The organism is Enterococcus caccae ATCC BAA-1240, assembly GCF_000407145.1.
Taxonomy (GTDB): domain Bacteria; phylum Bacillota; class Bacilli; order Lactobacillales; family Enterococcaceae; genus Enterococcus_L; species Enterococcus_L caccae.
On the sequence record NZ_KE136472.1, the window covers coordinates 1153267 to 1210937 of the forward strand.

General features: G+C 35.5%; 54 protein-coding genes, 1 other RNA gene, 1 pseudogene and 1 other annotated feature (2 of these 57 only partly in view). Of the genes and pseudogenes, 13 read left to right on the forward strand and 43 right to left on the reverse strand.

From position 1 onward, the window contains the following. From I580_RS05170 to I580_RS05235, 14 genes are all read right to left on the reverse strand, one after another. Nucleotides 1–58: the 5' end (the start) of a carbohydrate ABC transporter permease gene (locus I580_RS05170; protein WP_010772353.1), read on the reverse strand. The gene continues 773 nt to the left of window position 1, outside the view; the window shows 58 of its 831 coding nt (coding positions 1–58); its start codon is at nucleotides 56–58; its stop codon lies off the left edge, out of view. Between the two features lie 13 nt (nucleotides 59–71). Further along, complete coding sequence (locus I580_RS05175; protein WP_010772352.1) at nucleotides 72–956, reverse strand: carbohydrate ABC transporter permease; 885 nt, start codon at nucleotides 954–956, stop codon at nucleotides 72–74. 114 nt (nucleotides 957–1070) lie between these two features. Further along, nucleotides 1071–2312, reverse strand: coding sequence for a sugar ABC transporter substrate-binding protein (locus I580_RS05180; RefSeq protein WP_010772351.1), 1242 nt, complete (start codon nucleotides 2310–2312; stop codon nucleotides 1071–1073). 251 nt (nucleotides 2313–2563) lie between these two features. Beyond that, nucleotides 2564–3250: an alpha/beta hydrolase gene (locus I580_RS05185; RefSeq protein WP_010772350.1), complete on the reverse strand. Its 687-nt coding sequence runs from the start codon at nucleotides 3248–3250 to the stop codon at nucleotides 2564–2566. A gap of 390 nt (nucleotides 3251–3640) precedes the next feature. Continuing rightward, nucleotides 3641–4789, reverse strand: coding sequence for an MFS transporter (locus tag I580_RS05190; RefSeq protein ID WP_034860339.1), 1149 nt, complete (start codon nucleotides 4787–4789; stop codon nucleotides 3641–3643). Between the two features lie 44 nt (nucleotides 4790–4833). After that, nucleotides 4834–5148, reverse strand: coding sequence for a carboxymuconolactone decarboxylase family protein (locus tag I580_RS05195; protein ID WP_010772348.1), 315 nt, complete (start codon nucleotides 5146–5148; stop codon nucleotides 4834–4836). 23 nt (nucleotides 5149–5171) lie between these two features. Next, on the reverse strand, nucleotides 5172–5585 hold the full coding sequence (locus I580_RS05200; RefSeq protein WP_010772347.1) for a cupin domain-containing protein: 414 nt from the start codon (nucleotides 5583–5585) through the stop codon (nucleotides 5172–5174). A gap of 30 nt (nucleotides 5586–5615) precedes the next feature. Further along, a complete protein-coding gene (locus I580_RS05205) occupies nucleotides 5616–6599 on the reverse strand; it encodes an aldo/keto reductase (RefSeq protein ID WP_010772346.1) in 984 nt (327 codons plus the stop codon). A 111-nt stretch (nucleotides 6600–6710) separates the two neighbouring features. Then, the gene (locus tag I580_RS05210; protein ID WP_010772345.1) at nucleotides 6711–7124 is read right to left on the reverse strand and encodes a MerR family transcriptional regulator; all 414 of its coding nucleotides are present in this window, start codon (nucleotides 7122–7124) and stop codon (nucleotides 6711–6713) included. Nucleotides 7125–7503: 379 nt separating this feature from the next. Continuing rightward, on the reverse strand, nucleotides 7504–7851 hold the full coding sequence (rplS, locus tag I580_RS05215) for a 50S ribosomal protein L19 (RefSeq protein ID WP_010772344.1): 348 nt from the start codon (nucleotides 7849–7851) through the stop codon (nucleotides 7504–7506). A gap of 197 nt (nucleotides 7852–8048) precedes the next feature. Beyond that, a complete protein-coding gene (locus I580_RS05220) occupies nucleotides 8049–8345 on the reverse strand; it encodes a CatA-like O-acetyltransferase (protein WP_081630684.1) in 297 nt (98 codons plus the stop codon). A 39-nt stretch (nucleotides 8346–8384) separates the two neighbouring features. Next, the gene (trmD, locus tag I580_RS05225; protein WP_010772343.1) at nucleotides 8385–9131 is read right to left on the reverse strand and encodes a tRNA (guanosine(37)-N1)-methyltransferase TrmD; all 747 of its coding nucleotides are present in this window, start codon (nucleotides 9129–9131) and stop codon (nucleotides 8385–8387) included. Continuing rightward, nucleotides 9121–9645 (reverse strand): ribosome maturation factor RimM, encoded by a 525-nt coding sequence (rimM, locus tag I580_RS05230; protein WP_010772342.1) that lies wholly within the window; start codon nucleotides 9643–9645, stop codon nucleotides 9121–9123. The genes trmD and rimM overlap by 11 nt, the downstream gene beginning before the upstream one ends. A gap of 129 nt (nucleotides 9646–9774) precedes the next feature. Next, the gene (locus tag I580_RS05235; RefSeq protein ID WP_010772341.1) at nucleotides 9775–11142 is read right to left on the reverse strand and encodes an Nramp family divalent metal transporter; all 1368 of its coding nucleotides are present in this window, start codon (nucleotides 11140–11142) and stop codon (nucleotides 9775–9777) included. A 498-nt stretch (nucleotides 11143–11640) separates the two neighbouring features. On the opposite strand from I580_RS05235, the pseudogene I580_RS05240 reads away from it, so the two are divergent. Then, nucleotides 11641–12030 (forward strand): annotated as a pseudogene (locus I580_RS05240) (TVP38/TMEM64 family protein); the annotation flags it as partial. 211 nt (nucleotides 12031–12241) lie between these two features. Further along, on the forward strand, nucleotides 12242–14044 hold the full coding sequence (locus I580_RS05245) for a glycerophosphoryl diester phosphodiesterase membrane domain-containing protein (protein ID WP_010772339.1): 1803 nt from the start codon (nucleotides 12242–12244) through the stop codon (nucleotides 14042–14044). 117 nt (nucleotides 14045–14161) lie between these two features. On the opposite strand, the gene nth is transcribed toward I580_RS05245, so the two are convergent. The 7 genes from nth to I580_RS05275 form a co-directional block, all read right to left on the reverse strand. Beyond that, nucleotides 14162–14809 (reverse strand): endonuclease III, encoded by a 648-nt coding sequence (nth, locus tag I580_RS05250; RefSeq protein ID WP_010772338.1) that lies wholly within the window; start codon nucleotides 14807–14809, stop codon nucleotides 14162–14164. Between the two features lie 11 nt (nucleotides 14810–14820). Beyond that, nucleotides 14821–15537 (reverse strand): DnaD domain protein, encoded by a 717-nt coding sequence (locus tag I580_RS05255; protein WP_010772337.1) that lies wholly within the window; start codon nucleotides 15535–15537, stop codon nucleotides 14821–14823. Nucleotides 15538–15572: 35 nt separating this feature from the next. Continuing rightward, the gene (locus I580_RS05260) at nucleotides 15573–17072 is read right to left on the reverse strand and encodes a carboxypeptidase M32 (protein WP_010772336.1); all 1500 of its coding nucleotides are present in this window, start codon (nucleotides 17070–17072) and stop codon (nucleotides 15573–15575) included. A 10-nt stretch (nucleotides 17073–17082) separates the two neighbouring features. After that, on the reverse strand, nucleotides 17083–18246 hold the full coding sequence (locus tag I580_RS05265) for a THUMP domain-containing class I SAM-dependent RNA methyltransferase (protein ID WP_010772335.1): 1164 nt from the start codon (nucleotides 18244–18246) through the stop codon (nucleotides 17083–17085). Nucleotides 18247–18361: 115 nt separating this feature from the next. After that, nucleotides 18362–18776, reverse strand: an RNA gene (rnpB, locus tag I580_RS16695) — RNase P RNA component class B. A 23-nt stretch (nucleotides 18777–18799) separates the two neighbouring features. Next, a complete protein-coding gene (gene gpsB, locus I580_RS05270; protein WP_010772334.1) occupies nucleotides 18800–19234 on the reverse strand; it encodes a cell division regulator GpsB in 435 nt (144 codons plus the stop codon). A gap of 97 nt (nucleotides 19235–19331) precedes the next feature. Continuing rightward, nucleotides 19332–19871: an SLOG family protein gene (locus I580_RS05275; RefSeq protein WP_010772333.1), complete on the reverse strand. Its 540-nt coding sequence runs from the start codon at nucleotides 19869–19871 to the stop codon at nucleotides 19332–19334. Nucleotides 19872–19932: 61 nt separating this feature from the next. On the opposite strand from I580_RS05275, the gene recU reads away from it, so the two are divergent. Beyond that, entirely contained in the window at nucleotides 19933–20574 is a 642-nt protein-coding gene (recU, locus tag I580_RS05280; RefSeq protein ID WP_010772332.1) for a Holliday junction resolvase RecU, read from the forward strand. After that, a complete protein-coding gene (locus I580_RS05285; protein ID WP_010772331.1) occupies nucleotides 20564–22897 on the forward strand; it encodes a PBP1A family penicillin-binding protein in 2334 nt (777 codons plus the stop codon). Before recU ends, I580_RS05285 begins: the two co-directional genes overlap by 11 nt. A 44-nt stretch (nucleotides 22898–22941) precedes the next feature. Here I580_RS05285 and pyrG read toward each other — a convergent pair whose 3' ends face one another. From pyrG to I580_RS05305, 4 genes are all read right to left on the reverse strand, one after another. Next, nucleotides 22942–24543 (reverse strand): CTP synthase, encoded by a 1602-nt coding sequence (pyrG, locus tag I580_RS05290; protein WP_010772330.1) that lies wholly within the window; start codon nucleotides 24541–24543, stop codon nucleotides 22942–22944. 241 nt (nucleotides 24544–24784) lie between these two features. Beyond that, nucleotides 24785–26455, reverse strand: coding sequence for a peptide ABC transporter substrate-binding protein (locus I580_RS05295; protein WP_010772329.1), 1671 nt, complete (start codon nucleotides 26453–26455; stop codon nucleotides 24785–24787). 32 nt (nucleotides 26456–26487) lie between these two features. Further along, nucleotides 26488–27858 (reverse strand): transglutaminase family protein, encoded by a 1371-nt coding sequence (locus I580_RS05300; protein ID WP_010772328.1) that lies wholly within the window; start codon nucleotides 27856–27858, stop codon nucleotides 26488–26490. 31 nt (nucleotides 27859–27889) lie between these two features. After that, entirely contained in the window at nucleotides 27890–28954 is a 1065-nt protein-coding gene (locus I580_RS05305; RefSeq protein ID WP_034860338.1) for a dipeptide epimerase, read from the reverse strand. Between the two features lie 304 nt (nucleotides 28955–29258). Here I580_RS05305 and I580_RS05310 point away from each other — a divergent pair, with 304 nt between their 5' ends. Together I580_RS05310 and I580_RS05315 are read left to right on the forward strand one after the other, a co-directional pair. After that, a complete protein-coding gene (locus tag I580_RS05310) occupies nucleotides 29259–29825 on the forward strand; it encodes a helix-turn-helix domain-containing protein (protein ID WP_010772326.1) in 567 nt (188 codons plus the stop codon). 125 nt (nucleotides 29826–29950) lie between these two features. Next, nucleotides 29951–30292: a metal-sulfur cluster assembly factor gene (locus I580_RS05315; protein ID WP_010772325.1), complete on the forward strand. Its 342-nt coding sequence runs from the start codon at nucleotides 29951–29953 to the stop codon at nucleotides 30290–30292. A 543-nt stretch (nucleotides 30293–30835) separates the two neighbouring features. Here I580_RS05315 and I580_RS05320 read toward each other — a convergent pair. From I580_RS05320 to ppdK, 6 genes are all read right to left on the reverse strand, one after another. Beyond that, nucleotides 30836–31183, reverse strand: a complete 348-nt coding sequence (locus tag I580_RS05320) for an EamA family transporter (protein WP_010772323.1) — start codon at nucleotides 31181–31183, stop codon at nucleotides 30836–30838. Beyond that, the gene (locus tag I580_RS05325) at nucleotides 31180–31548 is read right to left on the reverse strand and encodes an EamA family transporter (RefSeq protein ID WP_010772322.1); all 369 of its coding nucleotides are present in this window, start codon (nucleotides 31546–31548) and stop codon (nucleotides 31180–31182) included. The genes I580_RS05320 and I580_RS05325 overlap by 4 nt, the downstream gene beginning before the upstream one ends. A 15-nt stretch (nucleotides 31549–31563) precedes the next feature. Beyond that, complete coding sequence (locus tag I580_RS05330; RefSeq protein ID WP_010772321.1) at nucleotides 31564–32532, reverse strand: alpha/beta hydrolase; 969 nt, start codon at nucleotides 32530–32532, stop codon at nucleotides 31564–31566. Nucleotides 32533–32656: 124 nt separating this feature from the next. Then, nucleotides 32657–33958, reverse strand: a complete 1302-nt coding sequence (lysA, locus tag I580_RS05335) for a diaminopimelate decarboxylase (RefSeq protein ID WP_010772320.1) — start codon at nucleotides 33956–33958, stop codon at nucleotides 32657–32659. 111 nt (nucleotides 33959–34069) lie between these two features. After that, on the reverse strand, nucleotides 34070–35161 hold the full coding sequence (locus tag I580_RS05340) for a serine hydrolase domain-containing protein (RefSeq protein ID WP_010772319.1): 1092 nt from the start codon (nucleotides 35159–35161) through the stop codon (nucleotides 34070–34072). 126 nt (nucleotides 35162–35287) lie between these two features. Beyond that, nucleotides 35288–37897 (reverse strand): pyruvate, phosphate dikinase, encoded by a 2610-nt coding sequence (ppdK, locus tag I580_RS05345; RefSeq protein ID WP_010772318.1) that lies wholly within the window; start codon nucleotides 37895–37897, stop codon nucleotides 35288–35290. Nucleotides 37898–38069: 172 nt separating this feature from the next. On the opposite strand from ppdK, the gene ccpN reads away from it, so the two are divergent. From ccpN to I580_RS05360, 3 genes are read left to right on the forward strand one after another with little or no spacing between them, the layout of a single operon-like run. Then, nucleotides 38070–38705, forward strand: a complete 636-nt coding sequence (gene ccpN, locus I580_RS05350; RefSeq protein ID WP_010772317.1) for a transcriptional regulator CcpN — start codon at nucleotides 38070–38072, stop codon at nucleotides 38703–38705. A gap of 52 nt (nucleotides 38706–38757) precedes the next feature. Continuing rightward, nucleotides 38758–39570, forward strand: coding sequence for a pyruvate, water dikinase regulatory protein (locus I580_RS05355; RefSeq protein ID WP_010772316.1), 813 nt, complete (start codon nucleotides 38758–38760; stop codon nucleotides 39568–39570). Between the two features lie 15 nt (nucleotides 39571–39585). Continuing rightward, nucleotides 39586–41487, forward strand: a complete 1902-nt coding sequence (locus I580_RS05360; RefSeq protein ID WP_010772315.1) for a fructose-bisphosphatase class III — start codon at nucleotides 39586–39588, stop codon at nucleotides 41485–41487. 146 nt (nucleotides 41488–41633) lie between these two features. On the opposite strand, the gene I580_RS05365 is transcribed toward I580_RS05360, so the two are convergent. Beyond that, nucleotides 41634–42293 (reverse strand): ABC transporter ATP-binding protein, encoded by a 660-nt coding sequence (locus I580_RS05365; RefSeq protein WP_010772314.1) that lies wholly within the window; start codon nucleotides 42291–42293, stop codon nucleotides 41634–41636. A gap of 15 nt (nucleotides 42294–42308) precedes the next feature. Beyond that, on the reverse strand, nucleotides 42309–43823 hold the full coding sequence (locus I580_RS05370) for an ABC transporter permease (protein WP_010772313.1): 1515 nt from the start codon (nucleotides 43821–43823) through the stop codon (nucleotides 42309–42311). A 205-nt stretch (nucleotides 43824–44028) separates the two neighbouring features. On the opposite strand from I580_RS05370, the gene I580_RS05375 reads away from it, so the two are divergent. Beyond that, nucleotides 44029–44985 (forward strand): serine hydrolase, encoded by a 957-nt coding sequence (locus I580_RS05375; protein ID WP_010772312.1) that lies wholly within the window; start codon nucleotides 44029–44031, stop codon nucleotides 44983–44985. 46 nt (nucleotides 44986–45031) lie between these two features. Here I580_RS05375 and I580_RS05380 read toward each other — a convergent pair whose 3' ends face one another. From I580_RS05380 to I580_RS05425, 10 genes are all read right to left on the reverse strand, one after another. Beyond that, nucleotides 45032–45667, reverse strand: coding sequence for a V-type ATP synthase subunit D (locus I580_RS05380; protein WP_010772311.1), 636 nt, complete (start codon nucleotides 45665–45667; stop codon nucleotides 45032–45034). 6 nt (nucleotides 45668–45673) lie between these two features. Then, entirely contained in the window at nucleotides 45674–47050 is a 1377-nt protein-coding gene (locus I580_RS05385; RefSeq protein ID WP_010772310.1) for a V-type ATP synthase subunit B, read from the reverse strand. Continuing rightward, nucleotides 47043–48824, reverse strand: coding sequence for a V-type ATP synthase subunit A (locus I580_RS05390; RefSeq protein ID WP_010772309.1), 1782 nt, complete (start codon nucleotides 48822–48824; stop codon nucleotides 47043–47045). Before I580_RS05390 ends, I580_RS05385 begins: the two co-directional genes overlap by 8 nt. A 199-nt stretch (nucleotides 48825–49023) precedes the next feature. Beyond that, nucleotides 49024–49335 carry a V-type ATP synthase subunit F gene (locus I580_RS05395; RefSeq protein WP_010772308.1) on the reverse strand — a complete coding sequence of 104 codons (312 nt, stop codon included), beginning with the start codon at nucleotides 49333–49335 and terminating at the stop codon, nucleotides 49024–49026. Further along, a complete protein-coding gene (locus tag I580_RS05400) occupies nucleotides 49325–50326 on the reverse strand; it encodes a V-type ATPase subunit (protein ID WP_010772307.1) in 1002 nt (333 codons plus the stop codon). Before I580_RS05400 ends, I580_RS05395 begins: the two co-directional genes overlap by 11 nt. A gap of 168 nt (nucleotides 50327–50494) precedes the next feature. Then, nucleotides 50495–51076 carry a hypothetical protein gene (locus tag I580_RS05405; protein ID WP_010772306.1) on the reverse strand — a complete coding sequence of 194 codons (582 nt, stop codon included), beginning with the start codon at nucleotides 51074–51076 and terminating at the stop codon, nucleotides 50495–50497. Between the two features lie 13 nt (nucleotides 51077–51089). Beyond that, nucleotides 51090–51563, reverse strand: a complete 474-nt coding sequence (locus I580_RS05410) for a V-type ATP synthase subunit K (protein ID WP_010760283.1) — start codon at nucleotides 51561–51563, stop codon at nucleotides 51090–51092. 4 nt (nucleotides 51564–51567) lie between these two features. Continuing rightward, nucleotides 51568–53568: a V-type ATP synthase subunit I gene (locus I580_RS05415; protein ID WP_010772305.1), complete on the reverse strand. Its 2001-nt coding sequence runs from the start codon at nucleotides 53566–53568 to the stop codon at nucleotides 51568–51570. Further along, nucleotides 53555–53881, reverse strand: a complete 327-nt coding sequence (locus I580_RS05420) for a hypothetical protein (RefSeq protein WP_010772304.1) — start codon at nucleotides 53879–53881, stop codon at nucleotides 53555–53557. Before I580_RS05420 ends, I580_RS05415 begins: the two co-directional genes overlap by 14 nt. A gap of 155 nt (nucleotides 53882–54036) precedes the next feature. Continuing rightward, nucleotides 54037–54084: a sequence feature (sodium ion sensor (DUF1646 type); this cis-regulatory element may regulate processes involved in with the transportation of sodium ions), on the reverse strand. A gap of 231 nt (nucleotides 54085–54315) precedes the next feature. After that, on the reverse strand, nucleotides 54316–54633 hold the full coding sequence (locus I580_RS05425) for a hypothetical protein (RefSeq protein ID WP_010772303.1): 318 nt from the start codon (nucleotides 54631–54633) through the stop codon (nucleotides 54316–54318). A gap of 291 nt (nucleotides 54634–54924) precedes the next feature. Between I580_RS05425 and I580_RS05430 the strand changes: the two genes are divergently transcribed. From I580_RS05430 to I580_RS05440, 3 genes are all read left to right on the forward strand, one after another. Further along, nucleotides 54925–55266: a hypothetical protein gene (locus I580_RS05430; protein WP_010772302.1), complete on the forward strand. Its 342-nt coding sequence runs from the start codon at nucleotides 54925–54927 to the stop codon at nucleotides 55264–55266. A 448-nt stretch (nucleotides 55267–55714) separates the two neighbouring features. Next, nucleotides 55715–56629, forward strand: a complete 915-nt coding sequence (locus I580_RS05435) for a helix-turn-helix domain-containing protein (protein ID WP_010772301.1) — start codon at nucleotides 55715–55717, stop codon at nucleotides 56627–56629. A gap of 369 nt (nucleotides 56630–56998) precedes the next feature. Continuing rightward, nucleotides 56999–57671: the 5' portion of a glycosyltransferase family protein gene (locus I580_RS05440; RefSeq protein WP_010772300.1), read on the forward strand. Its footprint extends 971 nt past the window's final position; the window shows 673 of its 1644 coding nt (coding positions 1–673); the start codon lies at nucleotides 56999–57001; the stop codon falls past the right edge of the window.

Genomic DNA, 57671 nt, shown 5'->3' on the forward strand with positions numbered 1-57671 from the left:
CTAAGAGGATACCGATAAAAAACTTAAAACTCATTTGTGCATTTTTATGTGAATTCATCTCGTTCTCTCCTTTATCCTTCATTTTCTTTTTGTTTCGTTTGAATTTTCATTTGGATACTCGTCACAATAATGATTGCGACGAATAAAATGACAGACCCAGCGGCTGCATAGCCGAATTTATTATATTGGAATCCTCTTTGATAAATAAACAACGCAACGGATAACGTGCTGTCTAACGGACCACCTTTGGTCATAACAAACGGTTCATCGAAAAATTGGAACCAACCAATCAGCGTCGTAACGGTTACAAAGAAAATTGAAAATTTTAACAAGGGAATTGTGATTTTTAAGATTTGTTGCCATTTATTAGCACCGTCTATTTCTGCTGCTTCGTAGTATTCTTTGGGAATACCTTGGATCGCTGCTAAAAAAATCAACAAATTCAACCCAATTGCTTTCCATACTGCAATAATAATCAATGAAAGTTTCGATGTACTTGGATCTGTCAGCCACATGATTGGGCCAATATTTAAGTAAGAAAATAAATGATTCAATAACCCAATCGTCGGATTGTACAAATACATCCAAACAACCGATACTGCAACTGTATTTGTGATTGACGGGCTATAGAATACTAAACGCATAAACGAGAAAAATTTATTTTCACCAAAATTGATCATAATTGCTAAAGCCAAAGAAGAAATAATGACAAGTGGCACACCGATTATGACATAATAAGCTGTATTAAACATTGCTTGACCAAAGACTTTATCCTTAAAAATGGTTAAATAATTGTCAAAACCGACAAAATTGATACGAGAAAAATCGGCTAATCCAGCTAAACTCATATCCGTGAAACTAATCGTTACCGCAATAAAAATTGGTATAATCGAAAAAACAAGCAATAATGCTACGGCTGGCGCGATAAAAAAATAAGGCGATTTTGATTTTTTCATGATTTTATCCTCCTTATAAATCAATAAAAGGAATAAAAGTATAGAATCGACTGTCTATTATTTAGCTGATAAATGATAGATAGAAGCTAGCTTTTATTCCTTTTCTCCTTACAATTATTTAATCAAGCTCTCCGTTTGTTCATTTAGTTCATCCATTGCCTCTTGTAGGTTTTTACCACTTACAACAACTTGTTCCCATTGTTTCATAAAGTTTTGAGAGATTTCATCCCATTGTTTTAATAATGGCATTGGTTGTGATTCGTTTAATTGTTTTCCAAAAGCTGAAATAAGTGGATCATTCTTGAATACATCCGCATTCCATGCCTCTTTATTCGTTGGAAGTGAATTTGTATTTTCAAAGAACTTTGTTTGATTTTCAGGTTTTGAAAGATAGTCGATCAATTTCATAGCATCCTCTTTTTTCTTAGAACTGCTAAAGACCGCTAAATTAGCCCCACCAGTAACAGAAGTATTGCTTACCGGACCTTTAGGTAATTCTGCAACACCCCATTTTCCATCAAGATCAGGAGCAGAGTCTTTAATGCTGTTAATCATCCATGGGCCACTGATAAACATTGGAACGATACCTTCGCCACCAAAACTTTGACCGATTTCTAATCCTAAATCTGTTTTAGGCGCTGAACCATCTTGTACTAATTTATCTAAAAACTTCAAAGCATCCACCATTTCTGGCTGATTAAATAATGGTTTATCCTTTTTATCGAACAGCTCAGAACCATTTTGACGAGCAAACATAAAACCGAAAGTTGGTTCTTTTAGCTCAACACCGAATCCATATTTATTATCCCCTCTTGCAGCTAATTTTTTCGCTGCATCAGCTAATTCATCCCATGTTTTAGGCGCTTCTTTATACCCCACACTTTCGAGTAAATCTTTTCTATAATACAATCCACGAGTTTCTGTATACCAAGGAACAGCATACGTTTGCCCGCCAAAGGTTGTTGTAGCTACCGAACCGTCAAAAAAATTATCCGACTTCATGACTTCACTTTTCTTTACATCATCCGTAATATCCATCAGAGCCCCAGCATCCACAAATTCACTCATATAAGTTGTTCCCATTTGAACAACATCTGGGCCTTCTTTAGAAGCGACTGCTGTAAGTAATTTATCTCTAGAAGTAGACCACGGAATGCTTTGTATTTTAACTTTGATTCCAGATTCTTTCGTAAATTCATCTACAATTGGTTTGATTCCTTGATCACCATCACCCATATACCAAAACGTCAACTCATCTGAAGCGCTTTCTTTATTTCCCGAAGAACATGCTGCCATTACACCTACAGTTGCAAATAAAGTTGTTCCAAGTAAGCAAAGCTTTTTCCATGATTTCATACTTCCACTCCTCAATATTATTTAGTGAAACGTTTCTACAAAAATGATTATATTCCTCAATTGAATTAAAAGCAAGCGTTTTCTTTTCTTTTTGATAACCTATAATCATAAATAATTTAAAAATACTTTCAATATAAATAGAAACGTTTCACCTAAAACGAAGCAACTCATTGAAATTCGTTTCGCAAAAAACCTCATTGACTAGTAAAAAAACTACAATGAGGTTCCTTTGCTTTGATTAGAATAAAAAATCAATGAAGAATAAATTGTTTTATATCCTCCACTGCACGCTCTCTATTTTCTCCTAAGAACAGCTGATGTCTCCCCTTCTCATAGATTTTCAAGGAAACTTTTGCATTAATGGTCTTCGCTAGATAATAGGCACTTTTGTAATAGGTCGTTTCATCTTGTCTATTTTGTAAAATGAGTACTTTTTTATCCATTACAGATTGAGACTTTCTTTTTATTTTCTTCCTTGTTTTTTGAAGTAATAATAAAAATTGAATACATGAGTGAATTGAGGCTGTTTTTGCCGAATTCATATAATATTCTAGTGTGCCTTGTTTTTTTAGCACTAGTCCTTTCAAGATGTCTTGAGCAATGACATTGGCATTGTATAGATAAATCGGTGTGCTGCATAACACAAATTGATCAATTGATTCTCTATTTGAAACCTGGATAGTTAACAAGCCGCCCATTGAAAAGCCAACACAAGTTATCTGTTCATAGGTTTGTTCTAACGCATCCAATTTCTTTTCAACATCAGCCTGCCATTGATAATAGCTCACTTTTGAAAAATTTTCTTTATTTCCATCATGCCCCGTTAATTGTAGCCAATATGAATCAAGACCATTTTTTTTCAAGAACTCATGTAGATAAAGTATCTCTTTCTCATTCCCACCAAATCCATGGATAATCAATACAGCTCTTTTATTCATGATGACCTACTTTCTTTAACAGATAACCTTATTAGGAATCGTTTGTACTTTTGGACTCTCACTTTATCACTTTAATTTGAACATGCCTACTCATTATCCATTTTCTTATTAATTTTAATAAAAATTTAGTATACAAACATCCCCTAAGCGTCCTTATTATAACGTTCGTAGTCGTATTTTGTATCGTTCGAAATAATAAAATGACAGTGAAAGATGACTTTTTTTGATAAAGAGTCGATCTCCCAGAAAGTATGGTCGATCTTCTCTTCACTTCTCACTATCTATATACCAAAAAAGAAAAATAGAGAGTAAACATATCCGCTGATACGTTTCCCCTCTAATCTTGGTATATTTTTTTATTTATGCACTATTTACTTTGATCACATTTTTTTATTCGTTCGGTCTCTTTATTATAACAATCATCGCAGTTAAAAAAGCTAATAACATCATGATTATTCCTTCTGTAATAAAAATATCGGTATTTTTTTTAAAACCAAGTATGTTTCCTAATACAGAAATTGATATTGGTGCAAAAGCCGCGCCAATATTGAATCCGATTAACAATAATGAAGTACTCTTTTCTGAATTTCCTTTTGCTTCTTGATTCACCTCATTGAACAAATACGGGATAAATGTGCGGAATGAAAATCCACATAACATCACCGCCACCGAAAGTGAAGCTAAGTTTTTAGAACAAGCAATCATAAACATCGAACTACTTAGAGCAATAAATGAGATCGGTAATGTCCACTTTTTAGTTATTGTAACGATTTGCCCAAATAACGCGCCAGCAGTCATAGCTCCTAATCCCACTAAAGCTAGTAAATTACTACCATTTGTCGCATTTCCAAAACCTTTTTCAAGTAATAAAGCAGCAATTTTCACCGTCACTGACATGTAAATAGTTACAACTACAATTAATAGCCCGATATAAGCATATGTTGAAGTATTGATTTTTTGATTTTCTGACATGCTTTTATTATCCTCTTCTTGTAGAGAAACGTCTGGAACAAACCAGGTAAATAACAGTAATATCGGTAAAGCTAGTAGATATGCAAAAAAAGAACTACGCCAATTCATTATTAGCAGTTGACCTACTGTAAACGTAATGATCATTCCGCCAATCCCTTCAAATGCACTCTGAAATCCAATAACAGATGAAAATTCTTTACCTTGATATAACTTTTTTGTTAAAGAAAAGAGTAACGGATTAAATAGTCCAACTCCTATGCCAAACAATATTCTGCAGAAAAAGAGAAGCCAAAAAGACTGAATAAACGTAGGCATAATCCCGGCACTTAACACCAAACTTATGCCAATTTGTACAGATAATTTGCAGCCAATTTTTTTAGCAACGATATGGCTAAACGGTACGGTTAAAATGATAAATAAAGATGGGATTGTGGTAATCAATTCCACTATAGTAGAATTAATATGAGGATAAGTGTTCATAATAGCTGGAATATTGGCAGCAATTGCTCCACCTGATACCACAAGTAATGATACTGATAATAATGAAAGCTTGGTTAATGGATTCAACGAGTGGTCTCCTTTTAAGATATACAAAAGATCATTCGTAGTTTTCATTCACTAAAAATTTCTTTTGCTAAAGTAAATGCTGTCCACGCTTTTGGCCAACCTGTATAAAAAGCTAAATGAGTGATTAATTCCACCATCTCCTCTTTGGTCACACCATTTTGCTTTGCCATTTTCATGTGTGCTTCTAATTGGGGCACACCTTGAGTTAGCAAGCTTGAACATGTGATCAAGCTACGGTCACGTGATGAAAGCTGCTCTTCTCTTGACCAAACTTCACCAAATAACACATCATCATTGAATTCTGCAAATTTTGGTGCAAATTCTCCTAATTGATCTCTGCCTGCTGTTTGTTTTTTCATTAGGTAAGACTCCCATCGTTTATTCATTTTTGTAATTGATTGTATAATTCATCTGAAACCGGCTCCAACCATTCCGGGATTCCGGCCGTGATAGCTAAATGTTCAAACCAGCTATTTTTTGCTGCTCCATGCCAATGTTTCACACCATCATGAATAATAATAACATTGCCACCAGTTAAAAATTGTGCCGCTTTCCCTTCCTCTTGATACCAACCTTCGCCACCAGTCACTAATAATAATTGAAATCCATCATGGTGGATGTGCCAATTATTGCGACAACCAGGTTCAAATGTAACATTTCCTACGCCAACATCGATCTTAGGGTCTGCAACTAAATTTTTCAAATAACTTTGACCGATAAAGAAGTGTGCATACGCTTCATTCTTTTCTCCTACAGGGAAAATCACTCCATTTTTTACTTCTTCAAATTTCGCCACTTCTATTCCTCCAACCATTATTTTATATACTTATTTATGTCCGACAATGACATGCGGAACATAGGGTTCTTCTAAATAGTGCACTTCCTCTTCCGTCAAAATTAAATCTAAAGCAGGAATTGCCTTCGTCAGATGACTTTCTTTTGTTGCACCAATAATTGGTGCAACTACTGGGCCTTTTTGAAGCAACCATGCAAGTGCAACTTGTACACGTTCCACACCACGTTTTTCTGCAATTTCAGCAACCCTTTCAACAATGATGCGGTCTTGATCAGCTGTTTTATCATATTTTGATTGTGCCATTTTATCTGTTTCAAAGCGTTTAGTTTGCGCAGTCCAATCACGTGTTAAACGCCCTGAGGCCAATGGACTGTAAGGTGTAACCGCAATTTTTTGGTCTTCACACAATGGCAACATTTCCCTTTCCTCTTCACGATATAATAAGTTCAAATGATTTTGCATAGAAACGAATTTTGTCCAACCATTTTTCTCAGCTACTGCTTGAGCTTTTGCAAACTGCCAAGCAAACATCGCTGAAGCTCCAATGTAACGAACTTTTCCAGCTTTCACAACATCATGTAATGCTTCCATCGTTTCTTCAATAGGCGTATTGTAATCCCATCGATGAATAATGTACAAATCTACATAATCCATGTCTAAACGTTTTAAACTAGCATCTATTTGATGGAAAATTTCTTTTCTAGACAATCCACCACTGTTTGGAACATCTTTTTTCATCGTAGTGAACAATTTGGTTGCAACAACGATTTCGTCGCGATTGGCGTATTCATTCAGCGCTTTTCCAAGAATCTGTTCACTGGCACCATATGAATAGACATTAGCTGTGTCAAAGAAATTGATTCCTAAATCCAATGCTTTTTTGATCACTTTTTTACTTTCTTCCTCTTCTAACACCCACTCGTGGAATCCACTGTTTGGATCACCAAAGCCCATCGCACCTAAACAAATTCTTGAAACTTCCAGTCCTGTATTGCCAAATTTTACATAGTTCATTGAACTTCCTCCTTTTAATAAATCTGTTTTCTTATTTTAGTCTATCTCTTAAAGTGAACTCTAAGTCAAGCATTTTATTGAATAAATAAAAAAACTTCTAAACAAATGTGTTTAGAAGCTGTCAATTTTTTGTTGTCTATTCTTATTAAAATCTCTTAGCGCATTTTCAGCTGGAATCATATGGTTATCATAATTGGCTAATTTAAACTCCAAGCGCTCGATAACGGTGTTTAATTCTGTGGCCTTTTCTTTTAATTCTATAATTTGATCCGCAATAATTTCTTTACGAGCTGGGACTGTTTCCTCGCCTACTTGAAATAAGGTTAAATATTCCACTAATGATTCGATCGATAAACCGGCATTTCTCATTTGCCTACTAAAAACGATCCAACGTAAATCTTCCTCGTCGAAATCACGAATTCCATTAGCACGGCGTTTCACAGGTGGAATCAAGCCGATACGTTCATAATACCTGATCGTATCCGCAGAAACACCACTTAATTCACTAATTTTTTTTATATTCATCTCTTACTCCTCCCCATGTTGTTGTCCTTGTACTCGTTTTTCTTCAGCTATTTTATTTCTGTTTATAAATGTTAAACGTATTTTTATTCTTTAAAATATCGACTCTCTTTCTTGAACAAGAGAGTGATTGAAATCTTTTTGAGACATTTTTAAGCGTATAGATTTTAAAATCATTATAACAAATAAACTTAGCATACTTCAAACTTAAATCTACTTATAAGTATATGTGGAAACGTATTTTATTCTTATAAGTAGTAGAACTTTCTAACTTTTCAATTTGTAAAAAGTAATTTCATAATTCTTGAATTCATTAAAAAAAGAAAAAAATAAAAACCCCTTGATGATCAAGGGGTTTACTGTGTTAATGAATAACAAGTTTTTAACGACGGATTTCTTTAATACGAGCTGCTTTACCATGTAATGCACGTAAGTAATAAAGTTTCGCACGACGAACTTTACCATAGCGTACTACTTCGATTTGAGCAACACGTGGAGTGTGTAATGGGAATGTACGTTCCACACCAACACCGTTAGAAATTTTACGTACTGTATAAGTTTCGCTGATACCAGTGCCGCGGCGTCCGATAACAACTCCTTCAAATAATTGGATACGTTCTCGAGTTCCTTCGACTACTTTCGCATGAACGCGAACAGTGTCCCCAGGACGAAATGCAGGGATATCTGTACGTAATTGTTCTTGTGTTAATTCTTGAATTAATGGATTCATTCTTTTTTCTCCTCATTCCAAACATTCTTATGACCACTGTCACAGCGGAATATCGTAATAGTTGAGCGCTTTGCACTCACTAAAACAGTTTAACACAGCTCTTTATGACTGTAAAGGGATTTTTCTTGATATCTATTAAATAGTAGTCTCGACGAAAAATCCATCTATATAGGTTTGAAGTTGGTTGACTAGTTTACCTACATGAAGACCATATCAACGTTTAAATCAGTAAAACTAGGAATTAAACGCTCCACTAAAAGAACATCCTTCCCACGTATCTTATAACGAAAATTTTCAATGAGGTTCATTATTTTTGTTGTGGCATGGATTAATACATAATAATGAGACAACTGATTTTCTTTCATATACTGATAAAAATGAATGATATCGATTTGTATCGTAATGCCATACAAAGGCGAGCTATCATCCCTAGTAAAAAAATCAAAATGTGCTTTTCGGTCCCAGTTCGTTTGATCGATTACTCTAGCTGATATAACCTAACATCACACTCTCTTTTTTTGAGACACTACTTTTTAACTGAAATCATTTTTTTCATCACGTAACTCTTCAAGCCATTTTTTTTGTTGGTCTGTTAATACGATTTTTTCAAGCATATCCGGTCTGCGTTCTAACGTTCTTCTCAATGATTCTTTTTGCTGCCACTCATCAATTAATTTATGATTTCCATTTGTAAGAACTTCTGGCACACCCATTCCATTAAACTCCGCTGGACGTGTATACTGTGGATGCTCTAGTAAACCAGTTGAATGAGAATCTGTTTGAGCAGATAATTTATTGCCTAAAACCTCTGGCAATAAACGAACTGTAGCATCAATCATTACCATCGCGCCCAATTCTCCTCCCGTCAAAACGTAATCTCCTAAAGAAACTTCATCTGTAACAAGTGACCGAATTCGTTCATCATAGCCTTCATAGTGACCACATATAAACACCAAATGCTCTTCTTCCGAAAATTCTTCTGCCATTTTTTGATCAAATTGCTTCCCCGCTGGATCAAGCAAAATTACTCTTTTTTTTGTTTCTGGCGATGCTTCTTCGATTCTGCGCAAATTATCATAAATCGGCTGAACCTTTAATAGCATCCCTGCACCACCACCGTATGGATAATCATCAACAGATTGATGTTTATTATCTGAATGATCACGAAAATTTGAAATATTGATCTCTAGCAATTTTTTTTCTACCGCTTTTCCAATGATCGATTCTCCCAGTGGCCCTTCAAACATTCTTGGAAAAAGCGTCAACACATCAATCTTCATCGTCAATCAAACCTTCTGGAATTTCTACATGAACAACATTATTTTCTAAATCTATCGACTTAACAACTGATTCGATATAAGGGATCAGAACATCTTTTTTCTTTGGTCGCTGAACGACCCAAACATCGTTTGCCCCTGGCGAAAGAATTTCTTTAATTTTACCAAGCTCTTTGTCCTTCTCGTCGATAACTGTCAAGCCGATAATTTGGTGATAATAAAACTCATTCTCTGGTAATTCGGTTAATTTTTCTTTTGATACTTTCAAAATACCATCCCGATACTTTTCAACATCGTTGATAGAAACATGATTTTCAAACGTCACAATATCGAAATTCTTATGTTTCCGATGTGTTTTGATTGTTAATTCAATTGGTTCTTTTTTCTCTTGAAATAATGTCAAGACTGTTCCTTTTTTATAGCGTAACTCTGGAAAATCTGTTTGAGAAATCACTCGTACTTCCCCTTTTAAGCCTTGTGTGTTGACGATCTTCCCAACATTTAAATATTCAGTCACTTAAAACCCTCATTTCGAAATTTTAGTCTTTTCCATTTTACCATTTCTATTGTCGGAATTCTATCAAGTTCTATTAGATTGTAATACAAAAAGAAAGCAATTCAACGAAGAATTACTTTCTTTAATTTTTTAAGCATTTACGCCCGTTAGCGTTCCATAAATCAAAAATAGATTCAAAGCTGTCAAAACAATCGCAATGATCCAAGCTAGTACTTTTACCCACGTCGGATTAGCAAATTTACCCATGATTTTTTTATCACTTGTATACAACGTCAATGGAATGATTGATACCGGCAAAGCAATACTCAAAAATACTTGTGTATACAACAATAAATCTTCTACCGCAGTCTCACTACCGCCATAAATAATCACACATACGATTACCGGTACAATTGCAATTAAACGTGTTACAACCCGACGCATCCACAAAGGCATTTTTAAGTGGATAAAGCCTTCCATAACGATCTGTCCAGAAAGAGTTCCTGTGATTGTAGAATTTTGCCCTGAAGCAAGTAATGCTATGGCAAATAAAATACTTAAAACTGGACTCGCGATGTTCCCTACAATATCAGGGTTCTTCAATGCATCAAACAAATCTACAAATTTACCTAAATCACTATTGGTTCCATAAAACAGCGCACCACCTAAGATCAGCAGTAAACAGTTGACAATAAAAGCAATCGTCAATTGAATGTTTGAATCCCAAATTGTAAAACGAATGGCTTTGGCTTTTTCTTTGTCATCATGGCGATCAAATTTTCTGGCTTGGGCAATGGATGAATGTAAATATAAGTTATGCGGCATAACAGTTGCTCCAACTATGCCTAGAGCTAAAAATAACATCGACTTATCCGTAGCGATCCTTGTATCTGGGATAAACCCACGCAATACTTCCCCAATATTTGGATCAGCTAATGCTACTTCATATGCAAAAACGAAAAAGATAACAGCAATCAAGCAAGCCACAATCGCTTCAATTTTTCTAAACCCTAGTTTCGTCAATAATAGTAATAATAGTACATCAAATGTCGTGATCAGTACCCCAATCAATAATGGAAATCCAAACAATAATTGCAAAGCTACTGCTCCACCGATAACTTCCGCTATATCTGTAGCCATGATTGCAAGCTCTGTAATGATCCACAACACAAGCCCCGTTTTTTTACTAGTATGTTCTCTCGTTGCTTGAGCTAAATCTCTTCCTGTCACAATTCCTAGCTTAGCCGCCATCCCTTGAAGCAACATGGCAATCAAACTTGAAAGTAAAATAACACTCAGCAACACATATTTATATTCTGCTCCACCAGCAATAGATGTAATCCAATTTCCCGGGTCCATATACCCTACTGCAACTAATGCTCCTGGTCCACTATAGGCTAATAATGTGCGCCAAAAATTAGCATTTTTTGGTACGTCAACCGTATTATTGATTTCTTCTAAGCTAGGACCATTAGCATAATTTAATAATTTTTCAGTCTCTTTGTTCATTTCTTTCATCGTTATCCTTCTTCCATCTATAAAACATCAGGTTTATGTAATTAATTTTTTAGGTACCCCATAACTCTGAAATTAATTATAAACCTCTCATTGTTCCTTGTAAATAGGAAACGCTCAGTTATTTTTTCTTTTAGGGCTAAAGTAGGATGTTTTTAATCCATGTTCTTTGTATAATAGTTCTAACAAGTTACTTCTTACAACTTTGTTCGTAAAAATGATAAATAACAATGGTAAAATAATAAGAAGACTTTTATACTAAAGATAGTTAATTTTAAGGAGATGATAGACATGAGCATCGCGCTTTCAAGAAAAATTATTAACTGCATTTCGATCGTAGGAATTATCGCAACGATTGCTGTGACAATTTATTTTGTACGATTAGGTGTTTTTGAAGATATTAATGCATTGAGAGGATTAGTCGGTGACTCAGTGATTTTAGGTCCAATTTTGTTTATGTTGATTCAGATCATTCAAGTGGTGATTCCAATCATTCCAGGTGGTATCAGCTGTGCCGCAGGAGTTTTGATCTTTGGCCCATTTGCTGGATTTATTTATAATTATGTCGGGATCGCGATTGGTTCTGTGATCATTTTCTTATTGGGACGTCAGTATGGGAAGCCATTTATCTTAAGCTTAGTCAGCGATAAAACGTATAATAAATATATTAGTTGGTTAGACAATGAAAAACGATTTGAACGGCTTTTTGCTCTAGCTATTTTTCTTCCGATTGCTCCAGATGATGCACTTTGTTTGATGGCTGGCTTAACTAAAATGTCATTGAAGAAATTTACGCTAATCATCATCCTAGCAAAACCTGTTTCAATTTTCTTATACAGCTTAGCATTGATATACGGCGGAACGTTCTTGAACGGTTTATTAGGCTTTTAAAACTTAAAAATATATAATAGAATAAATAGGATGGTTGAGACAGTCTTCGAATCTTAGTATTTTAGCACTTAAAATTTGATGTGATCGACGTGTAACGTAGTTGGTTCCTCTGATCTTACCATTTATGCGGATTCCATGTGATTGAGATATGACTCGAAGAGTTGCATCCCAATCACATCTTCTTTTATTTTTGTAAGGGTGGATTAAAATGATGAAATACTTAAAAAATAGTTTTAAAAATATGATTGATTTTTTTGCAGGTACATCTGCTTATTTTCGTGATGTTTTGTTGATGCACGGTTTTATGCTTTTTGTGGTACTCCCTCTTTTAGCCAGTTCAACCCGCTTTATTTTAAGGCAAGGGAAAATTGAATATCTATCTTACGATACGCTCCCAATTATTTTTTCAAAACATCCCGGTGTCTTGATTGCGTTGATAGTTGTACTGATAACAATCATAATTGCCGTCTTCTTTGAATTTACTTTTCTGTTACTGAGTATTTTTTTCATAAAGAAAAAAGAACCGATTTCCTTAACGAATTTATTAAAAGGAACACTACTGCAGTTGAAGAAAATTCGATTTAGTACGCTTTTGTTTTTCTTATTTTACTTTTTCTTAGTTTTACCGCTTAGTGGTTTAGGGTTCAATTCAGATTTATTGGCAAAAATAAAAATCCCAGCTTTTATTATGGATTTCATTTTTGCCAATCGAGTGACCTTTATTGCTTTGGTTATTTTAGGATACTTGATTTTCTTCTATCTTTCGATTCGACTTATTTTTGCATTACCAGAAATGATTTTAAGGGATGTTCCCTTTCGACAAGCAGTTAAGGAAAGTTGGCGTTCAACTAAAAATCATTTCTTTAAGATTTTAGGGCAGTTTATTGTGATTGGTGGCAGTATTATTTTTGTATTTGTCCTTAGTTATACTGTAATCTTAACGCTTCAAGCGATCGTCGAAACCGCAATACCAAGTTACGCATTAGTTAGCGCCGTTATAGCGATGACACTTTTACAAATCATTTTGCTACTGAACATTATTTTTACTACAGTTGGTATATTTTATATCACGATTGACTACATGGACGATGAAGGGTTCTTACCCGAATCACCCCAATGGTTCTTCGATCAGCCTAAACAACAAAAAAAAGAATGGTCTTTTTTTAAAATTGGATTATTTGCTTTTACAGCTGCCTTATTTGGTATCGGTGTCGGAACTTACAATACGAATTACTTAAGCAATCCTTCTGTAACCGAACCTTTAACGATTTCTCATCGAGGAGTAGATGCAGCGAATGGCGTTCAAAATACGTTACCCGCTCTCGAAAAGACAAGTTTAGAACATCCTACCTATGTAGAAATGGATATTCAAGAAACCAAAGACAAGCAATTCGTCGTTATGCATGATTTCAACTTAAAAAAACTGACGGGTGTTAACAAACGGCCCAACCAATTGACATTAGCTGAATTGACCACACTAACGGCTAAAGAAAATGGAATGTCCGCCAACGTTTGCTCTTTTGACGAATATCTAAAAAAAGCAAAAAATCTCAATCAAAAACTATTGATTGAAATCAAAACAACACCGCAGGACAGCCCTGATCTGGTTAAACGATTCACTGAAAAATATCGGAAAGTCATTCTATCAGAAAAACATATTCTTCATACGTTGACCTTTGATACAGCAACTGAATTAAAAAAAGAGGAACCTGACTTTTATGTCGGGTATATCCTCCCTTTCAATATAGTAGGCCCTCCGGTTTCAAACGTGGATTTCTTTACAATGGAGTATACAACTTTAAATCGAAACTTTATCAACGCCGCCCATAATGACGGAAAAAAAGTCTATGCTTGGACAGTTAATGATGAGGATACAATGACTCGAATGATGTTTTATGGCGTAGATGGCATTGTCACTGATGAACTAAACGTACTGAATAAGACAATCAAAACTGATTTAGATGAGCTTACTTATTCTGATAAACTGTTACACTTTGTTATCGGGATCGGTTAAAAGCAGAAGTAAATAAATAGAGTGACATCAGTGTACCGACCCCAAAAGTTAGATTTTTAGGTCTAACTTTTGAGGTCACTACACAGCCCTTAATAAGCGATGTCACTCTATTTGTCTTTACTTTATGCTCATACGAGTCTTGCCTTCTTGGCACATATAAAGTAGTGGGCAGATATCACATTTAGGATTTCTTGCCAAACAGTGATAACGACCGAAAAAAATCATCGTATGATGGGTTTTCACCCACAATTCTTTTGGAATTTTCCTCATTAGCGTCTGTTCAACTTCCATCACATTGGCATCTAATTTGCAGATGCGTAGTCGTTTGGATACACGTTCAACATGCGTATCCACAGCAATTGCTGGCTCTCCAAAAGCATCTCCCATCACGACATTCGCCGTTTTGCGACCAACACCAGGCAGTGTCACAAGCTCTTCACGCGTTTCTGGAACTCTTCCGCCAAATTGATCTAGCAATTGAGCAGCGCAAGCCTTGATATTTTTGGCTTTATTTCGATATAGCCCAATAGTTTTAATTTTTTGAATGATCTCTTCTATAGGAGCTGCTGCCAATGCTTCAGGTGTTGGATATGCTGCAAATAATGCAGGAGTTGCTTTATTTACAGATACATCTGTTGCTTGAGCACTTAAAATAACAGCAATCAATAGCTGAAATGGACTTTCATGTGTCAATTCACATGATGCTTCTGGAAACATATCATACATGACCTTTATCGCTTCCATGGTTTTCTCTTTAGAGAGCATTTACCTACCTCCTACTCACTATCTTCTGGATTAAGCCAATTGTGCAGAGTAACTTTCGGTATCGGCTCATTTGCAGCGTCTTGTTGCTCAATCTCTTTTTGGATCAATACTTGTTTTCTACGTTTTTGATCTTCAGCCACCTGCTCTTTAGTCGTAATGTTTTTACGTTCCCAAGCAAGTAAAATCCGATCGATATACTTTAAACTGTAAGCTTGATTCAATACAGCCTCTCGTAATGCCAATCGAATCAGTTCGGGTTGATAATGATCTGTTTCCAACCATTGGCCAATCATCTCTAATTCAATCGGTGATAATTGCCGACCAAACTCCTTTTCAAATCCTTGATAAAGTTGCTTAATGGTTTCTTCTGAGGAACGTTCTTGTTGTTTTTCTGTTTGCTTTTGTTGTAGCAACGCTATTTTGTCGAAGATAGGCAGCAAGTCATACGTATCCATCATTTGACCTTGTTCATTCTGTTTTGTTTGAATAATCAACAAGCCCCGTGAAACAAGTTGATTTAACAACTTGTAAATAACATCTATAGGTTTTTCCATGATTTGACTGATCTCTGCTAAATCAGGAAATAAATCTCCTTTTGCTTGAGAACGAAATAATTGTAGCCAAAATAAAAACTCTTCATCGGTTAACCCTATTTTCTGATAGTTCTCAATAACTAAATTGGAGACAGTCGTTTCACCGGCCTTGAGATATTCATTGATTGATAACATAACTGCTCCCTCATTTCTGTTACTATTTAAATAGGTCATTCTGTAATTTTATAAACATCATAATAAATTGATTTCATATAGTCGATCAAATACTGCGGATTAAGCGTTTCTCCTGTTGCCTCTAAAATCAGTTGATTTGGTTTTCTTGATGCACCATATTGATGGATATGCTCTGTGAGCCAATTTTTGATTACTGAATAATCATCACTAGCTAAAACAGCATCTACATCCATTTCTTTCCCCATAGCATGCCGCAATTGTGCTGCATACATATAGCCAAGAGCGTAGGAAGGAAAATACCCAAAACTGCCGCCTGACCAATGTACATCTTGCACAATACCTTCCAAATCATTTTCTGGGCGGATTCCAAGATATTCTTCATACTTATCATTCCAAATTTGTGGTAAATCATCAATAGAAACATCTTCATTAAAAATCATTTTTTCGATTTCATAACGAATAATAATATGAAGAGGATAAGTCAGACTATCTGCTTCGATTCTTATCAAACTTGCTTTTGTCTCTTTTAGAGAATCGTAAAAGCTCTCGAAATCAATGTCGTCAAATGTTCCTTCTGTACATTCTTTAAAAAATGGAAATTGTTTTTGCCAAAATTGCTTATTGCTACCAATAATAATTTCATTGAATAACGATTGAGACTCATGGATTCCCATTGAAGCTCCAGTTGCTAAAGGTGTGTAATCGTATTTTGGGTCAATACTTTGCTCATAAATACCGTGGCCAGCTTCATGAATAACACCAAACGTCGCCATTGTAAAATCTGTTTCGTCCCAACGAGTCGTAATCCGAGCATCATTTCGATTTAGCGCCAACATAAATGGATGGACAGTGTCATCTAAACGACCACGTGAAAAATCATATCCTAATTGTTCTACAACTCCTGATACAAAGGTTTTCTGTTGGTCTTTTGTCACTTTTCTAGTTAAAAAATCCGTACGTGGAACAGTTCCTTTTTCAGTGACAGTTGCTCTGATTTCCATGATACCCGCTTTTAATTGGGTGAAAATCTGGTCTAATTTTTCAACAGTCAAACCTGGCTCGTATTGATTTAATAAAACATCATAGTTTGTCGCTTCATCTTTTTTCCAAAAAGGAATAAATTCTTTTAAGAAATCAATAATTATATGGATTTCATTTTTCATTTCAGCAAAATTTTTCGTTTTTCTGGCTTGCAACCAAGCTGTATGAGCGTTTGATAATGCTGTGTTATAGGCTTGCATTCGCTCAGCAGGAATACTGTGATTCAGCTCATATTCTTCTTTAACCTTTTTATAAACTGCTGATCCGACTTCTGATAATTCATCAGGATGTGTATCAAAATAAGCTAAAGCTTCTTGAACTTTTGGTCCTACACTACGTTCGAAGGCCATCCCCGAAATATAGCCAACAGATTCTCCACGAAAAGAACTACTTGCTTCTGGCATACCAGTTTGACTATCCCACTCTAATAAACCAATCGCTTGATTTAATAGTTGAATTTCTTTGATTTCTTTTAAAAATTCCTGTTCTTTCATACTCTCTCGCCTACTCTTCTCTTGGTTTTCTTGGTGGTCTTTCTCCCCAATACTGGAATAAATCAGTACGTAATGCACCATTATACAATTTTCTCTTCTTCGTTGCTCGTGCTCCATAATATTGTTCAAAAGTTAAATCACTCGTTAAAATGTACTTACTCCAAGTTTTAAGTGGACGGAAGACTTCGCCCATCTCTTTATATAATTTGCGAACAGATTCTTCTTCACCTAAACGTTCCCCATAAGGCGGATTAGCAACCATTACACCATACTCTTTTTCAGTTGTAAAATCACGCAACGCTAATTGTTTGAATGTGATTGAGTCCCCTAAACCAATCTCTTCCGCATTGGCTTTCGCAATTTCAATCATTTTACCATTGATATCCGATCCCATAATATCTAATTCTACATCATAATCTGCTTGTTCATCGGCTTCTTTACGAACCTTTTCAAAAACGGCTGAATCAAACCAGTCCCAAGTTTCACAAACAAACTCACGATTAAATCCTGGTGCAATATTATGTCCAATCAAAGCTGCTTCAATGCAGATTGTTCCCGATCCGCACACTGGATCAAAGAAAGGACGGTCTTTACGCCAGTTTGTTAACATCACCAAAGCAGCAGCCATATTCTCCTTCAAAGGAGCCCCACCTTTTTCAATACGATAACCACGTTTAAATAAACTTGGACCAGTTGTATCAAGAGTTACTGTTACATGGTCTTTCAAAAGAGCAACCTCTAGTTGGAAAAATGCTCCTGATTCTGCTAAAGGTACAGTTGCTGGACGATGATATACTTCCCTCAAGCGGTTTACGATCGCTTTTTTTGTAATAGACTGACAATCAGGTGTACTGTACAATTTAGATTTGATTGATTTACCAGCTACTGGAAATTCAGCATCCATCGGCAAATAATCTTCCCAAGGTAATGCTTTGACTTTTTCAAATAATTCATCAAAACTAAATGCATCGAACTCACCGACAATGATTTTAATACGATCTGCTGTACGCAGCCATAAATTCGCTGTAGCGATTGTTTCCATTGTTCCTTCAAATAGGGCTTTCCCATTCTCTACTTCACAAGGGATACCCAAACCACGCAATTCCTTCCCTACTAGTGCTTCTAATCCGCTTGCTGCTGTTGCAACAAGCTTAAATGTTTTTTCTTTTGTCATTATATCTCCTCTTGTTCCACTATCAGAACGACTTGATTATCTAGCTAAAATTGACTCTTACTTTAAAAAAAGCCTTCACAACAAAGTTGGAAGGTCATCCTGAATACTTGTAATTTTCTGTAAGCCATGTTCTGTATCGAATGTCTCTCAGGGAAAGACATTCGATGGTCATCATCTATCTGCAGAAATAATTCTGCCTCTTCTACTCGTTCATTTCCTTTAGAAGAGTGCCCCTACCATAGTTTGGGTTGCTCGCTCGAGGGGTTTACCGCGTTCCACCAATTCCGTTTCCAAAATTGCTTCGTCACTGTGGCACTTTCAAGGGTACTTTGACATAGCCGAAACCTTAGTCATTTTTCCTGCCGTTACTCTAAAATGCAAAATCAGCTTGTCCGAAAACTTACGAATTTCACAAAATTAAGTACCTTAGCTTATGATTTCGCTAAGCACGAACACTACAGACATCTCAGCCTGTGCGAGCATGGACTTTCCTCAGCCTGAATAAATTCAAACCGCGATCACCCGAAAATTACAAAATGTTGATGTTACTAATTTAAAATTGACGTGTTTCTGAGTTGTCGATTTCACGTTCATATGAATTATGATGTAAATTGCTTTCATATGGATTAGAATGGCTCATACCTGAAATCGGATTTGAAGCTGGAGTATCGTCTAATTTTTTACCAAACACTTCACGTTCTAAATTAGACAAACGTTTTAGAATATCAAAGTTTGTGACAGCAGCACTTTTTGGCATTTCTTGTGTGCTACGTGTTGGCATCGCTTGTTGTACTTTAGATGCTTGATCAAGCTTAGCAAGTAAACGGTTGTTTTCTTCTTGCAATGTTAAAAGTTCTTTGTTGTACGCTTCATAGTCTTTGATCACGTTATCTAAAAATTCATCAACTTCAACTGGATCATAACCGCGCATTTTTGTTTTAAATTCTTTTTGTAAAATATCTTTTGGACTGTATACTAAATTTGCCATACTTACACCTCATTAGTTTTCTTTGATTAGGATAAAAGTTCATAGTTCAACAGCATTATTGTATCGGAAAATCGTCAGAAAATCAAACAGATTCTCACTATTCCATCGAGTTTTGTAAATCATCCATGGATATTAGGCGGATTTCATAAGGAAATTTCTCCGAAAAAAGCTCTGCATCTTTTAAAAAATACTCTGTCTTACCGGGATATTCCTTATCATAGACAAGCAAACTAGCACCAGAATGTTCTAATATAAAACGTGTATGCATTTTTAATTGCGCGGGTGACTTATAGGGTTGATGGCTCACTGAATCAACAAAATCTGCCAAAAGCTCAATTTTTTCTATATTTGCACGATTTTTTTCATTCCAATTGCTGCCGAAATCTTTAAAAGGATAAATAATTCCTAATTTTAATTCTGGATAATCATTTTTCAATTCAGCCACAACTTCTGCTGCCCAAATCTCTGTTCCAAGATTCCCAGAAACTAAAATCCACTCTAATCCAGTGTCCAAATAGCCTATAATTTCTTTTTTTAATACATTTTTAATAACTGTAATTTTAGGGTCATTGTCTTGAAATGCCCCGATTTCAAAGCTTTTATAGCCAGTCACATAAAGTGTTTTTATGTTTTCCATAGACATTCCTTTTCTTTCATAAAGATTTTTTGTTATAATATTGGCTAGGAGTGTGATAGAAATGGCTTTTCATTATCCTAATGGTACTCCCTACAATAATCATGAAGCACCACTATCAAAAAAACAAGTAAAAAAGCAAAAATCAATTCAATTTGGTAAACGAGGCATGGATTTCGAAGAAGAAATCAATAAAAGTAACGCTTTTTATTTAGCTCGTACTATCGCTGTCGTTCATAAAAAACCTACCCCCGTGCAAATTGTTAAAGTTGATTACCCAAGGCGCAGTGCTGCTGTAATCAAGGAAGCTTACTTTAGACAGGCCTCCACTACAGATTATAATGGTGTCTACAACGGATATTATCTGGATTTCGAAGCAAAGGAAACAAAGAATAAAACGTCTTTTCCTCTGAAAAACTTCCACCAACACCAGATTGATCATATCCAGCAATGTTTGGCGCAAAAAGGGATTTGCTTTGTTCTATTGTGGTTTTCTTCATTGAATAGATGTTTCTTTTTTAGCGGAGAAGATTTAGTAACCTATTGGTCAGAACAAGAAAGCACTGGAAAAAAATCGTTGCCTTTATCTATTATTGAAAAAAATGGGATAGAAATCCAAATTGGCATTGCACCTCGAGTACCATACTTGGATGCGGTCCGGCAACATATTCAATCAAACAAAGGAGTTGCGATTAATGACAACTGATGAAATAGGCTCACGTGCAGCAAGACATGGACATACTTCTGTAACGAACAGCACTGAAAGCACATCGCCATCTAACGGTGGTAAAAAACCAAAGAAAAAACGAATCCTTTTAAAGCTATTTCTAGGGGTGGTTCTACTTGGAATTCTAGGTCTTCTAGCTGGTCTAGGTCTTTTCTGGTCTTATGCAAAAGATGCACCAAAATTAGAAGATGATAAACTAAGCGCAACCGTTTCTTCAAAACTATACGATGCTAACAATGAAGTCTTTGAAGAATTGGGTGCTGAAAAACGTGAAATGATCAAGCCAACCGATGTTCCACAGTTACTGAAAGACGCAGTCGTATCTGTCGAAGACAAACGTTTTTATAAGCATAGCGGTGTCGACCCGATTCGTATTATGGGTTCTGCTTTTTCAAATTTTAAAACTGGTGGACTTCAAGGTGGTAGTACACTAACACAGCAATTGATCAAGCTGTCTTACTTCTCAACAAAAGAAAAAGACCAAAATCTTAAACGAAAAGCACAAGAAGCTTGGCTTGCGATTGAACTTGAGAAAGAAAAATCAAAAGAAGAAATTCTAACGTATTATATCAATAAGGTTTACATGGCCAATGGTTTGTATGGTATGGAAACGGCTGCTCAATCCTATTTTGGAAAACCACTATCTGAGCTGAATTTACCGCAAACAGCTTTACTTGCTGGCATGCCGCAAGCACCAAATGATTATGATCCATATGTGAAACCAGATGTTGCAAAGGAACGCCGTGATGTTGTTTTATACACAATGAAAGAGAATAATAAAATCACGCAAAAAGAATATGATGATGCAAAAGCAACACCGATCAACGATGGCTTGCAACCTTTAAAACAATCAAATGAAAATCGTAAAATCATTGATAACTATATTAGAGAAGTTATTGCTGAAGTAGAAAGTATGGGCAAAAATCCTTATACAGATGGTTTAGATATCCATACCAACCTCGATATGAATGCACAAAAACGACTTTATGACATTATCAATAGTGATACTTACGTTGAATACCCTGACCAAGATTTCCAAGTAGCATCAACTGTAATCGATGTAAAAACGGGACAAGTCAAAGCGCAAATCGGTGGCCGTAACATTCCTGATGATGTTCAACTTGGAACGAATTTAGCTGTTGAAACTCACCGCGATGTAGGCTCAACTATGAAACCGATCGCCGATTACGGTCCAGCTATCGAAAACTTAAATTACTCAACTGGCCGTATTATGATGGATAAACCAACTAACTATGAAGGAACCAATATTCCTGTTACAAATGCTGATATGCAGTACTACGGTGCACTTACAATGCGCAAAGCAATCATGTACTCTCGTAACACGACAGCAATCCAAACCTTTGATGCTGTTGGGAGTGATAAATCCGCTGCCTTTCTTAAAGATTTAGGCATAGAGTTTAAAAATATAGTCGCTGCAAATGCAATTTCTAGTAATACCAGTGACTTAGGTGGAAATAAATATGGTGTTTCTTCCTTAAAGCTAGCCGCTGCATATGCTGCCTTTGCGAATATGGGCGTCTACAATAAGCCTTACTACGTTAACAAAATCGTCTATCAAGACGGCTCTGAAGATGTCACTGAAACTGAAAGTAAGCGTGCGATGAAAGATTCAACTGCCTATATGGTGACGGATATGCTTAAAGATGTTATCTCTGGCGGTACAGCCTTCAATGCAGGAATACCTGGATTGATTCAAGCTGGAAAAACGGGTACAGCCAACTACACTGATGATGATCTCATGAAAATAGGTGCTTCTGAATCATCTAGCATTGCGCCTGACAGTACATTTGTTGGTTACACACCACATTATGCAGTTTCTGTGTGGACCGGTTATAATCAGCGTTTAACACCTATTCCTTATGAATATTGGGGCACTGCATCCGACGTATATAGAGAAATGATGACTTATCTGTCCGAAGGTGTTTCTAATGATGATTGGACGATGCCAGATACTGTGATACGTTCTGGTAGTGAATTATATGTGAAAGGTGCTTACGAAGAACAATTGTTGCCTTCAAACACTGGTAATGCTACTTCTTCATCTTGGGAGAGCCCTGTAAGTTCTGAATCAACAACTACAAGTAGTTCTACCTTACCATCACAAACAGAACCATCTGTACCACAATCAAGTGAGTTGCCGGCTTCATCTACTCAACAAACAGATCCACCGGCATCAACTACACCAAGCGAAGTATTACCAAGCAGTGAACCGCCGCAAGAATCATCTACGCCTCCCATTATACAAAATAATTCAGCCAGAAGACGCTTATCTCCTGGCTGACCTAAAAAAGATACGTTATCTCATACCGAGATAACGTATCTTTTTTATTGGTTGTTTAATGCTGCTTCTACAAATCCTTTGATCAACAGTTGTGGTCTATTTGGTCTAGAAATTAATTCTGGATGAAATTGGCAAGCAACAAAGAATTTCTTCTCTGGTAACTCTACAATTTCAACTAAGCGGTTGTCTGGTGAAACACCAGAAAAGACTAAACCATTTTCTTCAAATAATTGACGGTATTTATTGTTGAACTCATAGCGATGACGGTGACGTTCTTGAACAACTTCTTGTCCTTCATAAGCTGCTGCAGTTACGCTGCCTTTTTTTAATTTACATGGGTATAATCCTAGACGTAAAGTTCCACCTAAGTTTTCAACATTTTCTTGATCCGCCATCAAATCGATGATGTTATTAAGGATTTCCGGGTTATTTTCAGCCGAACCTGCATCTTCCAATTTTACAACATTACGGGCAAATTCAACACAGGCCATTTGCATACCTAAGCAAATTCCAAGAAATGGCACATCATTCTCACGAGCAAAACGAATCGCTTCAATCTTCCCTTCTACTCCACGATCACCAAAGCCTCCTGGAACTAAAATTCCGTCAGCATCTTTTAAAATTTCTGCAACGTTTTCTTCAGTTAATTCTTGGGAATCGATCCAATCGATCGCAATATCAGAATCAAACGCAAAGCCAGCATGTTTTAATGCTTCTACAACGGATAGATAGGCATCAGGAAGTTCTACATATTTCCCAACTAATGCAATTCTAGTTGTTTTTTTCAAACCTAAGACTTTTTCTTCCAAGGCGCGCCATTCTGTCATATCAGCAACTGGCACATCAAGTTTAAGATGATCACAGACGATTTGGTCCATATTTTGTGCCTGTAATGCTAATGGAATAGAGTAAAGTGTTTCTACGTCACGTGATTCAATAACTGCTTCTGGCTCTACATCACAAAATTGAGCTAATTTGTTTTTTGTTCCTTGAGAAACTGGTAATTCTGTACGAACAACCAAAATATTTGGTTGAATACCTAAACTACGTAATTCTTTTACGCTGTGTTGTGTGGGTTTAGTTTTCATTTCACCAGCTGCTTTTAGATAAGGAATCAAAGTTGTATGGATATACATCACATTATCGCTACCCACTTCTGCTTTCATTTGACGTAAAGCTTCTAAAAATGGCAAAGATTCGATATCGCCAACTGTTCCACCCACTTCTGTAATAATGATATCAGCATCTGTCATGCTAGCTGCTCGCATGATTTTGTCCTTGATTTCATTTGTAATATGTGGAATAACTTGAACAGTTGCACCTAAATATTCACCTTTGCGTTCCTTTCTCAAAACTTCTGAATAAATTTTCCCTGTGGTTACGTTTGAATATTTATTTAAGTTGATATCAATAAAACGTTCGTAATGACCTAGATCCAAATCTGTCTCGGCACCGTCATCTGTGACAAAAACTTCTCCATGTTGGTAAGGACTCATTGTTCCTGGATCCACATTGATATACGGATCAAATTTTTGAATCGTTACTTTCAAGCCGCGATTTTTTAATAAACGTCCTAATGATGCTGCAACAATTCCCTTCCCAATAGAAGAAACCACGCCGCCTGTAACAAAGATATATTTTGTCATAATATAAAAAAACCCTTTCTCAAAATAGATTTGTAGAGATAAGTAAACAATGAATCGTTTTTTGCTAGCATAAAAAACAAAAGCTCCCTATCCAAAATGAATAGGGAGCTGGAATTCGTTGTAAACTTCTGACCTTCTCAAAGGTGCCCAAGTAGTATAATACAAGCAAATTTGTTTGAGGTCAAGCATTTCTATTAGAAGACATTTGTTTTTTTAATAAACGCTTATGTCTGTACTTTTTTTATTCTTTGATGTAAGCATTTTTATAAGTACAAGTTGCACCAAAGTTATGGTATTCGATACCTTCAACTCCAGGACGAACCAATTGCCCCCGTGCTTGTTGGTATAACGGAATCAATGCAACATCTTCTTCAACCAAAACTTTTTCTGCAGCAATCAATGTTTCCCACCGTTTTTCTGGTTCGTTAGCATATTTATTCGATGCATCATCAATCAATTGATCATATTTCTCACTGCGATAGCTTGTTTTATTTTTTGTGCTTACTGAACTTTCTAAGAAAGTCATTGGGTCTTGATAATCTGGTCCCCACATGCTGACAGAAAGTTCATAGTCCCCTTTTTTCATAAGTTCGATCGAGTTATTCAACGGAACCGTTTTGACATTTATTTTTAAGCCTGGCAGTGTTTTTTCCAGTTGGCCTTGAATAAATTCAGCTACTTTCTTGTCGCCATCACCATCTTTAGACAGTAATTCGATTGTTACATCTCCGTTTAATTCTTTCTTTGCTTTGTCTAAATATTCGTTAGCTAATTTTTCATTCGTTTTAACTAAATCGCCTGCCTCTTTTCTGAAATCTTCTCCTGTTTTTGGATTGGAGACAAAGTCTTTAGGAATATATCCATAAATATCTTTTGAACCATCTGCTAAGATGTTGTCCACCAAACTTTTTTTATCAAGCGCATAGGCAACTGCTTTTCGTACATTTTCATTCGCAAAAATCGATGGTTTGTCATTTCTTTTTTGGTTCATTCTTAATGAGTAGACTTTTGAGCGTTGAATCGCTTCATAGTCTGGATTATCTTTATTTTGTTTTGCAAAATCTCCAGTTAAGATTGCTACATCTAATTCACCAGATTCGTAAAGGTTAAAGACTGTATTCGTTTCTTTTAAGACTTCAAAATGAATTTTTTCTGATTTTACTTTGTCTGCATCGTAATAATCTGGATTCGAAACTAAATCCCAAGACATTGAAGCTTGATCCCAGTTTTTCATCAAGAATGGTCCATTAGAAACGATATTTTCACTAGAGGTGCCATATTCTTTGCCTTTTTCTGTCACAAATTTTTCATTTTGAGGGAAAAACGGTGAAAAGGCTAATAATGAAGTGAAATATGGAACTGGTTTTGCCATTTTGATTTCAAGTGTATAGTCATCAAGGGCTTTTACACCTAATTCATCCGCTGCTTTTTCTTCATTTACAATCTCAGTCCCGTTAAGAATAGTTCCGTCCATTAAGAAGAAATAATTAGCTTGGTTTTTAGGATCTGCCATCTTTTTCCATGCGAACACAAAATCATTGGCGGTTACTTTGTCACCATTTGACCATTTGGCATCTTCTCTTAGTTTGATTGTATAGGTTTTACCATCCTCTGAGATTTCTGGCATTGCTTTGGCTACAGCTGGAATAACATTGTCTTTTTCATCTAATTGATACAATCCTTCAAAAACATTTGATTGTGCATTAACACTCGGCTCATCTTGTGTAAAAATCGTGTCCATCGATCCAACTTCTGATGATTCCATTAAATTTAAGACTTTTGAAGATTTTTGACCAGTTGCGACTTTAGCATCTGTGCTATTTGCTGATTTATTACTTGTATTTCCCCCGCAAGCTGAAAGTAGCAATAGCGTTGTAATCAATGTGATACTCTGTTTTAACCCTTTTTTCATACGTTCCACCTTTTCCTTCTATTTTTTATTTATTATACAAGTTCATCCATAGCAATCAAATCTTGCTGTACATCTAAGTAAGCATATGGAAGACCTTGGTTTTCATACTCGAATTCCCCACGTTGATTATCGATCGGATCTGCTCGTAAAAACTGTTTGGGCGGATTAAAATCCGTTTGAATCTCGCTATTTGCTGGCATTCTGAAAACATCCAGATTGCCAAAGTAATAATTCCAACGATCCAAATCACCATTTCTACGTGCGCCACCGCCAAATGATAAATCTGCAAAAACCCACCCATAAGGTGCAACATAGAATTGCGCCCAATCGTGACAACCTGTGTAGTATTGCGACACATATAAGCCTGACTGCCACTTTGCCGGGATTTTAGCCATGCGGCATAATGTGATGAACAGAATAGCTTGAACACCACAATCGCCTTTTAAATTGACTGCAGCATACTCAGAAATGTTATCAATGGTAAAATATTCACGCATAAAAGAATAATTGACTTTTGTCGTGATAAAATCATATATTTTACGTGCTTTTTTGATTGGATTCGTTTCGCCTGCTAAAACTTCAGTTAGCACTTGTTCTAAATAAGGCGTGAAACGAATGTGAGGTAACTGTTCATGTAGCTCAAATTCTGGCTGGACTTCAGTAGCTTTTTTTGGGTCTAAGTCAACATAATCAACTTGATTGATATAGCTATATTCAACTGAGAACACTTGATCTTCTTTAAGAATCGTCTCAAAATAAATCGTACGTTGTGCTTCTTTTTCTGGTGCAATAAACGTTGCTTCTGGTACTGTTTTCAAGATTTGAATATCCGAAGTTTGTTTGCACTCTTTAGGTAATGGCAGATAAACTCGAACAGTCTCACCAGGACGTTCGTATTGTTTTTTGACTTTAATACTTGTTTTTAGATGAATTTTGACCTTCCTGCTACCATTTTCTTTCATAAGTTGAACATTTTGAGTCAGTTCTTGTTTGCGTAAACGATCGACTTCGTTATCCTCTTTCACAATCAATCGAGCTTCATAATCTGCTTGTGTTTTGATCAAATTCAACAAGAAACGGCGTTGAAAATGGATCTTACCATCAATATACAGCCAATCAACTTTTCCAGTTTCTTTTAAACTAGTTAATTCTTGCTCTTGATAGTCTTTAAATGTTGCCTCCATCATTTGACTTGCTTCGGAAAAATCAAATGGATATTCATTGATCCCAACAATTCGAATGATATCTTGTTCAATTTCTAATCGTTTCCTTAAAGCTTCAGGTAATTCATTTGATAGTAAGTGTTCAATCAATGTTGCTGCACCATCAAAATCACCATAGTTTTTTAGTTTAAGCACATCTTCTGGTAATGGTACGCTCATATAGCTTAAATCATAATACATTCGGCATTCACCTTTCTTATTTGTATTGTGGCTATTTACTTAATCCTAAACCTACTTTATTCGTTAAAGAGATAATACTGGTAGGTTCTAACCCAACACCACCAGGGATTGCCACTTCGTTCAACCCAAAAGTTGCATCTAAATCAGCTCTTGTAATATTTTTAGTTGCAGCAGCTAAATGTGCGGCTGCAGTCACACCAATGTTGGTTTCTTCTACCATACATCCAATCATGCACTCCACACCAGCTGCTTCGCAGATACTATTGATTTTTAACGCTTCATGGATTCCGCCACATTTCATCAATTTAATATTAACAAAATCCACTGCACGAGCTTTGATTAAGCGTAAAGCATCTTTAGAATCAAAACAGCTCTCATCTGACATAATTGGCGTTGTAACATGATTTGTAACAAAAGTCAGCCCTTCAATATCATGATACGCAACCGGCTGTTCCACTAATTCAATCCCGTATTGTGCTAAATGATTGATCGTATTTACAGCTTCTTTCGGTTTCCACCCTTGATTGGCATCAAGGCGTAGATTGATGTGACTCCCCACAACTTCCCTAATTGCCTTTATTCTGGCAACGTCTGTTGTAAAGCCTGTCCCTACTTTTATTTTTAATGTATCAAAGCCTTGCGAAATAGCTAACTTTGCCTTTTCGGCCATTATTTCAGGTGTATCGATTCCAATCGTCATATCTGTTTTGACAGAAGAAGAAAAACCACCCAAGAGTTTGTAAACTGGAAGATTGGCCTTTTTTCCAAATAAATCATAACAAGCAATATCAATTGCTGTTTTTGCTGAAGGTGCATGTGCCGCAACTGAATCCATAATGCTATGAACTTTCTCAATATCTAATGGATCGACGCCTAATAGGTGTTTTTCAAATAGCTGAATACATTCTGTCGTGCCGTTTAACGTTTCTCCTGTAATCAAAATTCCTGGTGAACCTTCACCATACCCGATGATTCCCTCATCTGTTACGATTTCAACGATTGCACTCATCGAATGATCAATCGTCCCAAGTGAAATTGTGATCGGTTCTTTTAATTTTACTGCTTTTGGTGCAACATTGATTTTTGTTATTTTCAAGTTTTTTCCCCCAATAGTACTCATTTTTAATAGTATACTCATTTTTAACCTGTGTTTAAATTTTACCACTGAAAATTAAATATGACGAAAGGAAATAATAAATTTCCTTTTTTTAATTTTGAATTAAATTCTATCACAAAATTTGAATTATTGGTTACAATTTTAAGTTTACTCTATGCAAATGTCAATATAATAATGAGATTTTGATGTGTTTTTATTCATTAAAATTCAAGTGCTTGTAATTTTGTGGTGAATCCGAGATAATATGGATGAAAATAGGATTCTAAACAAAGGACGGCTGCAGATGGAATTTAGAAAAATCAAGAATTTAAGAAAAGAAAAAAAGATCACTTTGACTGAACTTGGTGAAAAAACTGGTTATTCCGCGAGTTTTTTATCGCAAATTGAGCGCGGCACTAATCGACCATCTCTAGAAGCATTAAGAAAAATCGCTGATGCCTTAGATGTCACTGTTGCTTCTCTCTTGGCTAACGAAGCACCCCAAGTAATACAAGATGAAGAAACATCAGAAAATGGCTACAAAGTCATTCGCAACTCTTCTGGTACAATCTACAATCCATGGCAAACAAACTCTACTTATTATGATACTTTATTTAATTTACCCGTACATACAAATAACATGGTAATTTCAAAAATTTATATTGATGCACAATCCTCTTCTAGCGGAAGGAAAATTGCCCATAATCTTTGTGAAATTAATTACGTGATCAAAGGTGAAGCAACGATTGAATTGAAAGACAAAGTACTTATTCTACAAGAAGGTGATGCAATATTTTTAGAAGCATTTACGCAACATAATATCCTCAATGCAACCGAAAATGAGTTGATGTTGTTCACTTTGCAATTTTAGTTTAAGCTTAATTTTGTGGTGTGTAGTCATAGATCAACACTATGCTATTGAAAAAGATTCTCATTTACAAAGTATTTAAAAAAAGGTATCATATGAAAAGAATGAACTTAAAAGGAGTAGATACAATGACTGAAACAAATCAAGAATGGTCTGCTGAAGAGATTGAAAACATTAAAGAAGAGATTTTAACTGCGCTAGAAACAGTGATTGACCCTGAGCTAGGGATCGATATTGTTAACTTAGGATTGATTTATGAAGTGGAATTTGCGCAAAGTGGTGACACTGTTATCAAAATGACGCTAACAACCATGGGCTGTCCATTGGCTGATGTTCTGACTGAACAGATTCATGAAGCCTTAAAAGAAATTCCAGAAGTAAAAAATCCAGAAGTAAAACTTGTCTGGTACCCTGCTTGGACGACTGATAAAATGTCCCGCTATGCTCGAATTGCTTTGGGAATCAGGTAGACATTTACCAAGAACATAGCTTCTATCCAATCTAGAAAAACCTAGACAACAAAGAAGTAGCTAGTCTTCTAACCGTTATCTTAGTGATAGCAGTTAGGAGACTTTTTCTATAGCTAAAAAATTTTTTGGTATGACTTTTTACTAGATGATTTTTAAAAAAGCTATTTTGGAGCTTTTCCTTAACCGTTGACGCTCTTCAATAGAACAACTGTAGATAATATCAAATCTGACTCCCTCTCAAACAAAATAAGCTGAAAAGAATCAAAGAAAACACACGATTCTTTCCAGCCATAAACTTTTTATTTATTTTTCGATTTTTTTAAAACAGCGTTTAGCATAATGATACCTGTGACAATTGTAGTCAAAGCTTGCAGTAATTTGATTTTATCAATTCCCTTTGATTTAACTTTCATATTAAATTCCCTCCCATTATACATTCATCTTACAACTTGAGGTTGTTCTTTGCTAATATCAAGCTTGCCCGAAATAGGCACCAGTTTTTAGTCTAAAATATACTTTTTTAGACTACCCATCTCAATCAAACTATTGGCTAATAACAAAAACACCAATAATTATCAATATAACTGCTAAAACTTTACGAATACTCAGTTTTTCTTTGAAAATAAAATAGCTAATAATAACAGTCCAAACATAGGTCAAAGAGGTCATAGGAAACGCAATCGAATAGTCTAAAAATTTCAATAACGCAATATTGGTCACTGCACTTAAAATATATAAGAAAGAACCCAAATAAATCCAACCATTTGTCACTACAAGTTTCAGGCTTAATTGCGGTAGATCATTCATCCCCTTTTTCAACGCTAATGCTCCAGCACTACCTGAAAAAGTTGTAATGACTAGTATCGTCAGGATTGCACCATAATTGATCATAAGCTTTCCTCATTTCCTTCTATCCCTAAAAGAATCGACCCTGCAATAATGAAGCCTGTTCCTATTAATTTATACCAAGTAATACTTTCATTTAAGAATAAAGCACCTAAAACAATCGATAACGCAAAGCCCAAACTCATCATTGGTTGTAAAATAGATACTTCACCATATCGAAAAGCCGCCATCATAAAAAACATTCCTGCTCCTGCCGCTATAAAACCAACAATATACAGTATAATCGCATAGCTACCTGTTCCATCCGCTCCGAATTTCCACGCTAACTGTCCTAAACTGCTCAATGTTGCAGCAATTAAAATCAATACAATCCCCAAACTCAATTTCTGTTGTTTATTTTTTGCATCCATACAATTTCCCCTCTCCTAACAATAACGATGAATGAATTCAAAAACAGTTGCAAAATAATGATCTGGCTCATAAATAAACGAGGATAAATGAGGTGCTTGTTCAACAATCAAACTTTCTTTGATCCCTTTTGTTGCTTCCATATTGTCATAAAGCATTTGATGTGGCACAAATTTATCACCTGTACCATGGATCAACAAGGTAGGCAAATTATTTTTAGCCAATTGAGCAGTCGAGGATGCCTCTTTAAGGGAATAGCCAACTTTCTTTTTAGCTAAAACATTCGCAATCGTCAAGATGGGAAATGCTGGTAACTTAAACGCTGAACGTAACATTGCCCCAAATTCATTGTAAACAGAAGAATAGCCACAATCTACAACTAATCCTTTAATATTATTTGGTAATACTTCACCGCTTGTCATCATCACAGTTGCTGCACCCATCGAACCGCCAAATAAAATGATTTCTGCTTGTGCTTCCAATCTGATTACTTCTTCAATCCATTTTAATAAATCCAAACGATCCAACCAGCCCATTCCGATCACATTGCCCGTACTCAATCCATGTGATCTCAAATCAGGGATAAGAATATTGTAACCTTGTTCGGAAAATTTGCTTGCAACAAAAGCCATATCACGCTTACCAAATGAACGATATCCATGAACACAAATGACCCACTTTTTGCTTTCAGGATGTGGTATGATCAATCGACTATACAATTTGTCTTCTCCTATTTTAAGCCAATGATCTTGCGCAAATCCTTGCTGCCAAAATTCATCCCCCTGCTGATTCTGTTTCTCTTCAGTAAGATCATATTGTGACATTCCCTTATTAAAATTATCTGGGTTCATCATTTTATGACCCGTTTCGTCATACCATTTATTATTTCTAAAAAGTGCTACATTTAAAAAGAAATTTGCCGCATAAACTGAAATTACAATAATTAACATCAACAATAAAACCACTATCAACATGATCCACTTCAAACATGACACCTCAATTCTAAATAGTTATTACCCTATTCAATTATACTCTTATTTGGTAAAAAAAGTATGAATCTACTCAGAAACAAAAAACCTTTTCCAAATTGGAAAAGGTTTAAACCGTTTTTTATTCACAATCTAAAGCGATTAAATCTTCATACGTCTCTCGACGAATAACTAACTTGTCTACACCATTTTCCACAAAAACAACAGCGGGTTTTAAATTGCGATTATAATTATTCGCCATTGAATAACCATATGCACCTGTACTTGTCATAGCAAACAAATCATTTGGATTCATAGGTGGTAATTCAATATTTTTGATTAAAACATCTCCTGATTCACAATATTTACCAACCACTCGAACTGCCTCAGTTGCTTCTGAGCTGATTCTATTAGCTAAAAAGCCATCATAAAGGGCATCATAAAGAGCGGGTCGGATATTATCGCCCATTCCGCCATCGACTGAAACGTAATGCCTTACATCAGGAATTGATTTTTGGGAGCCAATTGTATAAAGCGTTGTGCCTGCCTCAGCAATAATACTACGACCTGGTTCAATCCATATTTCTGGCAACGGATAAGTTAACAATTCACATTGTCCTTGAACAGCACTTACGATGGCTTTAACAAAGGCTTCAGGTTCTAGTGGATCATCCGCTTCCGTATACTTAACGCCAAAACCACCGCCTATATTTAAAATATCCACAGTATAGTTAAACGTTTGTTTCCATTCATCTAAAATCAACAGCATTTTCTCAACCGCAGCCAAAAAACCTTCAGCAGAAAAAATTTGTGAGCCAATATGACAATGAACGCCTTTTAGAACGAACTGCTTATCTGCTAAGATTTTTTCCAACGCTTTGGTTGCTTGACCACTTGTAACGTCGAACCCAAATTTTGAATCCACTTGTCCAGTCAAAATATATTCATGCGTTTCAGCATCTACTCCTGGTGTAATACGGAACATCACATTTTGCTGTTTTCCTGTCTCTTTTAAAATAGCACTTAGCAAGTCGATTTCATAAAAATTATCAATAATAATCGTCCCTACTCCGTGTTCTACAGCGTATGTCAGTTCTTCTTTCGTCTTATTATTGCCATGAAATTCAATATTCTCAGGTGACATACCACCTTTGATCGCTGTATAAATTTCCCCAGCGGAAACAACATCGCAACCAAGCTCTTCTTCTTCTAAAAGCTTATACATCGCTAAACAACAAAATGCCTTGCTTGCATAAATAACCTTATTTTTTACTCCTAAAGAGTTGAACGTTTGTTTAAAGCCTCTTGCACGCTCTCGAATATGCGCAACATCATAAACAAATAATGGTGTACCATATTTCTCAGTTAGACGGACAACATCACAACCGCCAATCGTTAAATGTTCTTGCTCATTAAATTTTGCTGTTCCAAATAATAGTGGCATCTCTTCACCTTCTTTAATTGATTTATTAAAAATAATAGCACAAAAATGAAAAACTTCCTATCTATTTTTCATGATTTTCACAACTGACGGGATGATTTCAACTTGATTACCTCACGAAATTTTTTGATATAGCCTTTCACTCAATTCCCTCATTCCTTCAGCGGCAGGTTGATTGGCAAAAAGAATCACTATCTCTTGGTTTTTTTGATCACCATAAATAACTGTATCATAACCGCCTAAAATGCCTTCAGAATATTTCAACCCATCAAAATAAATCATTCCCCCTTGATAGCCTTCTTGCTCTGCTCCAACAAGTTGTTCATACTCCTTTTGTTTGAATAGCTGGCCATTCGTTAAACTTTGAATAAATACCCAAAAATCCTCTGTTGACATGTACAAGTTTCCAGCCCCTAGCAAACTTGAAAAAAGCTTTTCATTTACCGGAACTGGATCATCTTGATAATCTTGTTCTATATAATAATAAGGTTGCGGCAACGTTTCCGCTTCGGGCAATTGATCCCAAAAATAAGTATCGGTCAAAGATAATTTTTCTATCACTCTCTTTTTGATATTTTCTTCATATGTTTGACCTGTAAGTTTAGAAATGATCCCAGCTAACAACGTATAATTAGCATTCGTATACATAAATTCTTTACTTTTGACTACAGTTAAGGTATTTAAAACATTGTCAATCTGACTCTTTTGATCTGTTAAAATGTTTTCTGGCTCTTTTTCTTCCATCAAGATGCCCGAATGATGATTAAGCAAATCTTGAATCGTGATTGTCTGACTGTATTCAATCTCTGGATAGAACGTGTCTAAGGTTGTTTCTAATGTAAGTTGCCCCTCTTTTACCAACTCCAGAATAATCGAGCCAGTAATCATTTTCTGTAACGACGCTATTGGAAAGGGACTATCGTTTTTATTTGGAACTTTATTTTGTCTATCCGCGTACCCATAACTTTGTTTATAGAAAATTTGTCCCTGATTCACAATCAAAACCGATCCTTTAAAATGACTATCCTTGATCATTTGATCGATTTCTTCTTTATTTTTAAATTCTAAACTAGCTGATTTTTGTTGCTTTTCTGATTGAGTTTTTACAAAAATACCATTTTCTTTCGTTACAAACCAACTGCCTAATAAGAGTAACAATACAAACAATACTCCAACTAAAATAAACGATTTCCAACGCCGACTCATCTACTTCACTTCTTTCCCAAATAACTTCTACTAAATTATACCATTTGCTGAAAAAAAAGCAGACTATAAAAAAACAATAGACTAACATATCGAACGATTAGCCGATTTTTAGTCTATTGTTTGATTTTATTTCTCTTGCGCTATCGTTAAAATCGCAGCTGGAACTCGATAAGGTGAACATGAAATATAATCTACACCAATTTTTTTTAAGAAACGAATAGATTGAGGATCTCCGCCGACTTCACCACAAACTCCAATCTTAATGGATGAATCGTAGGCTCTAATTTTATCTACAGCAATCTTCATAAGAGCCCCCACACCTTCTTCATCAATATGCTGGAAAGGATCTGCTTTCAATAATTTCTTATTTTGATAGGCTCCAATAAATTTCCCCGAATCATCACGTGAAAAACCATAGGTCAACTGAGTTAAATCATTTGTACCAAAACTAAAGAAATCAGCTACTTCAGCAATTTTCTCAGCAGTCAAACAGGCTCTAGGAATTTCCAGCATTGTGCCAATTTTGTAAGAAATAACTTGATTTTTTTCCGTAAATATTTTTTGAATCGTTTGATTTAATCGTTCTCTTAACCACTGCATTTCTTCTTGACTACCGATCAGTGGAATCATGATTTCTGGTGTAATCGTGATTCCCTGTTCTTTTTGAGCTACTTCAATCGCACTTTCAATGATGGCGGCAACTTGCATCTCATAAATCTGAGGCGTTGTCACAGCTAAACGACAACCTCGATGTCCAAGCATAGGATTTTGTTCATGAAGTTCTTTCATTCGGTGCTCGATCTCAGCCGGCGTCCGTTGTGTTGCCTTAGCTAAATGATTTATTTCTACTTCTGTTTGTGGTAAAAATTCATGCAAAGGTGGATCCAATAAACGAATCGTACATGCTTTCCCATTTAATAAAGTAAACATAGTATGAAAATCTTCTTTTTGGAATTCCTTTAATTTATTCAAAGGATCCATCAAAGCTGCTGTTTCTTCAGCTAGAATCATTTTTCGCATTTCAAATAGTCGCTTTTCTCCGAAAAACATATGTTCCGTACGTGCTAATCCAATTCCTTCTGCACCTAGTTTTAAGGCTGTTTTTATATCGGTTGGTGTTTCTGCATTTGCTTTTACGTCAATATTTGCTTCTTCTTTTGCCCATTTGGTAATGGTTTCTAGTAGCTGCCATTCGTCTCCTTCTACATAGGGAATGCTACCTCGATAGATGGTTCCTGTTGTTCCATCTACTGAAATTGTATCTCCTTGACGTAAAACAACCTCGCCAACTGTTGCCTGCTCTAAAAATTCATCTACATAAATTTCCTCACAGCCTGCCACACAACATACACCCATTCCACGAGCTACCACAGCTGCATGTGATGTCATTCCGCCTCGTGAGGTCACAATAGCTTCGCTGACAACCATTCCTTCAATATCTTCTGGTGATGTTTCTTGACGAATCAAGATGACCTTTTCTCCTTTTTCACTAGCTTGCTTTGCACGTTCAGCAGTAAAGTAAATAGTTCCACATGCCGCCCCAGGGCTCGCTGGCAAGCCTTTAGCAAAAACTTCAGCATGTTTCAAATGATCTGGTTCAAAAACAGGATGAAGTAACTGTGTGATCATTGTTGGACTGATTCGTTGAATCGCTTCTTGCTTAGAAATAATCCCTTCTTCTACTAACTGAATACAAACTTTAAAAGCCGATTTAGCTGTTCTCTTTCCATTTCGAGTTTGTAAAAGATACAATTTTCGGTTTTCAATCGTAAATTCAATATCTTGCATATCTTTATAATGGTATTCTAATAAGTGACTTAGCCTCAAAAATTCCTGGTACACTTCTGGCATCAATAGTTCTAGTTTACTGATGGGCTGTGGTGTTCTGATTCCTGCTACCACATCTTCTCCTTGAGCATTCAACAAAAACTCACCAAAAATCCCTTTCTCACCCGTTGCAGGATTTCTAGTAAATGCTACACCAGTACCGCTTTCTGAACCAAAATTACCAAAAACCATTGCTTGAATATTCACGGCTGTGCCAAGTGAGTCAGAAATATCATGTAAACGACGATAAGTAATCGCTCTTCGATTATTCCATGAACGAAAAACAGCTTCTACAGCTAAAACTAATTGCTCATTTGGATCTTGCGGAAAAGGCTGATGCGTCACTTCTATAAAAATATCTTTGTAAATTGCTACTATTTCTTGCCAATCTTGCGCTTGCATATCCGTATCTGATTGATACTGCTTCTTTGTTTTATAAAAATTCAACTGATTTTCAAAACGATCCTTATCTATTCCACAAACAACATCACCAAACATTTGTAATAACCGTCTATAACAGTCATAAGCAAAACGAGCATCACCAGTCTTCTTGATCAACCCATGAATTGTTTTATCATTTAAGCCTAAATTCAAGATTGTATCCATCATTCCAGGCATTGAAAATTTCGACCCACTTCTTACTGAAACTAACAAAGGATTCTCAGCACTTCCAAATTTCTTGTTGGTTCTTTCCTCCATACTATGAATATGTTGCTGAATTTCTGTATTGAGTTCATTTGTCATATTTTCTTTCTTTTTCAGATAATCTAAACAAGCTTCAGTTGTAATCGTAAAACCTGTCGGTACCGGCAATTTCAATTTTGTCATTTCAGCCAGATTTGCCCCTTTACCTCCTAATAAATCACTTTGTTCTTTACTTCCTTCAAAAAAATCAACCACATAATTCATGAGCAAACTCTCCTCTTCTCTATATAGTGTATCACATTAACTCAAAAACAATTATATTGTGTATCACATTCGTTGTCAACTGGAATTAGTATACTTCATTTTTATTCTTGATTTATTTATATAAGAAATATATAATAATTAGTGTGTCACATTAAGAAAGTAGGTTGATAAAATGAAACTTACCTCAAGACAATTAGAGATCATCAAAATCGTCAAGGAAAATGAGCCAATCAGCGGTGACAGTATTGCCAAATCATTAGGATTAAGCCGTGCAACCTTGCGAAGTGATTTAGCGATTTTGACGATGACTGGTTTGCTTGATGCTAGACCAAAAGTGGGCTATTTTTACACAGGTCAGACAATTGAACCCCTGCTCTACGAAAAACTTTATAAAAAAACGGTAAAAGATATTATGTTGCCCCCCATACTTATTCATCAAAGTACTACAGTTTATGATGCTGTAACAAATTTGTTTATGTATGATGTTGGCTCTTTATATGTAAAAGACGATAATGATGAATTGAACGGTGTATTATCTCGAAAAGACCTACTACGGGCAGCCATCAGTAACCCAAATACCGAAAAAACTCCGGTTGCGATGATTATGAGCCGTATGCCTAACATCATCACAATCACCAGTGACCGTACGATTTTGGAAGCTGGCGGATTATTGATGCAACATAGTATTGATACGATACCTGTCGTTGAAATCAATCAACCTAAAAAAGTGATTGGTAAAGTGACGAAAACTCGAATAATGTCTTACTTTATTAACGCAGGCCATGATATCGAAAAAGAAAACTATTAATTAGAACAAACAGAACTTAAAAAATCAAAACCTAAATTAGGAGAGTGCATTCATGCAAAAGGAAAAAATCAAAATTTATTTAGTTTCAGATTCTGTAGGAGAAACAGCTCAAAAGATTATCTCAGCTGTATCTGCTCAATACCCAAGTATTGATATGAGCGATATTCAACGCTTTCCATTTATTACAGACGAAGAATTATTACAACCGATTTTAAAAGATGCTCTACACGATAAAGCCGTAGTGGTAACCACTTTAGTAAACAAAAAACTAGTTAATCTAGTCAAAGATTTTGCTAAACGAACTGGCTTACAATATGTCGATTACATGAGCCCATTAAGTGAGATTGTTGAAGGAACTTTTGGTATCCAACCGTTACAGGAGCCAGGAGCTATCCATAAACTAAATGAACAATACTTTAGCCGTGTTTCTGCAATTGAATTCGCTGTAAGATATGATGACGGTAAAGACTCCAAAGGCTTTTTAGAAGCTGATTATGTCTTATTAGGCGTTTCTCGTACCTCCAAAACCCCATTAAGCATGTATATGGCTAATCGAAATCATAAAGTTGCTAATTTACCTTTGATTCCTGAAGTGTCATTGCCTGCTGAATTAGATCAAATCGATCCGAAAAAAATCATTGGTTTGACAACCAGTATTGAGAGCTTAATGGACATTCGTAAATCTCGTTTACATTCACTCGGCTTAAAAGAGGATTCTGCTTATACAAATGCAGATCGGATTCAAGAAGAATTAGATTATGCCAATAGTGTTTTTGAAAAATATAATGCTTTAGTTATCAATGTTGATAAAAAATCAATTGAAGAAACAAGCACCATCATTGAAGATTTAGCCAAAAACCAATAATAAGGAGTCCTCTAGATGAGTCACATCCAATCCAACGAGCTAATTGCCGAAATTATAAATCTGGAAGCTATTTTAAATTTACCAAAAGGTACCGAACATTTTATCAGTGACCTTCATGGAGAATTTGATGCATTCAATCATATTTTAAGAAATGGTTCTGGTAGTATTCGGGACAAAGTTTACACCCTTTTCAGTCAAAAGCTTTCTGCGGAACAAATGGATGAACTCTGTTTTTTGATTTATTATCCTGAAGAAAAGCTTCAGACCTTAAAAAAACAAAAAATACTTGCTCAAAGCTGGTGGTTTGAAACAATTGAACGTCTACTGATTATTGTTCGTTTTTCTTCAAGTAAATATACTCGCTCAAAGGTGCGAAAGGCATTACCGAAAACCTATGCCTATATTTTAGAAGAATTGATTTATCAATATGATGAAACGACCGACAAAAAAGCTTATTATCGCCAAATCATTCACAAAATCATTGATCTGGGTGAGGCAGAACGTTTTATAGCAGATTTAGCTTATTTAACGCAACGCTTCGTAATCGATCATCTTCATGTGATTGGGGATATTTATGATCGCGGACCCCATCCAGATAAAATCATGGATTCTTTGATGGCCTACCATTCTCTCGATATCCAATGGGGCAATCATGATATTATTTGGTTAGGTGCAGTAAGTGGCTCGAAAGCTTGCTTAGCAAACGTCCTACGAATTTGCGCACGTTATGGTAACCTCGATCTTTTAGAGAACGCCTATGGCATTGATTTGCATCAATTGAAATCATTTAGTCGTAAAACTTATCAGGAAAATAATCACTTTAGGCCAAAACAAAACCCTTATAGACAGCTTTCACTAACAGAAATAACAGATGCAATGAAAATCCAACAAGCAATGGCCATTATTCAAGAAAAACTAGAAGGTCAGATCATTAAAAGGCGGCCAGATTTTAAAATGGAACACAGGTTATTACTGGACAAAATCCAAGACGACCAAATTGTAATCGACTATCGAACTTATACATTGATCAACGGTTGCTTTCAAACCGTCAAACAGACAGATCCTTATCAACTGTCGGCAGAAGAAAGTTTGGTTATAAACGATTTAATGGAACAATTCCAACACTCAAAAAAATTAAAACATCATATGGCTTTTCTATTAGAAAAAGGCTCACTTTATCTTCCTTATAACCACAACTTATTGATTCACGGTTGTATTCCACTTAATGAAGACGGCTCATTTCAATCTGTTGTTTTTGCTGATAAAGAGTACGCAGGAAAACCATTACTTGATTTTTTTGAATCAACGATCAAAAAAGCATTTGCTCATCCATGGCAAACCGAAGACTTCTCAACAGATATTGTCTGGTATCTATGGTGTGGAGAAAGTTCTTCACTTTTTGGTAAAACCGCAATGAAAACTTTCGAACGTTATTTTATCAAAGAAAGTAACACCCATATAGAAGTCAAAAATGCTTATTACAAATTAAGAAACAATGCTAAAATCTGTCAGCAAATATTACATTCTTTTGCACTTGATCAATCTGATGCTCATATTATCAACGGACATACTCCAGTAAAATTGATTAAAGGTGAATCACCTATCAAAGCTGATGGAAAAATGATCGTGATCGACGGTGGCTTTTCTCGTGCTTATCAAAAAGTTACAGGAATCGCAGGCTACACGCTCTTATATAATTCCTTTGGCATGCAGCTTGCTGCCCACAAGCCGTTTTCAGATAAAGAAACTGCGATTAAAAAAAACGATGATATCGTTTCTACACGACAAATCGTTGATCGACAGACAAAACGACTACAAGTTAAAGATACAACGATTGGTATGTCTTTGTTACAAGATACGGTCCAATTAAAACAACAATTAGAAAATCATATCCGATTTTCTTCTAATGAAAAGTGAGTGGCACATAACGTTTCAAGTCATATTCCACTCACTTAGAATCCAGATAAACGATTGCAACAGAAGTAACCCCTTCGGAAATAAGCTGACATTGCATAATACCGACTTAGTTCTGGTGATTAAATACTTCTGTTGCAATTTTTTTATTAATTAATCGATTCAAATACTTGGTTTTTTAGCTCATATACTTTATCACAAGCTTTCGCTACTTCTTGTTCATGCGTTACGATAATAATACATTTTTTGCCTTCATGGGCTACCTTTTTAAATAATTGAACTATATCTTTTGATGCTTTTTCATCCAAATTCCCTGTAGGTTCATCTGCAACAATCAATTCATGATCACAGCACAATGCCCTAACAATCGCTACCCGCTGTTGTTGACCCCCAGAAAGTTCGGTAACTTTCTTTTTTGCAAGTATTTCATCAATGCCGACATGTGCTAAATTTTCTAATGCATAGGCTTTTTTATCTGGTTGCTTTGAACTGGATATCGCCATTGCTGTTAATACATTATCTAAGGCTGACATGTAAGGTAATAAATTATATGCTTGAAAAATAATCGATACATCATTTTTACGATAATTTCTGAGACCAATTTTAGTTAAAGGTTTACCGTTGTATAAAATAGTTCCTGCTTTAGGTACCTCTAAACCTGCAATCAACGAAAGAAATGTCGTCTTGCCAGAACCACTCGCACCTAAAATAGCATACATTTTATCTCGTTGAAATTCTAAATTTACATTCTTGTAAAGAATTTCTTGTTCATTTTTATACCAATAGCCAACTTCTTTGGTTTGTAACATTTGGTTTCCTCTTTTCTATGTGGTTAATATTTTTTTAGGTTGTAGTCTTAAAATTCCGATGGAGGATAATACAATTGAGCAAAAACTGATCAAGAGTCCCAAACCACCTAATGTTGCGACTTCTTTTGGCTGAACTGCGATATTTAACTCTTTGATCGTCTCAGCAGCTTCTTTTGAACTGGTTCCCATTCCATTTATCCCACCTCTACTAGGTCCTTCTTGTCCTTGATTCCCTCTGGCACCTATTTTATCTTGATTATTTTCAGCTTGTTGAGCCACTTCAGTTTGTTGACCGATCAACTGCTCGCCTACAATATTCCCTATGATATTTCCACTAAATGTTGCAATCATTAATGCTACGAACATACACAGCATAATTTCACTAAAAAATTGTAAAATGACTTTAAAACGAGACTCTCCAAGCGATAAGAGTACGCCAATTTCATAACGTCTTTCTCTGATTGTCATCATCACGATCAATGTTAAAATAATGATTCCGGCAATCGCGACTAAAATAACGATATTTCTTGCAAAACTCGACACATTCGTCAATGGTTGCAACATTTGTTGATACGCTTTGTCGTTTGTTTGTAAACTCAAATTTTCCGTATTAATCAGTTTTTCAGCAGCTTCAACGAAAGAATTCATTTGTTTTGGATCTTCAAGTGTATAAAAAGCAGAATCAATCGTCCCTTTAGTGTCTCCTCCTTTCAGCGTATTAGCAAATGTATACGATGTATATAATGTGTTTGCCGGATTTAACAAATTAAACATCATGCCCATGCTATCACCGTTTTCGGAGGTATTATAGATTCCTTTGACTTTCAATTCATATGTTTTCGTGTCATCTTCTGGGCTCGTGAGTTTAAATGTACTACCAATTTTTAGCTCATTAGCATCAGCTAAACTTTGTTCAATAACGACATGGTTTGTCTCTTCATCTGCTTCACTGATTGCTTCGCCTTCTACAACCTCAGCCACACCATCCGAAAAATCACTTAACATAGATAAGTTCATGACCCCACTGACCTGAAAATCACTTTGTTTCATACTCTGCATAGGAGCTCCGCCCATGCTCTCACCTTCTTGAGCAGATCGTCCTGATGTCCCCTGCTCAGTGTTAGTATCGTTGTTCGTTGTTTCGCTTTCTGTTGTGTTTGAAATTGGTGTGATCCCATCACTCGCTCCAGCAGCTGATGAAGAGAACAATGAATAGGCTTTAACATTGTCCAATCCTGCGATTTTTTGCGCATCTGCTAGCGAAACAGGTGTTAAACTAAAACTATCTGGATCTGGTTTTCCTTCATTACGATCCCCTCGGTCTGTTTCCATCGCAGTTGCTCGATTCGCCGAAAGTGTAACCGTTGCACCTACACTTTTTTTTGCATTTTCTATCGCACTCAATGCTGCACTTTGAATCGTTAATCCTGCTAAAATAAAAATCAAAATAGCGGAAAAAACAGCACAGAGTAACAATGTCCTTCCCTTTTTCGCTTTCATACTTAATCGTGATCGTTTTATAAAATTCATATAAATCCTCCTCGTATAGCAACTAAATAACATCTATTACTTTAGTTCACTTACCTTAAACAAAGCTTAAAACTAATCTCTCCTTTCTTTTTAACGAACCTTGCAAATCGACGAAAAAAATGATTAAATGGTTGTGGTCGTATTTTTTATTAAATGTTGAATATGATCGGATTATCTGATTTTTTGAGAAAGGATCGAACGTTCGTTGAAAAAACAGAAAATGACGCTATATGGAATGATTTTTTCTATTTGTTTCTTTTTGATCGTATCGTTCTTTTTTTCTACTCATACAGTAGATTACGCAAACGAAACAGAAACAAGCGGAAAAGTAGCGATTCCTGTTGTGAAAAAAGCTCCTTCTCATGTTGAAAATGTGGAGCCAATCGAAAAAGAGACCCCAGAACTTACAGATTTTTATCATAAAATCGAGCAAACGATGACTGACACAGCCAAAACATTTACTGGTGATGTTGGCATAACTTACGTAGATTTAACAACTGGAAAGCAGATTTCTATCAATGGAACAAAAGAATTTTACAGTGCAAGCACCATCAAAGTTCCTTTGGCTATGATGATTGCTGATAAGGTTCAGTCTGGCAGTTTAAAATGGGATGATCAACTGACCTTTAATGAAAAAGAAGATTATGAAGATGGAACTGGAATTATTATTAACAATATCCAACCTAGCTATTCATTAAGAACACTTCAAGAATACAGTATCACCTACTCAGATAACATTGCTAAAAACATGTTATATGATACTTTTGGTGGTGATGTTGCAGCTAAAAAAGCGCTATATGCTCATTTTTTACAAAAGGAAACAGATTGGGATGACGCAAAATTCACCTCTGAAGATGCCGCAAAAATCCTTAAAATTTTGTTTGAAGAAAAATCATCAAACCAAGAATATCAGACCATTTATAACTATATGAAAAATACAGTGTTCCATGAACGTCTGGAAACGCCCACAACTTCTGGCAAGGTTGCTCATAAAATCGGCTCTTATGCTGGGTTTCTACATGATATTGGAATCTTAGAAACAGAACATCCCTTTATTTTAGCTGTTTTTACAAATGGTGAAACAGATGCTGGTATTTCATTTATTTCAACTCTTACGGATCAATTATGGGCTGTTCAGAACAATGCGTATCCAAAAAAATAGAGAAAAGATAACTTCATTCGTTATCTCTTCTCTATTTTTATTTTAGTCAGGTATTGCTACCCATATTTTTGATCTTAATCAAACGTGTGATCTCACTTCGCTCATTTTCTTCCAATTTCATCTGGATATAATAAATCGTTTCTTCTAGTTGCGGTATCGTCATATACTCTAATGCATTCACCCGTCGACGAGTTTTTTCGATCTCTTCTGACATCAACTGACACGTTTTTTCAACTTCTGCTAATTCAAGTAACTTTGGTAAAATCGTTGAAATTTTATCAAATGCGGCATCTAATTCAGCATTTGAGTTGAGATAACCATAATTTAACGGTGCTTCTACGATGGTTTCATCATAATGGAAGTTCATGATCGGAACTGTCACACTCATGATATTTTTCTCAATTACATCAAGCGATACATCATTCGCTGGAATGGCTACTAATTCTTCAATGAACGCTTCGTTCAATGTCGCATTCGCTAAAACAAAACGTGAGAGAGCCGCTGTCAATTCTTGCTCTACATTGATTCTGAGCTGATTGTTTTTTTTGACAAGTAAAATAAAACGGCGCATCAATTCATCTTGTTTGTCTTTTAATAATTTATGTCCTCGTGTTGCAGTTCCCAGTTGCTTCTTTAAACGAGAGAGTTCCATTCGAGTAGGATTCACATTTAAGCGTACCATTTTCGATCACTCTCCTTCAGTCAAGTATTCGTCCAACATCTCATCTTTGATTCGTTTTAATTCTGTTCTTGGCAACATTGACAATAGTTCCCAACCCAAATCTAACGTCTCTTCAATCGAACGATTTGTATAAAAGCCTTGGTTGACATATTCTTTTTCAAACCGATCTGCAAATTTTGCATAGATTTTATCCACATCAGATAATGCTGACTCACCAAGAACGACAGCTAATTCTTTAGCTTGTTTCCCCTGCGCATATGCCGCAAATAATTGATTCATAGTTGGAGCATGATCGATTCTTGTTTTCCCTTCACCTGTTCCTTTATCTTTTAAACGAGACAATGAGGGGAGCACATCAATTGGTGGTTGAATACCACTTTTATACAATTCTCTAGACAAAATGATTTGACCTTCAGTGATATAGCCCGTCAAATCAGGAATTGGATGAGTTTTATCATCTTCTGGCATAGTCAAAATGGGAATTTGTGTGACAGAACCTTTCAGTCCTCGAATACGACCCGCACGTTCATAGAGAGTAGCTAGATTCGTATAAAGATAACCTGGATAGCCACGACGACCTGGAACTTCTCGGCGAGCTGCGGAAATTTCTCGTAATGCCTCGCAATAATTGGTCATATCTGTCATAATCACCAAAACATGCATTCCTTTTTCATATGCTAGATATTCTGCAGCTGTTAGTGCCATCCTTGGGGTAGCGATTCGTTCGATTGCAGGGTCATTGGCTAAATTCATAAACATCACGGAACGATCGATCGCGCCAGTTTGTCTAAAATCTTCCATAAAAAATTCAGCCTCTTCAAATGTAATCCCGATGGCTGCAAAGACAACGGCAAATTCTTCATCGCTATTTAAAACATTTGCTTGACGAGCGATTTGTGCAGCTAGTTCTTTATGAGGCAAACCCGAACCAGAAAATACTGGTAATTTTTGACCACGCACCAACGTATTCAAATGATCGATGGCAGAAATTCCTGTTTGAATAAACTCATCTGGATAGTCTCTAGCAACTGGATTGATCACTTCTCCGTTGATATCAACCATTTTTTCTGGTAAAATTTCTGGCCCGTTGTCTTTAGGACGACCCAAACCATCAAAAATACGGCCAACCATATCTTCTGAAACACCTAATTCTAAGGGATGCCCTAAAAATCGAACTTTCGAGTCTCGAAGATTGATACCACTCGTTCCTTCAAAAATTTGAACCATGGCTTTATCACCATTGATTTCTAGTACTTGTCCGCGACGAATCTCTCCATTTTGCATACGAACTTCGATCAGTTCTTCATATTTGACCCCTTCGACTTTTTCAACGATCATTAAGGGACCGACAACTTCGTTGATTGTTCGATATTCTTTAATCATGGGTGATCCCTCCATCTGCAACAATTTGTTTTAACGTCAGTTTGATGTCATCTACTAAACCATCTAAACGATCTATCTGCTCTTCTGGTATATATTTACTTCTCGCAATTTGATCTCTTAAACCTACCGTTCCTGTCATGATCTCAGTTAAATAGGCACCCAAAGTCAAAGCTGTTTGTCCCTCTTTAAAAAATGTTAAAATCAACCGTAACATTTTGTATTGTTTTTCTCTTGAAGTAAACGTATCGACATCATCAAATGCATTTTGTTGTAAATAATCTTCGCGAATCGACTTAGCTACTTCTAGCGTTAAACGATCTTTGTCTGATAATGAATCGATCCCTACTAAACGCACAATTTCTTCTAATTGTGATTCTTCTTGTAAAATACGCATTCCTTCCATCACCATCTCAGACCAATCAACTTGTAATTCTTGATCTAGATATTTGCCAACCTCGGAATCATACAAAGAATAACTTTGTAACCAGTTGATTGATGGAAAATGGCGTTTTTGTGCTAAGGTTGCATCTAAACCCCAGAATACTTTTACCACACGTAATGTATTTTGTGTAACAGGCTCAGAAATATCTCCCCCAGATGGAGAAACTGCGCTGATTGCAGTGATACTGCCTTTTCGATGATCTTTCCCAAGTGCAACAACTTGTCCAGCACGTTCATAATATTCAGCTAAACGACTTCCTAAATATGCAGGATATCCTTCATCTCCAGGCATTTCTTCCAAACGGCCACTCATTTCACGTAACGCTTCGGCCCAGCGAGAAGTTGAATCTGCCATGATTGCCACAGAATAGCCCATATCGCGGAAGTATTCAGCGATTGTGATTCCTGTATAGATCGACGCTTCGCGAGCAGCTACAGGCATATTAGATGTATTTGCGATCAACACTGTTCGCTCCATAACTGATTCTCCTGTACTTGGATCGATCAACTCAGGAAATTCATTCAATACATCTGTCATTTCATTTCCGCGTTCCCCGCAGCCTACATAAACAACTAAATCTACATCTGCCCATTTAGCAATTTGGTGTTGTACCACTGTTTTTCCAGCACCGAAAGGACCTGGAACAGCAGCGGCGCCACCTTTCGTTACTGGGAAAAAGGTATCGATTACGCGTTGCCCCGTCAACAGTGGTACATCTGGATTTAATTTTTCTAAAATCGGACGACTTCGGCGAACAGGCCATTTTTGCATCATAGTAAATTCTTTTTCACCTGTTTCAGTTTCAATGATATACACTATTTCCTCAATAGTAAATTCACCTTGTTTAATTTCTTTAACCGTTCCGCGAACACCAAAAGGCACCATAATTTTGTGTGGGATTACTTTTGTTTCTTGAACCAAACCGACAATATCACCTGCCAACACTTCATCACCGACAGAAACTACTGGTTCAAACAACCATTTCTTTGTTCTATCTAATGCAGGAATTTGAACCCCTCTACTTAAAAAGTTACTATCTGTGACTTCAGCAAATGTATCTAACGGACGTTGAATTCCATCAAACATTTCTGAAATCAATCCAGGTGCCAGTTCAACTGACAAAGCTTCACCAGTCGTTACTACTGGCTCACCAGGACCGATCCCTGTTGTTTCTTCATATACTTGAATCGATGCGACATCTCCCCGCATTTCAATAATTTCTCCTATAACACCCAGTTCTCCCACCTGACAAATATCCTGAATACTCGCATCAGACATATTTTCAGCCATCACTAAAGGACCAGACACTTTAATAATTCGACCCGTTTGCAAAATCATTCCTCCTATTCAGAAAAGCTATGCAGGCCCTTTTAACACTGCCAGAAAAATAGGAAAATACGATTGAGGTGTTCTTTACCTCTTTCTTACTTTATCTTTTCTTCCGAAGTCTTAACCTGTATAGCTAAATCACTCGTTATACTCAGTAAGACAATTTTACCTTTGTGTCTCACCTTTAAAACTTTTCAACATACTACAATATATTTTGTCCAACCGCTCTTTCAACATTATCCTGAATTTCCTTCAACCCAATGCCTTTTGTGCCTTCGTGGCTTGGAATCAAAATAATTGCTGGTGTGACGTCACTTTTATAGCGATCAATCGTTTCAGTCGCTAATTCAGAAGCTTCTTCAGTGATAAAAATAACTCCGAAATTATTTCTTGCCATACTTTCAATCGTTTCCCTAATTTGTTTAGATGAAACAGCATAAATGACCTCAAAGCCAAAGAGTTTGAATGGCATAACAGAATCTCTATCGCCAATAACACCAATCTTATAAGCCATCTATCATCCGCATCCTTTCTCTTACAACTTCTACTGGAAAATTACTTCGCTTGCTGACTAAAATCAGTCGTAAATTTTTCCACTCAACTTCTTTTGCATTTAAAAATGCCACTAATGGTAATGGGCCAAACGCCATGATCTTCGCTTTATCAAACAGACTCGTTAAATAATCGTCTTTGACTTTTTCAAAAGCTACTAAATCCAATTCTTTTGTATCAGTAGATACAATCGACTGAATCAGTCGTCCATAAGTAGTATTTAATACAAAATCAGTAAAACTCGTTAATGGCTGCTCTGTAAAATCCAAAAATTGTTCTTTAGAAATACTGCCTGAGCTAGATAAAACTGTCGACAAAAAATTCTCGTGTCGTCCTTGAACGATGCCTCTAGCCATCGTAGAAATATTTGTTAGATCGATAAACGCGACGACTTCCGTAAGGATATCCTTGTCATTCAGCGTTTCCGCTAATTGCTTCTGGAATGTTAGAAAATTACGATCATAAATAATATCGATTGCCTGCAATGTAGAAGATTCTTGGAAGTAATCTAACACTTCCAGAATGGCATTCATCAGTACTTCAGGTAATTCAGTAGAAACTCGTGTTCGAATCGCACTTTTTAATGTTTCGATAGAATAGCGCCCATCATCAATAAACAAATCATCTAGATTTTTCCCAGTCAACTCAGCTTTTGTTAAGACCTTTAAGTTGTGAAATGTTGCTCTTGAAGTATAAATCATAATTACTTCTGGTTCTGGAGCCAAGTCATACAACCATTCATACAATTTCCCTTTTTCTTTTGAATAAATATATTCAAAATTTTCTGCAAAATCGGTTGTCATATATGTTCCATAAACTGTATTTTTTAAAAGCTCTTTTAGCTCATTGCTATTTTTTGCATTCAATAATTGTTCATATTGAGCATTAGTTAACAGCTCTGTTTCTTTAAGACGAATTAAGGGGTTGATTTGATTATATGCAGTCTCTTTCATCCTGTTCCTCCTAACCTAAAATCTGAACGAGTCTGTATCGCTTTGACAAAAAAGTATCTTTCCAGTATGTTCTCCTCATGCACCGTTTCTCTTTACGGAAAAACTATCCTGTGAAGCAAGATACCTTTATATGCGTTCCAAACTCGTTCCCCTTCATATAAAAACTATTTATTGGAACAACATTTCTGCAAGTTGAAAACTTTCCATTTTTTTAATTTCTTGAACCAAACTTGAAAATAAAAAATTATACTCAATGCCCTCTTTGGAAACAATAAACCCGCCTACGCTCGGAATGACCTCGGGGTCCAAATGGAGTTTCATTTTTTCTGTTGCATGATCCAGTAGCCATTGATATGATAGCTTACCTTTAGAAAGCTCGCCTAATTTCAGGTTAGCTTCCCCTTCAATTGGCAATTGAGACATAATTTGTTCAGCAAATTCTTGAAATTCAGCTGGCGTCCACTGATTCATTCGTTCAATTGACTCTGAAAATAACTGTTCTAGATAGTCTTGCTTTTGGTTCAACGTAGCTTGTTTAATTTCCAATTGTTGACGATGTTCTTTTTGCTTAAAAGCTTTATTTGTCTGTTCTTGATTTTTCTCAATCAGCGTACTTTCTTTTAAAAATAGTGCCTCTTCCTGTTCTTGGTACTCTTGATCAATTCGAGCAGTTTCCACTTTTTTTAATGCTGAAACTTCTATTTGACCTTTTTCAAGAATTTGTTCGACAATTTTTTCGATTGCATCCATTTTTTTCCTCCTACTATTTCACATTTAAAACAAGTAAGAATGAGATAACAAACCCAAGGATAGCATACGTTTCAACCATGGCAGCGTAAATAATCCCTTTTGTTGCATGTTCAGGTTTTTTCGCTAAAATTTGAATACCTGCTGCGGCAACTCGACCTTGTGCAATACCTGAAAATAATCCAGCAAACGCAATTGGCAATGAAGCAACAAAGTAATCTAATCCTTGAACCATTGTCATATCATTGTTTAAATTAATAAAAATTAAAAACGCAATAACAAATCCATACAACCCTTGTGTTCCAGGTAGTAATTGTAAAATCAATGCTTGACCAAACTTTTCAGGTTGTTCTGTTGTTAATGCTGCAGCTGCTTCACCTGTAAAACCAACTCCCTTAGCTGAACCAATCCCAGCAAGAATTGTCGCCATTGCCATTCCTAAAACTGCAAAAAGAATGCCACCATTGTTGTTAATTAAATAATCTATCATATTATTATTCCTCCACTATTCTTTTACTTTTTGTTTTTTCAATATTCATATACTTCTCTTCTGTTTTTAATGGTTTGAATGCGCGCCCCCCGCCAGTGTAAAATTTTCCGAAAAATTCAACATATTGTAAACGTGCTCCATGAACGTAGGCACTTAATAAGCTTAAAAACAGATTCAAAGCGTGTAACGCAATGATCAACACAATACCTACAGTAAACCTAGCAACAGGCGGCATAAAAGCTACTAACATATTAAATGCTGCCGCAATACTTCCACCTGAAATACCTAAAGCCATCAAACGTGTATAACTGACTAAATCACCGATATAGCTAGTCAAACCATATAACCCATACAGCCCCTTAGCTAACCCTTTGACTTTAGATTTTGTTTGAATGATTGGTACGATTACAATCGACAATGCAGATATTACAGACACAATAATTCCAGCTGTTACCAAACCGTCATTATTAAATACTAGCATTCCTATTACTACAATCAAAATCCCGACTAGCAACCCTTGCCAAGCAAAACTTTCGCTAATGCTATCCAGATACCGTTTGCGTTTCGTCAATTCGATCCCGTTAACCATCAAACCAGTCAACAATTGAATAAATCCAAAAATAACGGATAAAATCAAAATCGTATTGACATCTTCGGTCGTTGATAAAATAGGAAAAGGCAGTTGAATACCAAATAGAACTTTAGGTAGCGCTCCACCGAAAAACGAGCCATAGATAAATCCCCAAATAATTGTTGGAAATGATAAAATCAGAAAGAAATCGGCAAAACGCTTCATTCCTCTCGGTAATATCATTAATTTAAGAACCAGTAAAGCTCCTAGAAACATTAACAAGCCATACCCAATATCTGCCACCATCATACCGAAAAAGACCATATAAAAAGGTGTCATGATCGGTGTTGGGTCGATTTCATCATATTTGGGCAGACTATACATTTCCGTTAACATCTCAAATGGAGCCACCACAGAATTGTTTTTTAGCTTAACTGGAATGTCCGTTTGAATTTCAGTATCCGATGGCTGGTCAAATGTGATATACACTTCATCATTTGGCAGTAAATCTTGTAAGTCCGGCTTCTCTTCAACAGGGATCCAACCTTGCATGATGAAAAAATAGGAAGTATTCAGTAAATGTTTTTTCGCCTCTTCCCGATGGATATACGCATACGTCATCTCTTCTGCTAAATATAATTCTTCTATATGATCACGATAAGAAGACAATTTTCTCTTTATGTCTCTCTCTTCCTTGACAAGCATAGCCAGTTCTTCTTTATTTTGTTGATACGCTTCTTTAGGTAACATATCGTATGGATAAACAAACTCATTAAAACTATATTCGTTGATGACCTCTGTTACCTTTGTTGCCTGGCTATTTAAATATACTAAGCTATAGTACACATGATGTTCACTATGGTATATCTCTTCCACATAAATAGAAGTAATTTTTTTTAAATCGGTTAGAAAATTCGGCTGATTTGCTGAATTGATTGAACCAAGTAAAAGTTCAACACTCTCTAATGAATTATTCTGCGGAATGACATCCAAATATTGCCAACGAGACAACCATTTTTCTTTTTCTAAACGCTCTTTTTTAGTTGCTTCAAGATCTAATAAACTACTTTTTAATGCAGCGACTTCCTTTAAATATCTGCTAATTCTCTCTTCATCAAATCCTTGCTCTAATGACTGTAACGTCAGAATTTTTCGTTTAATAGACGTCCTTTTTGAAGAACTCTCTGAAAATCGTTCAATGAAAATCAAAGCATCTTGGATTTCAGTTAACATGGTTTGATATCGTTTTTTTTGATATCCATCACTTTGCAACATCGTTGAAGCAAAATGTTTTTCTATATATGTGCTATCCACATTTGAATGAAAAAAATCTTTCATTTCGATTGCTTGCAAACCTTGGATTGCTTGAAGAATTTCTTCTTCTTTTTCAGCAGCCGCTATGATTGTCATTTTTTCCATTTTATTGACTGCCATAGATTGTTTTCACCCTTTCTATTACAAGATCAATAATAGAATTTTTGTTTTTTTCATATTTCTCTTTGAAAATTTGATTTTGCTCTTTTGCATCACTTAACAAAAGATCCTTTTGTTTTTGAAGTTGTTCATTTTTTTGTGACTCTAGCGTTTGAAGTAGCGTTGTTACTTTTTCTTGACTATCAGCTTGCTTTCGTTTAAATGCCTCTGCTTTTTGCTGTTCATATTTGTTCATTTCTACTTTAGCAGCTTGCCGCATTTTTTCTACACACTTTTCTGCCTCCTGAATCTTATCCAATGCTTTTAAAACCAATTTTTTCACCCCTATCATTTGTATCTTTGCTGTTCAATCTTATTATTGAACGGAACTTTTTTTATTACAAACAAAAAGAGAATAACCTGTGCATTGTTTACAAGTAGCACACTTATTCCCTTAAAAAATAAAAAAGGGCATAAGTTCAAAAACCGTTCTTCTCACCCCTTGAAGAACATGATCCTTGAAGCTTACGCCCAACCATTTTTATTCATATGAATGTATCTTAGCAAAAAAAAAAAGAAATTACAACTGCTTTTTGTGTCCACTTTATCTGACATGTATTTTCAGAAAAAAATCCCATCTTCATTTGAAGATGGGAAAGGAGTTTTACTCATGAGAGTAAATGAAAAAAGTTTATTGTTAGGATAAATTTATCTTACTATTCTATTTTTACTTTTACAAATGATACGCATAACAACTTTTTTACACTACTAAAAAAAGAACGTTTCTAAGCCATAAGGAGTGTGACTGACCCGTTCAACAATCGTCTCTTTCCAGACATCTGTGAACCAGTCATACTGAATTTGATTGATAATACTTTTTTTCAGCTCTGTAACCATCGTTTCATTATCAATCTCCCCGTCATAAAACAAACCTAATGTAGTTAAGATTTTAACATTACTATGTTGTTGAAAGCGGTAGATACGTCCTTTTTCTATATAATAAAACCAGTGATTGATAATAACCGCAAAGCGTTCCTCTTTCTTTTCTAACAATGTAATAAACGTCGCTGTTGAAATTTTCTTCATACATTAACTCCCTTGATGATTTTCGCATGTTTTTTTTTAGTAACTTTGCTAAAATATACTCTCGTCTAAATGCTATAGCTTTATAGTTTATCCATCATATCAAAAAATTTAAACAGAAACAATCCTATTCCGATAACGTTGTATCCTCACTTTTTTTATTAATAAATCAAGCTTATATGATTATAGATATAAATGAATAGGTTTCCCATTTAAACTTAACGTCAAAAATGGTAAACTATTTGGTATAATATAAAAAGATGCTCATTATTATTCGCGATTGGAGAATCAAATATGGAACAAAAATTAATCAAAATAACAACTACATTTCATAATACTTGGTTGATCGATGTAAAAGAAGATGATTTTTCTAAAGAAAATAATATCTTATTTGGAGATACACTGCGTCTTTCTATCAGTAAAAGCGATTCCTATTATTTTGCAGAAGCAATTGCATTAACCCACGAAAGAGAAATTCTAACTAAAGAAAAACCATCTAACAGTGAATTTGAATTTTTCCAACACATGAAAAAAGTACAAGAGCAGAATTATTCTAAAGGGCTAGCGGAAAAATATCACATAGAAGGATATGTACTCTCAACAATCGCTACAGATAACCTTAAAACAAATGATTGACGATAAAACAAATAATAGCCTCTGATTTACTTCATTCAACAGGAAAAGTAAATCAGAAGCTATTATTTTGCACTTTTTTTGTTACGCACTTTTTACTTATACAATTAGTTTTTTTTAGTTAAATTTTTTGTTTGCAAAATTGTTTTTTTGATAATATTAGATACGTTTTATGCTCCACCTGTAACTACATATACTGAAATAACGCTTGCTATAACAGCTATAAATGAAATCATCAACACACCTCCACTCATCATTTTTCGAAATCAACGTTTGCAAACAAATAATTTTCCTTAGGTAAAGAATAACAAACAAGTCCAAGAAAATAAAGTAGGAGAATTGAAAAGTGCGAAATTGGCATAAAATTCAGATAAATTATTTACTTTTTTATGAAAATTGAGATTTTTTTATTCATTTCATGCTATAATCGCATATGAAGGGAGAGAAACTCTTGAATATCATAGAAACTTTACGTTTTTTTAGACTTAAATTAAAGTTAACTCAAAAAGAAATGATGTCTGACTATACTGACCCATCTACCTATTCAAAAATCGAAAGTGGCAAACGATCTTTAAAAGTAAATGAGTTAGAGGAAATATTGAATCAAACCTCTATTAATGTTGAAGAGTTTTTCAGTTTTACAACTTTTGACAAACATCAACAAGATTTTAGGGAGACTTTTTATTATTGTGGTGCACATTTAGAAAATAAAAGCACTAAACAAAAATTACTTAACTATTATTTTTCAGTAAAAGATAAAGAAAATAAATCCTTGAGGGAATTATCAAATTACATTGCCATAAAAAACTTTTTCAATGCTCATTGGGAGGAAGTTGACCCAGTTACTTTTAAAGAAATAACGGATATATTCGAAGATCTAATGAATAAGCCCTTTTACCTTCAATATGATTATATCATCACTGCAAATTTAATTCGTTTTTTTAGTGCAAAACAGGCTGATTTATTACTTGCAAGAATGTTTCCTATAAAATATGAGGAACAACGAGACTTTACCACAAAAAAATTTGCTCATAATATTCTTATCAATCTTATATCAATGCGTTTGTATGCTAAAGACTATCCCAGCGCCGAAAAATATATAAAACTCGCTAAAAAACAGGATAAACAAAATGAAAACTATAGCTTTAAATTGAACCTTCAGTATTTAACGAATCTCTTAAACTATATCCTTGAAGGAGAACCTGTTTATATGGAACGCGTTTATGATTTTATACATCTCCTAGAGAATACTGGAGATACTTTACAGGCTGAACAGGTAAAAAAAGAAGTAAAGATGCTCACACATGAAAGAGATAGTGAAAAAATGCTGAGAAATTATGCTGTTGGTTTGTTAAAAGAGTCTTAACACACAATACAGAGACTATTTCAAAAAGTATCCCACCTCATTAAAGGTGGGATAAGGAGTATTACTCGGATTGAGTAAAATGAAAATACTGTTAGGGTACATTTATATTACTACAAACTGTAATAGATATCAACCCTAAAGTATTTATTTTTTTATTCATGCAATTATTTTTCATGTTTTGACATTAGCCTACGATTTCCATGTAGGAAAGCACACTCCTTTTCTTCCATCACTCATCGTGTACTTTTTTAGTTTGCATTGATCATTTCAGACTACTTTCTATTAATAAATTTTTCGTATCAACACTGTTTTTATATAATTAATTTTTCTGTTAAAATAAAGAAAATCACGCAAAGAAGGCGAATTTATTTGAATATAGCATATAAAAAAAGAATTATCATTTTATTTATATTATTATCGATAAGCATCCTTTCTATCTTCCCTTATTTTTTCAATAATTATATTTTCAGTCAAGATGACCTTATATTTCACCGAACTAGATTGGAAAATTATACTCAAGCGATTAGACATTGGGATTTTTTCCCACGAGTCTTTCCTACTATGGGGCTTAATTTCGGCTATGCTGCTGATCTATTTTATCCCTCTATCTTATTATTACCTTTTGCACTTTTCAGGATTGTAGGATTTGCTTTTGTTCCTTCTTATTATATGTATCAAGTTTTAATTAGCTTCATTACTGCAACAACCGCTTATTATTTTCTATATTCGATCAAAAGATCAGAAAAACTAGCACTAGTATTTTCTTGTCTCTACACCCTTTCGAGCTATCGTTTAATTGATCAATCTGTTCGAGGAGCACTTGGAGAAACGTTGGCATTTGCTTTTCTACCTTTATTTGTTCTTGGTGTATATTCACTATTTTATACTGATAAGCATCGTTGGCAACTCCTAGCAGTCGGTATGAGTTTATTGATTGCCAGCCATTTGATTACAGCATTGTACTCTTTTGTTTTTCTAATACTCTTCATCTTGGTAAATTGGAAAAAATGTCACCAGACTCAAATCACTGGTTTGATTCAGG

Bases quoted from the DNA above. Each gene is read 5' to 3' on its own strand.
- trmD (WP_010772343.1), bottom strand. From the start codon at position 9,131: ATGAAGATTGATGTGTTGACGCTTTTTCCAAGAATGTTTGAAGGGCCA.
- gpsB (WP_010772334.1), bottom strand. From the start codon at position 19,234: ATGGCAAATTTAGTATACAGTCCAAAAGATATTTTACAAAAAGAATTT.
- I580_RS05405 (WP_010772306.1), bottom strand. From the start codon at position 51,076: ATGGATGCAATCGAAAAAATTGTCGAACAAATTCTTGAAAAAGGTCAA.
- I580_RS05175 (WP_010772352.1), bottom strand. From the start codon at position 956: ATGAAAAAATCAAAATCGCCTTATTTTTTTATCGCGCCAGCCGTAGCA.
- I580_RS05235 (WP_010772341.1), bottom strand. From the start codon at position 11,142: ATGAAAGAAATGAACAAAGAGACTGAAAAATTATTAAATTATGCTAAT.
- I580_RS05275 (WP_010772333.1), bottom strand. From the start codon at position 19,871: ATGGAAAACATAAAAACACTTTATGTGACTGGCTATAAAAGCTTTGAA.
- I580_RS05185 (WP_010772350.1), bottom strand. From the start codon at position 3,250: ATGAATAAAAGAGCTGTATTGATTATCCATGGATTTGGTGGGAATGAG.
- I580_RS05205 (WP_010772346.1), bottom strand. From the start codon at position 6,599: ATGAACTATGTAAAATTTGGCAATACAGGACTGGAAGTTTCAAGAATT.
- I580_RS05310 (WP_010772326.1), top strand. From the start codon at position 29,259: ATGGAATTTAGAAAAATCAAGAATTTAAGAAAAGAAAAAAAGATCACT.
- rplS (WP_010772344.1), bottom strand. From the start codon at position 7,851: ATGAATCCATTAATTCAAGAATTAACACAAGAACAATTACGTACAGAT.
- I580_RS05315 (WP_010772325.1), top strand. From the start codon at position 29,951: ATGACTGAAACAAATCAAGAATGGTCTGCTGAAGAGATTGAAAACATT.
- I580_RS05425 (WP_010772303.1), bottom strand. From the start codon at position 54,633: ATGAAGAAAATTTCAACAGCGACGTTTATTACATTGTTAGAAAAGAAA.
- I580_RS05415 (WP_010772305.1), bottom strand. From the start codon at position 53,568: ATGGCAGTCAATAAAATGGAAAAAATGACAATCATAGCGGCTGCTGAA.
- I580_RS05395 (WP_010772308.1), bottom strand. From the start codon at position 49,335: ATGGCTTATAAGATTGGTGTTATTGGCGATAGAGATTCTGTTATGCCA.
- I580_RS05380 (WP_010772311.1), bottom strand. From the start codon at position 45,667: ATGGTACGCTTAAATGTGAATCCTACTCGAATGGAACTCTCTCGTTTA.
- I580_RS05260 (WP_010772336.1), bottom strand. From the start codon at position 17,072: ATGAAAGAACAGGAATTTTTAAAAGAAATCAAAGAAATTCAACTATTA.
- I580_RS05320 (WP_010772323.1), bottom strand. From the start codon at position 31,183: ATGATCAATTATGGTGCAATCCTGACGATACTAGTCATTACAACTTTT.
- I580_RS05410 (WP_010760283.1), bottom strand. From the start codon at position 51,563: ATGATAGATTATTTAATTAACAACAATGGTGGCATTCTTTTTGCAGTT.
- I580_RS05360 (WP_010772315.1), top strand. From the start codon at position 39,586: ATGAGTCACATCCAATCCAACGAGCTAATTGCCGAAATTATAAATCTG.
- I580_RS05325 (WP_010772322.1), bottom strand. From the start codon at position 31,548: ATGGATGCAAAAAATAAACAACAGAAATTGAGTTTGGGGATTGTATTG.
- I580_RS05355 (WP_010772316.1), top strand. From the start codon at position 38,758: ATGCAAAAGGAAAAAATCAAAATTTATTTAGTTTCAGATTCTGTAGGA.
- I580_RS05300 (WP_010772328.1), bottom strand. From the start codon at position 27,858: ATGTATTATGATTTAAGCTATATGAGCGTACCATTACCAGAAGATGTG.
- I580_RS05255 (WP_010772337.1), bottom strand. From the start codon at position 15,537: ATGTTATCAATCAATGAATATCTCAAGGCCGGTGAAACGACTGTCTCC.
- pyrG (WP_010772330.1), bottom strand. From the start codon at position 24,543: ATGACAAAATATATCTTTGTTACAGGCGGCGTGGTTTCTTCTATTGGG.
- recU (WP_010772332.1), top strand. From the start codon at position 19,933: ATGGCTTTTCATTATCCTAATGGTACTCCCTACAATAATCATGAAGCA.
- I580_RS05385 (WP_010772310.1), bottom strand. From the start codon at position 47,050: ATGATTAAAGAATATCGAACAATCAACGAAGTTGTCGGTCCCTTAATG.
- lysA (WP_010772320.1), bottom strand. From the start codon at position 33,958: ATGCCACTATTATTTGGAACAGCAAAATTTAATGAGCAAGAACATTTA.
- I580_RS05245 (WP_010772339.1), top strand. From the start codon at position 12,242: ATGAAATACTTAAAAAATAGTTTTAAAAATATGATTGATTTTTTTGCA.
- I580_RS05265 (WP_010772335.1), bottom strand. From the start codon at position 18,246: ATGACAAAAGAAAAAACATTTAAGCTTGTTGCAACAGCAGCAAGCGGA.
- nth (WP_010772338.1), bottom strand. From the start codon at position 14,809: ATGCTCTCTAAAGAGAAAACCATGGAAGCGATAAAGGTCATGTATGAT.
- I580_RS05210 (WP_010772345.1), bottom strand. From the start codon at position 7,124: ATGAATATAAAAAAAATTAGTGAATTAAGTGGTGTTTCTGCGGATACG.
- I580_RS05365 (WP_010772314.1), bottom strand. From the start codon at position 42,293: ATGTTACAAACCAAAGAAGTTGGCTATTGGTATAAAAATGAACAAGAA.
- I580_RS05285 (WP_010772331.1), top strand. From the start codon at position 20,564: ATGACAACTGATGAAATAGGCTCACGTGCAGCAAGACATGGACATACT.
- I580_RS05340 (WP_010772319.1), bottom strand. From the start codon at position 35,161: ATGAGTCGGCGTTGGAAATCGTTTATTTTAGTTGGAGTATTGTTTGTA.
- I580_RS05180 (WP_010772351.1), bottom strand. From the start codon at position 2,312: ATGAAATCATGGAAAAAGCTTTGCTTACTTGGAACAACTTTATTTGCA.
- I580_RS05295 (WP_010772329.1), bottom strand. From the start codon at position 26,455: ATGAAAAAAGGGTTAAAACAGAGTATCACATTGATTACAACGCTATTG.
- I580_RS05370 (WP_010772313.1), bottom strand. From the start codon at position 43,823: ATGAATTTTATAAAACGATCACGATTAAGTATGAAAGCGAAAAAGGGA.
- I580_RS05195 (WP_010772348.1), bottom strand. From the start codon at position 5,148: ATGAAAAAACAAACAGCAGGCAGAGATCAATTAGGAGAATTTGCACCA.
- ccpN (WP_010772317.1), top strand. From the start codon at position 38,070: ATGAAACTTACCTCAAGACAATTAGAGATCATCAAAATCGTCAAGGAA.
- I580_RS05430 (WP_010772302.1), top strand. From the start codon at position 54,925: ATGGAACAAAAATTAATCAAAATAACAACTACATTTCATAATACTTGG.
- ppdK (WP_010772318.1), bottom strand. From the start codon at position 37,897: ATGAATTATGTGGTTGATTTTTTTGAAGGAAGTAAAGAACAAAGTGAT.
- I580_RS05400 (WP_010772307.1), bottom strand. From the start codon at position 50,326: ATGAAAGAGACTGCATATAATCAAATCAACCCCTTAATTCGTCTTAAA.